47 protein-coding genes (1 of these 47 cut by a window edge) are annotated in these 57,671 nt (G+C 50.8%); 25 read left to right on the top strand and 22 right to left on the bottom strand.

Annotated features, from left to right (window positions below; genetic code table 11):
* Window positions 1-36: 36 nt before the first annotated feature.
* Window positions 37-900, top strand: a complete 864-nt coding sequence (locus NDA02_RS08865) for a Tab2/Atab2 family RNA-binding protein (protein ID WP_190791789.1) — start codon at window positions 37-39, stop codon at window positions 898-900.
* An 81-nt stretch (window positions 901-981) separates the two neighbouring features.
* Window positions 982-2,292: a TldD/PmbA family protein gene (locus NDA02_RS08860; protein WP_348254811.1), complete on the top strand. Its 1,311-nt coding sequence runs from the start codon at window positions 982-984 to the stop codon at window positions 2,290-2,292.
* On the opposite strand, the gene NDA02_RS08855 is transcribed toward NDA02_RS08860, so the two are convergent.
* From NDA02_RS08855 to NDA02_RS08845, 3 genes are all read right to left on the bottom strand, one after another.
* Entirely contained in the window at window positions 2,289-2,441 is a 153-nt protein-coding gene (locus NDA02_RS08855; protein WP_190791861.1) for a hypothetical protein, read from the bottom strand. The two genes, NDA02_RS08860 and NDA02_RS08855, sit on opposite strands and share 4 nt — an antisense overlap.
* Before the next feature lie 538 nt (window positions 2,442-2,979).
* Window positions 2,980-3,672: a serine/threonine protein kinase gene (locus tag NDA02_RS08850; RefSeq protein WP_190791862.1), complete on the bottom strand. Its 693-nt coding sequence runs from the start codon at window positions 3,670-3,672 to the stop codon at window positions 2,980-2,982.
* 356 nt (window positions 3,673-4,028) lie between these two features.
* The gene (locus tag NDA02_RS08845; protein ID WP_190791863.1) at window positions 4,029-5,381 is read right to left on the bottom strand and encodes a hypothetical protein; all 1,353 of its coding nucleotides are present in this window, start codon (window positions 5,379-5,381) and stop codon (window positions 4,029-4,031) included.
* 110 nt (window positions 5,382-5,491) lie between these two features.
* Here NDA02_RS08845 and NDA02_RS08840 point away from each other — a divergent pair, with 110 nt between their 5' ends.
* Window positions 5,492-8,815 carry an alpha-mannosidase gene (locus NDA02_RS08840; protein WP_199296534.1) on the top strand — a complete coding sequence of 1,108 codons (3,324 nt, stop codon included), beginning with the start codon at window positions 5,492-5,494 and terminating at the stop codon, window positions 8,813-8,815.
* A 40-nt stretch (window positions 8,816-8,855) separates the two neighbouring features.
* On the opposite strand, the gene NDA02_RS08835 is transcribed toward NDA02_RS08840, so the two are convergent.
* The 4 genes from NDA02_RS08835 to NDA02_RS08820 all read right to left on the bottom strand — a co-directional run bounded on the left by NDA02_RS08835 (window position 8,856) and on the right by NDA02_RS08820 (window position 12,607).
* Window positions 8,856-9,065 carry a hypothetical protein gene (locus NDA02_RS08835; protein WP_190791864.1) on the bottom strand — a complete coding sequence of 70 codons (210 nt, stop codon included), beginning with the start codon at window positions 9,063-9,065 and terminating at the stop codon, window positions 8,856-8,858.
* Window positions 9,066-9,358: 293 nt separating this feature from the next.
* Entirely contained in the window at window positions 9,359-9,583 is a 225-nt protein-coding gene (locus tag NDA02_RS08830; RefSeq protein ID WP_190791865.1) for a type II toxin-antitoxin system HicA family toxin, read from the bottom strand.
* Window positions 9,580-9,783, bottom strand: coding sequence for a type II toxin-antitoxin system HicB family antitoxin (locus NDA02_RS08825; RefSeq protein ID WP_190791866.1), 204 nt, complete (start codon window positions 9,781-9,783; stop codon window positions 9,580-9,582). The genes NDA02_RS08830 and NDA02_RS08825 overlap by 4 nt, the downstream gene beginning before the upstream one ends.
* Before the next feature lie 259 nt (window positions 9,784-10,042).
* The gene (locus NDA02_RS08820) at window positions 10,043-12,607 is read right to left on the bottom strand and encodes an NACHT domain-containing protein (RefSeq protein ID WP_348246913.1); all 2,565 of its coding nucleotides are present in this window, start codon (window positions 12,605-12,607) and stop codon (window positions 10,043-10,045) included.
* Between the two features lie 124 nt (window positions 12,608-12,731).
* Here NDA02_RS08820 and NDA02_RS08815 point away from each other — a divergent pair, with 124 nt between their 5' ends.
* A complete protein-coding gene (locus tag NDA02_RS08815) occupies window positions 12,732-12,974 on the top strand; it encodes a hypothetical protein (protein ID WP_199296435.1) in 243 nt (80 codons plus the stop codon).
* Between the two features lie 356 nt (window positions 12,975-13,330).
* On the opposite strand, the gene NDA02_RS08810 is transcribed toward NDA02_RS08815, so the two are convergent.
* Both NDA02_RS08810 and NDA02_RS08805 read right to left on the bottom strand, forming a co-directional pair.
* The gene (locus NDA02_RS08810) at window positions 13,331-13,930 is read right to left on the bottom strand and encodes a DUF3318 domain-containing protein (RefSeq protein ID WP_190790992.1); all 600 of its coding nucleotides are present in this window, start codon (window positions 13,928-13,930) and stop codon (window positions 13,331-13,333) included.
* 26 nt (window positions 13,931-13,956) lie between these two features.
* Entirely contained in the window at window positions 13,957-15,168 is a 1,212-nt protein-coding gene (locus tag NDA02_RS08805; protein ID WP_190790991.1) for a M20 family metallopeptidase, read from the bottom strand.
* Between the two features lie 131 nt (window positions 15,169-15,299).
* Here NDA02_RS08805 and NDA02_RS08800 point away from each other — a divergent pair, with 131 nt between their 5' ends.
* Window positions 15,300-15,926, top strand: a complete 627-nt coding sequence (locus NDA02_RS08800) for a GNAT family N-acetyltransferase (protein ID WP_348254809.1) — start codon at window positions 15,300-15,302, stop codon at window positions 15,924-15,926.
* 569 nt (window positions 15,927-16,495) lie between these two features.
* Window positions 16,496-17,905 carry a dihydropyrimidinase gene (hydA, locus tag NDA02_RS08795; RefSeq protein ID WP_190790330.1) on the top strand — a complete coding sequence of 470 codons (1,410 nt, stop codon included), beginning with the start codon at window positions 16,496-16,498 and terminating at the stop codon, window positions 17,903-17,905.
* Window positions 17,906-17,945: 40 nt separating this feature from the next.
* Here the strand turns inward: hydA and NDA02_RS08790 are convergent, their stop codons facing one another.
* Together NDA02_RS08790 and bcp are read right to left on the bottom strand one after the other, a co-directional pair.
* The gene (locus tag NDA02_RS08790) at window positions 17,946-18,401 is read right to left on the bottom strand and encodes an NUDIX hydrolase (protein ID WP_190790329.1); all 456 of its coding nucleotides are present in this window, start codon (window positions 18,399-18,401) and stop codon (window positions 17,946-17,948) included.
* 77 nt (window positions 18,402-18,478) lie between these two features.
* A complete protein-coding gene (gene bcp, locus NDA02_RS08785) occupies window positions 18,479-18,952 on the bottom strand; it encodes a thioredoxin-dependent thiol peroxidase (RefSeq protein WP_190790328.1) in 474 nt (157 codons plus the stop codon).
* A 205-nt stretch (window positions 18,953-19,157) separates the two neighbouring features.
* Here bcp and NDA02_RS08780 point away from each other — a divergent pair, with 205 nt between their 5' ends.
* The gene (locus tag NDA02_RS08780) at window positions 19,158-19,832 is read left to right on the top strand and encodes a 5-formyltetrahydrofolate cyclo-ligase (protein ID WP_190790327.1); all 675 of its coding nucleotides are present in this window, start codon (window positions 19,158-19,160) and stop codon (window positions 19,830-19,832) included.
* Window positions 19,833-19,851: 19 nt separating this feature from the next.
* Here NDA02_RS08780 and NDA02_RS08775 read toward each other — a convergent pair whose 3' ends face one another.
* Window positions 19,852-25,179, bottom strand: coding sequence for a caspase family protein (locus NDA02_RS08775; protein ID WP_348254807.1), 5,328 nt, complete (start codon window positions 25,177-25,179; stop codon window positions 19,852-19,854).
* A gap of 661 nt (window positions 25,180-25,840) precedes the next feature.
* On the opposite strand from NDA02_RS08775, the gene NDA02_RS08770 reads away from it, so the two are divergent.
* Complete coding sequence (locus NDA02_RS08770) at window positions 25,841-26,284, top strand: tetratricopeptide repeat protein (protein WP_190790369.1); 444 nt, start codon at window positions 25,841-25,843, stop codon at window positions 26,282-26,284.
* A gap of 167 nt (window positions 26,285-26,451) precedes the next feature.
* Entirely contained in the window at window positions 26,452-28,155 is a 1,704-nt protein-coding gene (gene hflX / locus NDA02_RS08765; protein WP_190790371.1) for a GTPase HflX, read from the top strand.
* Here the strand turns inward: hflX and NDA02_RS08760 are convergent.
* Window positions 28,152-30,218, bottom strand: a complete 2,067-nt coding sequence (locus tag NDA02_RS08760; protein WP_190790368.1) for an amylo-alpha-1,6-glucosidase — start codon at window positions 30,216-30,218, stop codon at window positions 28,152-28,154. The two genes, hflX and NDA02_RS08760, sit on opposite strands and share 4 nt — an antisense overlap.
* A 150-nt stretch (window positions 30,219-30,368) precedes the next feature.
* Here NDA02_RS08760 and NDA02_RS08755 point away from each other — a divergent pair, with 150 nt between their 5' ends.
* A complete protein-coding gene (locus tag NDA02_RS08755; RefSeq protein WP_347277820.1) occupies window positions 30,369-31,160 on the top strand; it encodes a pantothenate kinase in 792 nt (263 codons plus the stop codon).
* A gap of 64 nt (window positions 31,161-31,224) precedes the next feature.
* On the opposite strand, the gene NDA02_RS08750 is transcribed toward NDA02_RS08755, so the two are convergent.
* From NDA02_RS08750 to NDA02_RS08740, 3 genes are all read right to left on the bottom strand, one after another.
* A complete protein-coding gene (locus NDA02_RS08750) occupies window positions 31,225-32,247 on the bottom strand; it encodes a long-chain acyl-[acyl-carrier-protein] reductase (RefSeq protein ID WP_190790366.1) in 1,023 nt (340 codons plus the stop codon).
* 217 nt (window positions 32,248-32,464) lie between these two features.
* A complete protein-coding gene (locus NDA02_RS08745) occupies window positions 32,465-34,213 on the bottom strand; it encodes an ABC transporter ATP-binding protein (protein ID WP_348254805.1) in 1,749 nt (582 codons plus the stop codon).
* A gap of 39 nt (window positions 34,214-34,252) precedes the next feature.
* Entirely contained in the window at window positions 34,253-34,642 is a 390-nt protein-coding gene (locus NDA02_RS08740) for a hypothetical protein (protein ID WP_190794269.1), read from the bottom strand.
* 131 nt (window positions 34,643-34,773) lie between these two features.
* On the opposite strand from NDA02_RS08740, the gene radC reads away from it, so the two are divergent.
* From radC to NDA02_RS08720, 4 genes are all read left to right on the top strand, one after another.
* A complete protein-coding gene (gene radC, locus NDA02_RS08735; protein WP_190794268.1) occupies window positions 34,774-35,505 on the top strand; it encodes a DNA repair protein RadC in 732 nt (243 codons plus the stop codon).
* Window positions 35,506-35,709: 204 nt separating this feature from the next.
* Window positions 35,710-36,078 (top strand): anti-sigma factor antagonist, encoded by a 369-nt coding sequence (locus NDA02_RS08730; protein ID WP_190794272.1) that lies wholly within the window; start codon window positions 35,710-35,712, stop codon window positions 36,076-36,078.
* The gene (locus NDA02_RS08725; RefSeq protein WP_190794267.1) at window positions 36,078-36,443 is read left to right on the top strand and encodes an STAS domain-containing protein; all 366 of its coding nucleotides are present in this window, start codon (window positions 36,078-36,080) and stop codon (window positions 36,441-36,443) included. Before NDA02_RS08730 ends, NDA02_RS08725 begins: the two co-directional genes overlap by 1 nt.
* A 94-nt stretch (window positions 36,444-36,537) precedes the next feature.
* Window positions 36,538-36,966: a ribonuclease III domain-containing protein gene (locus NDA02_RS08720; protein ID WP_199296821.1), complete on the top strand. Its 429-nt coding sequence runs from the start codon at window positions 36,538-36,540 to the stop codon at window positions 36,964-36,966.
* Window positions 36,967-37,472: 506 nt separating this feature from the next.
* Here the strand turns inward: NDA02_RS08720 and NDA02_RS08715 are convergent.
* Window positions 37,473-38,039: a hypothetical protein gene (locus NDA02_RS08715; protein ID WP_242067565.1), complete on the bottom strand. Its 567-nt coding sequence runs from the start codon at window positions 38,037-38,039 to the stop codon at window positions 37,473-37,475.
* A 530-nt stretch (window positions 38,040-38,569) separates the two neighbouring features.
* Between NDA02_RS08715 and rlmB the strand changes: the two genes are divergently transcribed.
* Entirely contained in the window at window positions 38,570-39,454 is an 885-nt protein-coding gene (gene rlmB / locus NDA02_RS08710) for a 23S rRNA (guanosine(2251)-2'-O)-methyltransferase RlmB (protein ID WP_347277924.1), read from the top strand.
* Between the two features lie 103 nt (window positions 39,455-39,557).
* Entirely contained in the window at window positions 39,558-39,842 is a 285-nt protein-coding gene (locus NDA02_RS08705) for a DUF1816 domain-containing protein (RefSeq protein ID WP_190794265.1), read from the top strand.
* A 56-nt stretch (window positions 39,843-39,898) separates the two neighbouring features.
* Here NDA02_RS08705 and NDA02_RS08700 read toward each other — a convergent pair whose 3' ends face one another.
* Window positions 39,899-40,756: an alpha/beta hydrolase gene (locus NDA02_RS08700; RefSeq protein ID WP_348254802.1), complete on the bottom strand. Its 858-nt coding sequence runs from the start codon at window positions 40,754-40,756 to the stop codon at window positions 39,899-39,901.
* 240 nt (window positions 40,757-40,996) lie between these two features.
* On the opposite strand from NDA02_RS08700, the gene gatA reads away from it, so the two are divergent.
* From gatA to NDA02_RS08665, 7 genes are all read left to right on the top strand, one after another.
* Window positions 40,997-42,442 carry an Asp-tRNA(Asn)/Glu-tRNA(Gln) amidotransferase subunit GatA gene (gatA, locus tag NDA02_RS08695; RefSeq protein WP_190794263.1) on the top strand — a complete coding sequence of 482 codons (1,446 nt, stop codon included), beginning with the start codon at window positions 40,997-40,999 and terminating at the stop codon, window positions 42,440-42,442.
* A 228-nt stretch (window positions 42,443-42,670) separates the two neighbouring features.
* The gene (locus tag NDA02_RS08690) at window positions 42,671-43,963 is read left to right on the top strand and encodes a hypothetical protein (protein ID WP_190794262.1); all 1,293 of its coding nucleotides are present in this window, start codon (window positions 42,671-42,673) and stop codon (window positions 43,961-43,963) included.
* 1,076 nt (window positions 43,964-45,039) lie between these two features.
* Window positions 45,040-47,277 carry a photosystem I core protein PsaB gene (gene psaB, locus NDA02_RS08685; protein WP_190794261.1) on the top strand — a complete coding sequence of 746 codons (2,238 nt, stop codon included), beginning with the start codon at window positions 45,040-45,042 and terminating at the stop codon, window positions 47,275-47,277.
* A 336-nt stretch (window positions 47,278-47,613) separates the two neighbouring features.
* On the top strand, window positions 47,614-48,663 hold the full coding sequence (locus NDA02_RS08680) for a tetraprenyl-beta-curcumene synthase family protein (RefSeq protein ID WP_190794260.1): 1,050 nt from the start codon (window positions 47,614-47,616) through the stop codon (window positions 48,661-48,663).
* Window positions 48,664-48,688: 25 nt separating this feature from the next.
* Window positions 48,689-49,816, top strand: coding sequence for an NAD(P)/FAD-dependent oxidoreductase (locus NDA02_RS08675; RefSeq protein ID WP_348254800.1), 1,128 nt, complete (start codon window positions 48,689-48,691; stop codon window positions 49,814-49,816).
* A gap of 77 nt (window positions 49,817-49,893) precedes the next feature.
* The gene (locus NDA02_RS08670) at window positions 49,894-51,186 is read left to right on the top strand and encodes a sugar ABC transporter substrate-binding protein (RefSeq protein WP_190793445.1); all 1,293 of its coding nucleotides are present in this window, start codon (window positions 49,894-49,896) and stop codon (window positions 51,184-51,186) included.
* An 857-nt stretch (window positions 51,187-52,043) separates the two neighbouring features.
* On the top strand, window positions 52,044-52,253 hold the full coding sequence (locus NDA02_RS08665) for a hypothetical protein (RefSeq protein WP_190793446.1): 210 nt from the start codon (window positions 52,044-52,046) through the stop codon (window positions 52,251-52,253).
* A 271-nt stretch (window positions 52,254-52,524) separates the two neighbouring features.
* Here the strand turns inward: NDA02_RS08665 and NDA02_RS08660 are convergent, their stop codons facing one another.
* A complete protein-coding gene (locus NDA02_RS08660; protein ID WP_242067493.1) occupies window positions 52,525-54,420 on the bottom strand; it encodes an ABC transporter ATP-binding protein in 1,896 nt (631 codons plus the stop codon).
* Window positions 54,421-54,660: 240 nt separating this feature from the next.
* Window positions 54,661-54,909 (bottom strand): hypothetical protein, encoded by a 249-nt coding sequence (locus NDA02_RS08655; protein ID WP_190793447.1) that lies wholly within the window; start codon window positions 54,907-54,909, stop codon window positions 54,661-54,663.
* 193 nt (window positions 54,910-55,102) lie between these two features.
* Between NDA02_RS08655 and NDA02_RS08650 the strand changes: the two genes are divergently transcribed.
* Window positions 55,103-56,053, top strand: a complete 951-nt coding sequence (locus NDA02_RS08650; RefSeq protein WP_277879243.1) for an NAD(P)-dependent oxidoreductase — start codon at window positions 55,103-55,105, stop codon at window positions 56,051-56,053.
* 13 nt (window positions 56,054-56,066) lie between these two features.
* Entirely contained in the window at window positions 56,067-56,732 is a 666-nt protein-coding gene (locus NDA02_RS08645) for a hypothetical protein (RefSeq protein WP_190793449.1), read from the top strand.
* Window positions 56,733-56,762: 30 nt separating this feature from the next.
* On the opposite strand, the gene NDA02_RS08640 is transcribed toward NDA02_RS08645, so the two are convergent.
* Both NDA02_RS08640 and NDA02_RS08635 read right to left on the bottom strand, forming a co-directional pair.
* Window positions 56,763-57,191, bottom strand: a complete 429-nt coding sequence (locus NDA02_RS08640; RefSeq protein ID WP_190793450.1) for a hypothetical protein — start codon at window positions 57,189-57,191, stop codon at window positions 56,763-56,765.
* Between the two features lie 113 nt (window positions 57,192-57,304).
* On the bottom strand, window positions 57,305-57,671 hold the final stretch of the coding sequence (locus NDA02_RS08635) for a hypothetical protein (protein ID WP_190793451.1). Its footprint extends 731 nt past the window's final position; the window shows 367 of its 1,098 coding nt (coding positions 732-1,098); its start codon lies beyond the right edge, outside the window — the gene reads right to left on this strand; it ends in the stop codon at window positions 57,305-57,307.

Here is a 57,671-nt window from a genome sequence, read left to right as displayed (position 1 = left end):
CGCTGCCACCCATCATCGGACACCGATCATCGAACAATGACAACTGTTTGGGAGCTAGATTTCTACTCGCGCCCCGTGCTGGACGAGAACCAAAAAAAACTCTGGGAAGTGCTGATTTGCGAAAGTCCAATGGACATTCAGCGACAGCCAGATTCGCTGTTTCGCTATGCCGAGTTTTGCCCGAACGCTCAAGTCAACTCGGTTTGGCTGCGGGAAGCAATCGATCGGGCGATCGAAAAGGCAAGCCAGCCCCCGGATAAAATCCGCTTTTTTCGGCGACAAATGAGCAACATGATCACCAAAGCCTGCGAAGAAGCAGGAATTCCGGCTTACTCCAGTCGGCGTACACTCGTTTTGCCACAGTGGATTCAATCACGAATGCAGGACTATTACCCCACCCTGCCGAATTATCAGGCGAGTAACAATCCCTCGGTTGCCATGCCTACGTCCCAGCCCCAGCCTCTGCCGGATGCGCTCGTGGGCGATCGATGGGCATCTGTCACGCTGGAGGCGGCTGCCTTTTTGGAAATGCCGGAATGGGAAATTGGCTTTAGCGAATCTTTTCCACTGAGTCTGTTTGACATCGCGCCCGACCAGCCGATTCCTGGAATAATCATTTATTCCTCGCGTGCCCTGCCCCTTGCCGCCTGGATGTCGGGCTTAGAGCTTGCCTTTGTTCGTTACAAAAGCGAATCGCCTGCTCAGCTCTTGCTGGAAACGGGCGGGCTTGACTCCTGGGTTTTGGCTTCGCTGCCGAAACCTGCGCTGCAATCTGAAGCAAAAGAGTTTGAAGCTGCTAAACAAGAGGCGAACGGCGTACATTTTATTGCGGTGCAGTCGCCCACCCAAACCGAAGCGTTCGCAGGCTTCTGGCTGCTCCAGGAAGTGAAGCTAGCCTAATGTCCCCCAATCCCGGAAGATAGGGAAGAAGCAAAACGTCTCTGTTCTCCCTCATTGACCTTTTCTCCAATCACAAGAACTATGGGATCTGACCATTCCCCCTCGGAATTACGGGCAGAGCAACTGCTGCAACTTGCAAAGCGATCGGGCGCAGAAGCCGCAGAGGTGTTTGAGTCACATTCGCTCTCACGTCCGGTCTTTTTTGAGGCGAATCGGCTAAAACAGCTTGAAAGCTCGCAGTCTGAAGGCGTTGCCCTTCGACTCTGGCGCAACGGCTGTCCGGGCTTAGCGGTTGCTTATGGTGCGGTTGAGCCTCAAGCTCTGGTCGATCGTGCCCTTGCCCTCAGCGAACTGAATGAACCAGAGACGATCGAACTCTCACCGCCTTCGGGTCAGTCTTACCCGGATTTGGGTGAGTCAATTCCTGTTGAAACGCTAGTGGAATGGGGTAAGGAGTCGATCGCCCTGGTGCGAGAAGCATACCCGGAAATTCTTTGTACCGCTGAGTGGGAGTGCGACGCAGAAACGACCCGCTTAATGAATACTGAAGGCTTAGACTGCGGCTATACCGACACGACCCTAAGCTGCTATCTCTCTGCTGAATGGGTGCGCGGTGATGATTTCCTCAGCGTGTCCGACGGGCAAACCCAGCGTGAACCGCTTGATCCGGTGCTTCTGGCACAGCAGATTATTCAGCGATTAGACTGGGCAAAACGCAATACGGCTCCCCCCGTGGGAAAAGTGCCCGTCCTGTTTACGGCAAAAGCTGCGGATATGCTCTGGGGCACCGTTCAGGCGGCTCTGAGCGGCAAACAAGTAATCGAGCGGGCTTCTCCCTGGAGCGATCGCTTAGGCGAAACGGTGACTTCCCCCAGCATCACGCTCAGTCAGGAACCCGATCGCGGTCCCTTTAGCTGTCCGTTTGATGACGAAGGCACCCCGACCAAACCAATTACCTTTATCAAAGACGGCATGTTGCAGTTGTTTTATACCGATCGCCGAGTAGGTCGGCAGTTGGGCAGCGGCACGACTGGAAATGGTTTCCGTCCGGGCTTGGGCGGCTACCCGACTCCGGGACTGTTTAACTTGATCGTGCAGCCAGGAACTGCTTCCCTGAGCGAGTTGATCGGCAAACTGGAAAGCGGCATTATCGTTGATCAAATGCTGGGCGGCAGTGCCGGAATGTCCGGCGAGTTTTCAATCAATGTTGATCTGGGCTATCGCGTCGATCGCGGTCAGATTGTTGGACGGGTCAAAGATACGATGGTGGCAGGCAACGTTTATACTGCGCTGAAAAACCTGACAGAGCTAGGCAGCGACGCAGAATGGAACGGTTCCTGCTACACGCCATCCCTGATCGTTGAAGGACTCTCGACCACGGGACGCGGCTAAGGTAAATAGCCCGATAGAGCAGTTGGCAGCACCCAGTGCAAATGAACGGGCAAAGTTGGTTTTGCATCGGACGGAGCAAACAGGCAAATCGTCGCGACAGTGAGAATGGTAGTCAGCCATGTGCTGATAGATTCTGATGCGTATCTCATAGACATATCCGGGAAAGGCAGAGGTACAGAAGCGGCAAACCCGATTGAGGAGAACTGGGTAGCTGCACCTGATGAACGGTAAGGACGCTTAGCCAAAAAACTGATAACCGAAAAAGTCATAACCGAAAAACTGGCGACCCTAAGCAGGTCAAACAGTCCGACCATTCAAACTGTTCTTTGAACTCTATCGACGATCGCGAGAGGAATCGCTGTGCTGAATCTTTTTTGCCAGAAAATCATCACGCAACCGCGATGCAGAATGGCAGATGAAGAAGAATTGTATTGCCGAAAAAGAACCCTGTAGAAAATGTGCCAAACAACACATATTGCGTTATGGCTATCCTGTCACAGTTGATACAGAGGCAACCAAACCTTTGTACAAACTTTATAAAAAGCCTTAAAAATCAAGAAAACTCTATTTAGAGTAAAATTAACTTCAAATCTCAAATTGATTTCATCACCGTATCCTGGGCAAAGCGAGTCTTTCGCCAGGTCTGGACGCTGTGCTATCTGCTTTATGCAGGGTATCCCAGCCGCTTTAGCCGTGGGAAGATCTTAAAAATAACCCTCTAAATTTACGGCTTCTCATTTGTCGTAGTTTTCGGTAAAAGGCGCGAACCCAATCCAATGTCCAACTGGGAACCCGAACTTTTAAAGGAAGCAAAATCGGGCGATAGATCCAGCGGTAGGCTCGCTTCAGGTCGTCCCAGGCAGAACAATAATCAGCGTGCAAAAAGTCTGACACATCCACCACAACACCCCGACGAGCGGGCGTCATCATCACGTTTTTGCCGTGAATATCGTGAGGATTTAATCCTAAGGAACGGGCGTAGTCCAGTGCGCGATCGATGTCTCGAATAATCTGAGGTGGAATGGCAATGCCTCGATGCAGCGCATTCCACAGCGTCACCCCTTCCAATCGCTTCAGGATTAGAAAGTTCTTTCCCTCAAATAAACACTGAGAAAAGGCAGGATGATCTCCTAGACGACGATACACTTCTGCCTCTTCCTCTAACCCAGGACGACCCGGCGCGTACACCTTCACCACGAACTCTGGATAATCCGGGTGGCAGAATACAGCAGCATAGTTGCCTGCCCCTAACAGCGTCCAGGAGGAAGGATATTGCCTCACAATCACAGGATCATGGGGACTGTTGCTGCTCACTTCCAGTTCAGGGAGAAGTTCGTGCTCCACACGATCGCTGAATCGAGCCGCCAAATTATTGCCCATTAGATCAACGCTCCTGACCAGAGAAAAGAGAACCCGTTCGCTTTCTATACAAATACAAAACCAGAGCAGCGATTCCGTCAAACTTCCGGCAAACAAGGATACCCACAATGCTCCACTAATAATGGGAACTCTAAATTTCTAAAGCGATCGAGATTCCTTCAGCAAGGGTTGGCTCAAAAGGCAGTTCGGGGCACAAATATTGCTTTTCAAATATTGCTTTTCAGATACTACTTTTCAAACCTCCGCTAACGTTTATTTTTGTTTTGCTATTGGTTTTGCTATTGATTCGGCAGATTTATTCAGCAAATTGATCCAGCAAAGTCATTCGGCAAATGGCATTTACCTTATCGTTCGCCCTATCGCCAGCGACGAATCCAATCCCAAATTTTTGCGATTCGATCTTCGATCCAAACCATGCCCCGATCGAGCCATTCTAAAAGCTGTTCAAGCGGATGTTTAATGTAGCCGACAAGCTGTACTTCCGCTTCGATGTAGGAAGCAACTTCAATGGCTTGACTGGTTGCAGCAGGGTGAACGGCAATCTGGTCAGGCTCAGGCGCAACGGTTGCTAAAGCAGTTTCCAACGGCGTAAAAGGAACGACCTCCCGGCTGACGGGCACATTCACCGCGATCGATTTTGGCATGGTTCGATACAGCTGAACGGCTTTGGGGGCACGGTTCCAGGTTGCCAGCACGCCTTTGTTGTACCGCTCGATTGCGCTGGTGTCCGTGACTTCCCAGTCGGGGGGATGATCCAAGCGATTCAGGCGATCGAAGAAGGCTTGAGTTCCTAACTGGAGCCAGCGAAATTTGCGGTCGGTTGGCTGCGGTTTCTGTCGCATTGCTGCGCTGAACGCCTTCGACCATTCCTCGAACGGCAGCCAGTTGACCTCCGCCGACCTCAGTTGCGGCTTCTCAGCTTGGCTTGCTGTCAGCCTTCTAGAGAGCCGGGCTTCTTGAAATAAATTTGTTGAAAGGGCGATCGTGCCTCGCTGTTCCCATGCCATGAGCTGATAAAACAACCGGATCGGCAAAATTGCATGGGGAGAATGCGGCAGGGGTAAAAACGGATCGACAAAAGGGGACTGACTCAAAGCGAGACTGCGCTGCTGTCGCCAGTATTCTGCCAGTTCTAAAACGATGAGCCGCCGAAGCTGCTGCTGTTGAGGCTCGGTTAGCCCGTCTAAGAGCTGATTTTGCACCGTCACTAAAACCAGCTTTTGAGATTCAATTAAACAGGCAATGCCGCGCACCCGCAGCGACGGGGATTTTCCGGGCTTTGCCCTGGGCGCAAACTGAACCGACTGTGAAGAGCCTTTTAAAGCAGGCTGAAGCTGGATTTGATCGATCGGCAGCGAAATTCCCATTGCCTGCACGGCTGCCAAAACTTTGCGAATCGGAGTGTCGCTGGTGAGCGGCTGTCGTTCTATAGGAGCCTGGGTCGATGCTGAGTCGTTGCCTCGCTGCGGTAGTCGCTGCACGGCTGCCTGAAGTCGGGGCAGGGTTTGGCCAATGCTGTGTCGCAGTTGTTTGGTGGCGAGTCGGCTGCTCTGAAACGCCAGATAAATTGGATAAAGCGTAATCTGCACGCCCCAGACGGCCATCAACTTTGCCTGTCGCCACAAAATGCCCGATCGATCCTGGATCTGGATTGACTGGTGCGACAAGAAACTCAAAAAGCGGCTGTTGTATCGTCCAGAAGAAGACATAGCGGCAAAAGAACGCAATGGAAGGACGGCAGAAAGAACGCAAGAAAAAATGAGGCGATGATAAAGTCAGGAAGGCAAATCCTGAGCAATGCCTTGATCTTATCGAAATTATGACAGACTCGCTGCCCGTACCCGTGCCCGCTCTGAGCCAGGCGATCGCCCGTCTCCGCCAGCTTACCCAATTCAACCTGCAAGCCAATTGGCGCATTTGTGAAGCAGACCTGTCGCTTACCGCCGCACTTGATCCGCAAAGCTGGAATAGATGGACAATCGCCTCGGTGAACGATCGCGAGCATATTGCCTGGGAAAAAGGGCAGCGCGTGTTGTGGCTGAGCCATCGGCTGACGGTTCCGGCGGAACTCAAGGGCTATCCGTTGATGGGAATGACACTGCGGCTCTCGCTGGTTTGGTGGGCGGAGGCAGCGCAGGTGTTTGTAAACGGCGATCGAGTGCAGGAAGGCGATTTGTTTGACTGTCAGACGCGAATTTGCCTCAGCGAAGCCGTTCAGCCCGGGGAAGAAATCGATCTGGCGATTCGGCTGGTCAGTCCGGGACACGATAATGGCGCGCTGGTTCGATCACTGCTGCTGTACGAGCGAGAAAACCGTGAGCTTGACCCCTGCCCAGAACCGGGATTTGTTGCCGATGAACTGGAGGTGCTGCAAACCTATCTGACGACATTCGCCCCCGAAGCTCTGGCAGAAGTCGCGGCAGTCGTTGATTTTCTTCCCTGGGAAGAAGTCAGGGATGCTGCCCGGTTCGATCGCGCCATCACCTCGATGCGGCAGCAGCTTAGTTCCTGGAGCCAGTGGATCAAACAGCGATCGGTTTACTTGTTGGGACACGCCCACCTTGATCTGGCATGGCTCTGGGAAATCGACGACACATGGAAAGCGGCAGAACGCACCTTTCGATCGGCTCTCGATTTGCAGCAGGAATATCCTGAGCTGATTTTTGGACATTCCACCCCTGCCCTCTATCACTGGATTGAAACCAACCGCCCAGACTTATTTGCTGAAATTCAATCGCAAGTCAAGTCGAACCGCTGGGAAATCATTGCCGGACTCTGGCTGGAACCAGAGCTGAATTTGATTAGCGGCGAGTCGATCGTCCGACACATTCTTTATGGGCAGCATTACACCGAAGAGAAATTTGGTCAGATCAGCCGGGTTGCCTGGTTGCCCGATACCTTTGGCTTTTGCGGGCAGTTGCCCCAGCTTCTCCAGCAGGGCGGTGTGGAATACTTTGTCACCCAAAAGTTGCGCTGGAACGACACTACCCAGTTTCCCTATGAAGCTTTTTGGTGGCAGTCTCTCGACGGTAGCCGCATTTTCAGCCATCATTCTGCGCCGATCGGAGAAGGCATTGATCCGGTAAAAATGGCAAGTTACGCCTGCAACTGGGAAAAGAATTCGGGTCAACCCATTGTCCTCTGGCTGCCCGGAGTGGGGGATCACGGCGGCGGACCCACCCGCGATATGCTGGAACTGGTGCGTCGCTGGCAGCAGTCACCCTTTTTTCCTAACCTCGAATTCAGCACTGCCGAAGCCTTTCTCGATCGCCTCCAGTCCCTTACCTCAGATTTGCTCCCCACCTGGAAAACCGACCTGTATCTGGAATTTCATCGCGGCTGCTACACCAGTCATGCCTGCCAAAAGCGATTTAATCGGCTCAGTGAACGGCTGCTCTACGAAGCCGAACTGTTTTCCTCGATCGCGACTTTGCTGCTCGGCGTTGAATATCCCCAGTCTCAGCTAGAGTCCGCCTGGAAGCAGGTGCTCTTTAACCAGTTTCACGACATCTTGCCCGGTTCTGCCATTCCTGAGGTGTACGAAGACGCAAACCGGCTCTGGCAAAACGCGATCGACACTGCCACTTTCCTTAAACAGCAGGCACTCCAAACGATTGCCGCCTCTCTTACGCTGCCCGAGCCACCTCACCCAGGAGCACAGCCCGTTCTTGTCTTTAACTCGCTGACGTGGGAACGATCGCCCCTGATTTGCCTGACGCTGCCTGCGGGCCACTGGCAGGTTTGCGATTTCGCTGGACAACCGCTTGCCAGCACTCACGAAGCAATTGATTCAGACACAATCCGCTTCACGTTTCAGCCCACCCCGATTCCCGCACTGGGCTATTGCTGCTTCTGGCTGGTTCCCGCCTCAGAAAAACTTTCAGAAGAAATGCTGGCTTTGCTGAATTTGAGCCTGTTTCGCTCCCCTACTCCCTTAACTTCTGAGGGAACCAAGTCAGCTCCATCTAACGTTCAAAGCCCTGCAGTATTGAGGAATTTAGGGGGCGATGCCGGAGCCAGGCTATCCCTCTCCAATTCTCCTGTTGCCTGTGAGGAATACCTACTCGAAAACGAATTCTTGCAGGCAACGATCGATCCACAGACCGGGGACATCGCCCGACTCTACGACAAATCGAGTCAGCGGGAAGTGCTCAAGGGGGCAGGTAATCAACTTCAGGCATTTCGCGATCGCGGGCAATATTGGGATGCCTGGAACATTGACCCTAACTATGCCAGCCATCCTCTCCCTGCCACAGAGCTGACCGAAATTCGACAAGTTGCCCATACCCTGCTGGAAACCCGGATTCAGGTCGTTCGCCGTCTGGGGCAATCCACCTTTTACCAAGCCTACAGACTGGCGCACAACTCCCGGATTCTCACGATCGAAACCCAGGTGGACTGGCAAGAACAACACATGATCGTCAAAGCCGCCTTTCCGCTCAATTTGGAAGCCGATCGAGCCATCTACGAAAGTCCGTTTGGCGCGATCGATCGTTCCACCCGACCGCAAACCGAGGCAGAAAAAGCCCAGTGGGAAGTCCCGGCGTTAACCTGGGCAGACTTGAGCGACGAAACCTACGGCGTCAGCCTCTTGAGCGACTGCAAACACGGCTATGATCACCAGCCTGATCAACTCCGGCTCACCTTGCTCCGCGCTCCCATGTGGCCCCATCCCGATGCCGATCGCGGCTGGCATGAATTCACCTACGCCATCTATCCCCATTGCGGCAACTGGCAAACCGCCCAAACCGCCCGACGAGGATATGAACTTACCCATTCGGTGCAGGTTATTTTGCCTCAGCAATCCTCGATCGCCCAGCCCATCCTGCCGCCCCAGGGCGAATTTCTAACGCTGCCGCCCGATGCCCCTTTCCTGGCTGCCTTCAAACGCTCTGAACGTAATCCGACTCAGTGGGTGCTGCGCTGCTTTGAAGGACAGGGACAGTCTGCGGCGATCGACTGGCAATCAACTGGTGGCTTGCTGGCTCAGAAACTCAACTTTCAGAGCGTGTGCAAAACCAATCTGCTAGAAGAATTTGAAGGAGGAGGGATTGATTCCTCAGGGAACTGGGGAGCGATCGAGCCAATCACGCAACTCGCACCGTGGCAAATTGCATCTTTCTTGCTGACAGAGAAGAAATAAGCTTTAGTTGCTAACACGCCTCAAACCCTCCCCAATCCCGCTAACTCATGATTCGATTCAGCGCAACAATCACCTTCTCAGACCTATCCGGTGCAGGCTGCGGCTTGCTCCATTCATAGATTTTGGCGTATCCGCGCAAATGCTGCTCTCGCTTATAGCGATCGATGTGTTCCGGTGTACCAATCACCACGATCGTCAGATAGCGAGGGTCAGGATTAATCTGAATCGGCGCAACATTGTTGTAAGTCATGACAGTTTCACTCCACTTGTCGTTGAGTCCATTGGAACTGGGTTGATGCGATACCCAAAACCAAAGCCACCCTGCTGCTTTTTTGCCAGAGCAAGTCAGGATGGCTAGTGGAGTGATAAACTGCCCTCTAGCCCTCCGAACTGGTCGCACAGTTTTGAGGGTTAGTCATCTGGGACTGTTCGCGCAGCCTCAGGTGACGCTTTGATACTGGATATTTTTTAGTACTGAAAGACAACCGTACTGGAAACCCCAATTTTTGGCAAGCGTGTCTTGATACAGGTTTACACGTCGCTTTAATCAATTTTCCACTCATTGTCTGGAATATCAGCCGTTGTCATGATGTTCCGCAAAGTTCCAATCGGTAAATCACGGCTTTTGTGATAGGGAACAATCACCTGAAGCTGACGCTCAAGATTGCGCCACTTGCGATGGCTCCCTTTCTGGGAAACTAAAACAAATCCATAACGCTGAAGAATTTTCTCAACTTCATCTGCGTTCATTCTTCGGGTTCGACTCATCCGATCGAAACCTCTTTGATGATGGCTCCTTCCGATAGTTCAAGGGGTTCAGGTTCAAGATAGAGTTCGATCGCCTCACGAATATTATCTAGAGCCTCTTCTTGAGTTTCTCCTGCGGAGGTACAGCCGGGCAATTCTGGACACCACACTGCCCAATCTCCCGTTTCTGGGTCATGTTCAAGCACAACACGCCATTTCATTCTGAGTTTCTCCACCTAACGAGCTCTTCCCTTAGCGATCGCAAAACTCTTTAATTTGGTCGATCGACACTTCAATATTTTTGAGTTTCATAGTGATTCTATTTTCATTACACTAAGCTTTTGGTCCGTCTATTCAAAAGGCTAAACCGATTGTTATTTTATAATTAGCTAAAATCTCCAGCTTTAATCTCATAGAGTTGTTGAGAAACCACCCTTATTCTTTTATGCTACTTCAAATCCCATCAACACAATAAAGCTTCTATAATCTTTCAAGCTCGACACTGGAAGAATGAAGTTTATGCCATGCGTTGTAGAAGCTCGAATAGCTCATTTTCTTGGCACAATGCCATATAATCTCATAAATGTATTCGTCTCTAAAATGCTTTATTTCTACTAGTTGAACTGCCAGGTGTTCCTTTAGATTTGAAAGACAGGGTTCCAAGGCTTGCACAATCTTGAAGAGCTGGCAAATTCTTGTTTCTTCCTGTAAGGCTTTGGCGATTTCTAGAACTTCAAACGAATCATCTGATATTTGAATTCTTCGTATTAAATCATCAATTTCAATCGCCGAGTTAGAATTCTTACCAGAATCAATAGATTTGTCGTTAGATACTAATTTTGGCTTATTAGTATTGGACAATTTATTATTGTTTGTCGTTTCAATTTCTTCCCTTAATTTATTAAGAACCTTAACTGCATAGGGTGGAAGCTGTGTCTTGACTCCTTTATAAAAAATCAATCTTATATCTCTAGTACGAATTCCCATAGCATATAGAGTATTGGCAATGCTGAAGCGAACCCCCGCATCCAAATATTCATTTAGCAGGCAAAGTAAATAGTTTTTAATTTCTTTTTCTTTTAAGCCATGTCGAATTACTGCCTTAGCCTCTGTGTAGATAGGCTTTAGGAAAAAACACCACTTCTGTTCCTCAGGATATCCAAATGCATACTTAGCAACCGCTGATACAATTTCGTGGTACTCCAATGCTGAGTACCTTGAAAATTCCTTTGCGACTTCTGCTGCTAGAAAGTAGGCTCTGAAAGAGTAAAATCTTCCACAGTTGTCTTCAAAATTTAATAAGCGATGAAGGAGTTGTTCCTTAAAGTAGTCGTTTAAATCAAACTTCCCTAACCATAAGCCTATAACTTCCTTCCACTGAGGTTCAAAAATTCGATATTTGCCATACTTCATAGGTTTATCAATGTGAGTTTGAGGAAGGAAGAAGCTCCAATCGTCGATCGCCAAAGCTGCAAAATACTCCTGAAATGTAGGATGAAAGAAGGCATACGTAGCTTCATGGGGTTTTTCTGATGTGGTTCCAATATAATTAAGCCAACCTAACTGAACGGCTTTATAGAATAAAGACCCTCTTGCATCTGATTTGCCCATTGCTGATATATCCTCAATCTGGCTCTTTCTCAACCTGAATCGACTGTCATGGCTGTCAAGAGCAGTTTTAGCAACTTCGCCAAGTGCTGAGTTTAAAGTATCTCGTTCGGTACGATCGATTTCCACCTCAGAATGTTTTCGTGCTTGTAGGTCATAGTAGTAATCAACAAAAAGTCGATAAAGCTCAGCTTTTGTGTCAGGTAGTTCTCCAATGTGTGATTCCCAAATGTAGCAGAGCAATGATAAACGCAAAGGATTTTTTACAGAGTCGCGAATTCTTTCTTTACCTGGTAGATAAAGTTGCTGGATTAACGCATCCCCTAATTGAGAATCAACTCCATCTCTTGTGAAAAACCGATAAATGTATGCTTCAATCTGATTTCGATATTTGTTAATAGGTGTTTGATAATCAAATGCAAGAGTCCGAAAAACTTTAAATCTAGGTAGTGCATAAACATCCCAGGTGTTCAAACGGCAGGTTAGAACAACCTTGACCCGATCTGCCCATGCTTCTTTTAATTGCTCTCCAATCATTTGGAGAGAATTACCAGTTGTTGTTAGTTCGTCTGCTCCGTCTAATAAAAGCCAAACCTTTCCCGTCTGCAATAAAGCATTGATGCTTGCCTCCCATTCAGAGGACTCAACGCTTCTGGGTTTAGCATTTTTTTTAAGAAGATGGCTTAGAAACTCAAACGTGGGTGATACTCCACATTTACCCAGCGAAATCCAGATTGGAAACATTCCTTTCAGGTAAAGGCGATCGCCTATTTTTTGCAACAGTGTTGTCTTACCTGAACCTGGCTCTCCCGTAATGACCAGACGAGAGTTATCTGAAGTATTGGAGTTACAGATGACCTCACTTAAAAAAATCTCCTCATTATCAAATCGCTTAACGATTTCGTCCTCAACAGGTTGTAATAGCTGAGAACCCTGCTCAACGGAACTTACATCAGAGCGCCGATACTGTTTTTGCTTGCGCTCGATCAGTCCAACAGATATGAATAATTTAGCGGGATCAATACAAACTCCATCCTTTGCCATCAAATATTCAAGAGTTGGAGATTGAATCTGACGATCGAGCATTGCGCGGCATACTTCTTTCCAATAATCATCGGGATAGCCCTCTCCAATTCCATAACCCGCTTCAATTAGCCATTGTGGTAAGCGTTTCCAATCAATCTCACTTTTGTCTGGAAGAAGTTCAAGAATCTGCTGCCTAACACGTCCAGTCAAGGCAGTTTTGACAGTTCCTTTCGTGACAGAGCAGTGTTTCGCAATTTCTCCCTGATCTAATTCGCACAGTATGCCTTTCAGATACTCCCAATTTCTGGGCGTAATTTTTCCTGTCCTTTCCAGGTCAGAGCGGAGCCTGTCCAGATCAAACCTTTGCCTAGCTTGCTCGAAAAGAGGAGGTTGTGACGAAGGTGAAGGCATCGAAAACCCAGAGATTGCGAGAAACACAAGCTGATTCAATGCTAACTGATTGCTAACACTTGAGAGGCGATTCGCAGCGGTCTACCCAGTTAAGTTAGGTTCATTGAGTTGAAAACAGTAATCGATGCAACACTCCACTCCTCAGTCTCCCACAGCCAAAACACAGCCTGTTCAGGTTGTGATTACGAATCCTGGCTCGATCGAGCCTCCCTCAGCTTGGATGCAGTATGGCACTAGCCCCACTGAGATCATCCTTGCAACCGCGATCGTTATCGGCGCGATCGCAGGAGTAATTAGCTCCATAGCCCTCCTGCTCCAGGTTCTTGTACCCGTCATGAAAGGAAACCCATCACGGGGAAGGAAGTAGTGCAGCTTCGAGGTGGCTGGAATCTTTTGGATAAACCAATTGAGAGGGTTCCAGTCATGTCAAATTTCTTGCCTTTCAAGAAGAAGACTCGAAATGCTGACCTTTAAGCTCGAATGTCCACCCTCCGGACTTAAAGCTTTAACCTTTTTGCTAGAAATTTCAACCTCGAAGCCTAAAACTCTGACTCTAGAATTTGGAACTTCAGCCTTTTTACTTCAGTTACAAGGCTCAGAACCTGAAATGCCGAGCAAATTGCTGAGACTTTGAGCCTTCATATCTCTATCGCCAATCTCCAAGAGCAAACAATGAGACTTCCTACCAAACCATTCCTACTCGCTTTCACGCAGTTAAGTCCCTCAATCCCCCCGACCCCCAATCGCCCTCAAACTCTGACACCGCACCTGTTCCTCCACCGTGATCGATCGCCCTTCCAGTAAAGCAACCGCCTCGATCGCCTCGATCAAATATCGGGCTGCCTCTGTGCTGGTGTAACCTCTTCGCTGGGCGATTGCGATCGCTTCTTCGTCTGCCAGTTGGGACTGCTCCAGGCTGCGGCTTTTGCGCCAGATCTGGCTAGCTGCCAGAAACGTGAGTCCAGTGGTTACAACAATGCCTGCGGGGTCAGAACGCAAAAATTCCCAGCCGATCGCCGCAAATCCAACTGCCGTGAGTCCCTGATACAGGCTGGGTTTAAACCAGTCAATCGAGAGTAGCCAGCTTACCTTTTGCAGCAGCAGCAGATCGCGCTGAGGTTGGGTCAGCATTTGCCAGCGGTCAAAGTTGATGGCGATCGGGCGAGATTCGCTCCAGGGCAGTGGAACCTTTGCAGCAATAACTTGCGGCTGATTCGGTTTGCTGACAATTTTGCAGTACATCCGCCCGGAAGCAGGCATCAGGTCAATCAGCCGGTATTGTTCATCGCCTTTTTCATTACCTGAAACAGGAGTTCCTTCCATAGATGCCTTTTCCAAACATCCGCTTATCAAGAGCAGAACTTTTCAACGCAGCGAGCAAAAATTTCAACACCCATTCCCAGAGCCGTCTCATCAAAATCAAATCGGGGGTGATGATGCGGATACGCCAGCCCTTTGCTGAGGTTTGCCGAGCCAAGGAAGAAATAGCAGCCGGGAACTTCCTGCAAAAAGTACGACATATCTTCGCCGCCCATGGTCTGACAGTCGGGCACAATGCCGATCGGCGTTTCTACCACTTCTTCAGCGATCGATCGCACAAGCTGAGCAATGGCGCGATCGTTGATCACAGGCGGATAAAATTCGTCGTAGTCCAGATGATAGGTTGCGCCATGGCTCTGGCAGATACCTGAAATAATTTGCGCCATCCGTTCGCGGAAAAATCCTTTCAGGCTGGGGTCAAAGTAGCGCACGGTTCCGGTCATTCGCGCCGTGTCTGCAATCACGTTGTTGGCATGTCCGGCATGGAGTGATCCAACCGTCACCACTCCGGCTTTGAGCGGATCAACATTGCGAGAGACGATCGTTTGCAGCGCATTCACAATTTGGGCACTAACCACAATGGCATCGATCGTTTGCTGCGGAATTGCGCCATGTCCGCCACGTCCCTGAATCGTGCAGTCAAACAGCTCTACCGCCGCCATGAGTGCCCCTTCCCGAACGCCCACCGTTCCAAGCGGCAGGTTGTTCCACAGGTGCAGCCCAATTACAGCATCAACTTTAGGGTTTTGCAGGACGCCCGCCTGAATCATCGGCTCTGCACCACCTGGACCTTCTTCCGCAGGCTGAAAGATAAACTTCACCGTTCCGGCAAATCGCTCTGGATGCTGCGACAGGTAATAAACCGTGCCAAGGGCGATCGTCGTATGTCCATCATGTCCGCAGGCGTGCATTTTGCCAGGATGCTGCGATCGATAAGCAACTTCGTTTTCTTCCTGAATTGGCAGCGCGTCCATATCTGCCCGAATTGCCAGAACAGGCCCAGGCTGGCTACCCGTGACAGTTGCTACAATGCCTGTTTGAGCAATGCCCGTCTGGTATGCAATGCCCCATTCCTGCAGCTTTTGCGCCACAAACTCCGCCGTGAGCTGCTCCTCAAATCCCAATTCTGGACGCTGATGCAGGGTGCGCCGCCATTCGACTAACTGCGGCTGAAGCGACTGAATTTCAGCGCGAATTCGAGATAAATTGACAGTGAGCGCGGGAAGGGACGTAGAAACCATAATTGCTTAAAAAATATTTCTTTTCTCTAACTTAACCGATCGCAGCAATCGTATGCTTCATCGTTCCCCGAAGAGATAATTGCTCCCTCCTTACATTCTCCTATTCACTCCTCAAGCCTCATCTGCCCTTCATGCCCCTGCCTGCCCTACCCGAAGGCTACCTTTTGCGTCCTGCGGTTGCCGCCGATCGTAGGCAAATTCACCGCTTGTTGCAAAACTTTGAGCGCGAAACCAATCGTCCCATGCACCAATGGCAATTTCTGGGCTGGAGTGTGGTCACTGCCGTTTTATTTTGGATGATGGTGACTGTGGGAGTGGCAGTCGTGCTGCTGGCGATCGTTGCCCTGAGCAGCTCGCTTTTCTGGATACAGATCAGTCCCTTGATTTCTAATGACTGGAAGCAATATTGGGTCATTGTCGATTGCTTCGCAGTTCCTCGGAGTAGTCGCTCCGTAGAAAAGCCATCGGGAAAGCTAATTGCCTGCGGTAAACTCTGCCGCTATCGCCATTACTCGCTGCTGTTTAACCTGCTGGTTGCGCCTGCCTATCGCCACTACGGGTTTGGCTCAATTCTGGTGGATGCGCTGAGCCAAAAAGCAGTCAAACCGCTTTATCTTGCTTGCCATACTAATCGCGTTAGTTTTTACACCCGATTGAGGTTTGAGCCGATCGCTGCAAAAGAACTTCCGGCAAGCGTGCGAAATGCTCTGGGAATTACACCCCGCTCAAAGCTGCTTGCATTAAAGCTGGATCGCTAAAAAGAGCAAAAAAGGCAGAAAAAGAACAAAAGAAAAAACCTCCGGGAGTCTTGCCTTGTTTCGACCCCAGAGGCTTTTTCTACTTTTCCTCACACCTTGATTACAACAATAACGAGTCAATTCCGCCTCCAGCCTTTACTTGTGACACTTTATCCGGTGGCACAGAGATAAGCCTACCTAAAGGAGTAGTAGCCAGAAAGACGATCGCGTAAAACCTTGGTTAAACCAATGCAAACAGATTCAACACGACTACAAAGATCCATGAATAATCGTCAATAAATAAACCCAGAAGATTGAGCGACATAAAAAGCTGTAGTACGTTGCAAACAAGTAATTATTCAAAAAATAGCGCAATGTAATGAAATCTAGACAAAATTGCAAACTGTGATGGAATGCAATTGACAAAAAACTAGAAGAAATTAAAGTTAATTATTAAGTAGGCGATTTGTTTTACTCGATCGATTAACCTGTTAAAGATTAAACGCAAAGATCTGACAGAAAAATCTGACCCAAAGATCCGATCCAAAGATCAAACATAAGGATTCAACAATCACTTCAGGAGAAAAAGAATGACCGAAACCTTAATTCAAGGAGGAAGAATTATTACCGCAGTTGATGATTATCGAGCCGATATTTTGATTAAAGATGGCAGAATTGATACGATCGCCCGTGAAATCCACTCCGACACAGCAACCGTTCATGATGCCAGCAATTTGTTCGTGCTGCCGGGCGGCGTCGATGTTCATACCCACATGGAGTTTCCGCTGGGATCTGCCGAAACGTGCGATACCTTTGAAACCGGAACGCGATCGGCTGCCTTTGGCGGCACAACCACGATCATCGATTTCGCGCTGCAAAAAAAAGGAGAAACTCCCAAACAGACACTTGATCAGCGATTAGCCGTCGCCCAGCCCAAAGCCTGCGTAGACTATAGCTTCCACCTGATCCTGACCCATATTACGCCCCAAACCTTAGCAGAATTACCCGATTTAATTAACCGCGACGGCATTTCCAGCTTCAAGATGTTTATGGCGTATCCTGGCGTACTGATGGTTGAAGATGCAGACATTTTTCGATCGATGCGAACCGTGGGCAATCACGGCGGCATGATCAACCTACATGCAGAAAACGGCGGCGTAATTCAGGTTCTGATCGAAGAGGCTCTGGCACAGGGCAATACTTCACCCAAATATCACTCGCTCACCCGCCCCCGCATCATGGAAGCCGAAGCCACCCATCGCGCAATTCGATTAGCAGAGCTGGCAGAAATCCCCGTATATATCGTGCATCTCTCTGCTAAAGAAGCCTTAGATGCCGTTGTGGAAGCCCGGGATCGCGGTATTGAAGCTTATGCTGAAACCTGCCCCCACTATCTGTTTCTCACGATCGAGGAATATGATCGCCCTGGCTTTGAAGCTGCAAAATTTGTCATGACCCCGCCGCTCCGCGAAGCTGACTGCCAGCATGCCCTTTGGCGCGGGCTTAAGTTCGACGATCTACAGATTGTGTCTACGGATCACTGCCCGTTTTGCTTTAATGAAAATCCGTTTGGCATCAATCGATCGAAACAGTTGGGGCGCGACAATTTTGAGCAAATTCCGAACGGTGCGCCCGGCGTCGAGCTACGGATTCCGCTTTTATTTGATGGCGGCGTGCTTACTCATCGCCTATCACTCAATCGATTTGTGCAGCTTACCGCAACTGCTCCTGCAAAAATGTTTGGACTGTTTCCTCGTAAAGGCACGATCGCCGTCGGCAGCGATGCAGATATCATTCTGTTTGACCCCCAAAAATCCCACATTATCAGCGCCAGCACTCACCATTCCAACGTGGACTATTCCCTTTACGAAGGGCGATTGGTCACGGGCAAAGTCGAGAAAGTTTTTTTGCGCGGCAAACTGATTGTGGATGGTGATCAGTGGTACGGCACACCCGGAAGCGGTCAATTTCTGCGGCGATCGGCTTCGGGAAGGGTGTGATCTCGATGACCCCTGACAATCGTATCAGCGTATCTATTGTCTAAGCGAGGATGGTTGCGCCCCGAAAGTAGTCTTCAATTTGGCGATCGTGATCGTGCGACAAGTCTCCTTGAGGAATATCAGTCGGCAAAAACGCTCGAATCGCCATTACTTCCAGCGAGTCCTGGATCTGCATTGTGCCATCCACCATTGCCTCAACCAGCACACAGATCGAATGAAAGCGGGAATCGCGTTCTGGACTGGAATACACGCCCACGAGCCGCTTGATTTCAACGAGCGACAGTCCGGTTTCTTCGGCTAGCTCTCGCCGCACGGCAGAAGGAATATCTTCGCCCCAATCCACAATGCCGCCGGGCAGACTCCACTTACCGTTATCACGACGCTGAATCAGCACAATCCTTCCATCGGGCAGAATTGGAACAATACTCGTACCCGTAATTGGATGTCTAAACACAAGTCCCAGAGCTGTCTGGAGATACCGCTGTAGCTGTTGCATAATCAAAAAGGGGCAGGTCTACTAATTCTCTCGTTCAAGTTGATGCGTTCAAAAGTCATTTCAGCCACAAAGCAGGATTAGGCAGCACGGATTGCCCCCAGATCGGCTAACACCTCAGACGCATGGTTATCGGGCTTTACTTTCAGGTACACCTTTTCGATCTTGCCATCCGGGTTAATCAGAAATGTATTGCGGCTAACGCCCAGATATTCCTTGCCCATAAACTTTTTCAAGCCATAGCTCTCGTAGGCGGTAGCGACATGACCCTCTACATCAGTGAGCAGTGGAAAGGGCAGGCTGTATTTTCTCGCAAATTTATTGTGGCATTTTGCATCATCTGTGCTGATTCCCAGCACCACCACATCGCTGGATTGATAGTCTGAGTAAAAATCTCGGAAGCTACAGGCTTCTTTAGTGCAGCCCGGCGTGTTGTCGCGAGGATAGAAATACAGCACAACCCATTGACCGCGATGGTCTGTGAGTTGAACCAGGTTGCCATCGGCATCAGGTAGGCTAAAGTTGGGAGCGGAGTCACCGGGCTGGAGAGGCATTGCTTTCTGGATTACTTTTCTGAGTTACGTTTCTGAATTACAGTCCTTCGACAACGATCGCGATCCTTCCTGGCTCTTGACTATAGCGCAGCGGTCAAACTTCTGACTAAGGGCGCAGCCCCTACAGGACATTCCTCACGCGATCAAAAAAGGCTGCAATAATAATTCTAATTTTAGGGCGAATGAAACCGCTTGCTTGAACGACATGACTGCTAATAAGGCTGTAGACGAGAATGGTGTTCCCTTTCCTTCCTGCACCATCAATGATGGAAACAATAATGACGGAAGAAATGATGAGAATCGTTTTGATTTGGCAAAAGGCGCATCGTCCGCGAAAGCTGATCTGCGTCGCTCGCTCCTGAAAGCCCGACAATCCCTACCCCAGTCCGTTTGGCGTGAGAAGAGTGATCGGCTCTGTGCCCACTTGCAGCAGTGGGAAGGATTCCAGCGATCGCACACCATCCTGGCATATCTGAGCTTTCGGCAAGAACCCGACCTCAGCCCGCTCTTTTTGACGCCGCACCGCTGGGGGCTGCCTCGCTGTGTGGGCAAATCGCTTTCCTGGCATCTCTGGTCGCCTCAGTTTCCACTTCAGCCTGGCAGCTACGGCATTCTAGAACCCCAGGCAGATGCTCCGCTGATTCAGCCCCAAGCGGTTGATTTAATTCTGGTTCCGGCAGTGGCTTGCGATGTGAAGGGCTATCGCCTGGGCTACGGCGGCGGATTTTACGATCGCCTACTCAGTTCCCCTGCCTGGAGCAATAAACCGACGATCGGCATTGTGTTTGAGTTTGCTCGGCTCCCGCAGTTGCCCACCGACCCGTGGGATCGACCGCTCAATGGCATCTGTACCGAGTTCGGCTTGTTTCTGAAGCGATAATCTTTGGGAAAATCAGTTTTTATAGCGGCAGTTTGGGGCACTGGTCAAATGACAGGTTCAGGTAGCGGCTACATTCTTCCGAGGTGAGTTGGCGCGGCGTGCGTTCCTGTGCTAGCGAAAGCAAATGACCCCAGGTAGCTGCCCAGAGATAAACCTGCCCGGTTGGAGTGAGTGTCGCTACATACTGACCATCTGGGCTAAAGGCAGCCTGTACGAGCGGTTGCAGCCCGTCTTGCTGTCGAGGTGGATTCAGCAATGCCTGCTGCTGTCCAGTTCGAGCATTCCAGACGATCGCTGTTCCATCTGCGCTTGCAGTCACGATCAAGTCGCCAACCGGGCTGTATTGCACATCCGCGATCTTTTTTTGATGCCCTGCTAGCACAAACTGCAGTTGCCCCGTTGCTCGATCATAGATTCTGGCTTTGCCATCTTCACTGCCCGTGACAATTTGCTGTCTCTCTGGGCTAAAACTGCTGCTCGTCACTGCTGTATCGTGAGTCAAAACGCGGGTGGGTTTGCCCGACGCCACTAGACCCGAATGCGCTGCTTTTACTTCTAAAACTTGGGCAGTTTTGTCCTGACTGGCAGTAATAATCTGCGACCCGTCTGGGCTAAATCTTACCTGATGAATCGTCGCCTGGTGATCGTTCCAAACCTGAACCAACTCTCCTGATTCCACGTTCCAAAGCCGCACCGTCAAATCATCTCCTACGCCTAGCAAAAACTGTCGGTCTGGGCTGAAGTGGAGCTGATAAATTTTCACGCTGCTTTGATCCTCCGGGCGAGACGGCAAGGCAACACTGTCCATAATCTTTTGGCTCAGGAGCAGTTGGCTACCAATTCGCCAGTTCCGAATCTGGTGCTTGGTCTGGAAGGTTTGGTTGGGCTGTCGCTGCTGAAGGGCGATCGTTCCAGTGAGATCTGCGGTCGCGAACCATTCACCGTCAGCACTTAAAGCAACACTGCTAAAAGACGATTGATTCGCCAGGACAGATCCCGCAGCCCATGAGGGCAGTGAAGACCAACCTGCAACGTGGAATATTGTCTCCCGCCAGCCAGACCAGACGATCGTTCCAGGAATGCTTTCTAGTTTCGCTTCTGCCTGAATGGGTTGGACGACTTCTGGCTGTTTTGCCGATGCGCGCCTGGGTAAAGCGGCTTCTGCCTTCGCCAAAAGATCAGTTTGGGCTGCAAGCTCTGTTAATTTTTGCCAGAAGCTTTCTGATTTCAAGGCTGCGGTGTGAATTGCGCTGGCAGGAATCGAGCGAGCAGGTTGGGCAGGTGCAGCAGAAACAGCAGGTAAACGCCACGGCTGAACTTGACCGTTCGCAGCGATCGTTAGCAGTTGTGAACCATGATTTTGTCCCAAACCATTCTCTAAAAAAGAAATCCGGCTGGCTGGGGCATTGGCTTGCTCTAGAGTCGGCAACTCGCCCCCAGTTTGAACTGCCCAAAACTTGAGCTGACCCTGAGCGTCCCCTGTAATCAAATAGGCATTATCAGGACTGAAGCGCACCTCTGTCACTTCCGAGTCCTGCGGCAGCCTTCCAACAGACTCACCGGATTTCCCGTCCCAGAGCTGAATGACCTGCTTCCCGTTGCCCATTGCTGAGCTGGAGCGGGTTACAAGCCAGCGTCCGTCCATACTAAAGGTCAGGGCTGTTGCTTTGCCGGAAACTAAAGGCAGTTGCTTTAAGTGACGGGTCGAGATATCGTACAGCCAAACCACCTCTTCTGTAAGAATTGAGAGCGTTTGATCGTTAGGGCTAAACTGAACCTTTGCATCTTGATCGATCGGGAAGCGGTGCAGGAGTTGTCCGGTTTGCGATCGCCACAGGCTCACCTGTCCCTGAGTGCTGAGGGTTGCCGTCCAGTTGCCCTGAGGACTAAACACCGTTCGCTGAAGCTGCTCTGCCTGAACCTGCTTTGCCTGAATTAAGCCTGCCTGAATTAAGCCTGCCTGAATTAACTCTGCCTGAATTGGAGATGCAGCAGGCTGAAGATGAAGGGAAGTATTTGCTGTCTGAATCAGGCGATAACGGCGGAGGTCATTTTCAAAGCCCACCTGCAAAAACTGCCCATCTGGGCTGAACTGTAGTGCCTCGATCGGCTTGGGATACAGCAATCGAGCTTGAAGCTTTCCGGTATCACCGCGCCAGATCGCCAGACTGCGATCGGCGTGAACGGAGACCAGCCACTCTCCCATCGGGCTGTAGTGAAGTTGTGTCACTGGAGCCGATCCCTTTAGATGCAGCACCAGTGCCCCGTACTGTGTAGACCACACTTTAATATCGGGAAGTCCTTCTGCAAAAGCGGCGATCGATTGACTATTGGAACTGAAACGAACACTGGCAATCCGAAGCGGTTCTCTCTGAGAAAGAGTGGGTGCGGATAGATTCTGACCAGGAGGACAGCCGGCGATCGAGCGACAGGGCAAAGGGTTTGCTTGCAGAGCAGGATCTTGCGAGACCGTTTCTTCTAAACCTTGCCCCGCACCGATCGTCCAATCTAAAACTTGTCCAGGTTGGGGGGTACTCGTGCTGCTATAAAGCTGGTAGGGCTGGATTGTCCACAGGCGAATTTTGCCCTCTGCACTGGCTGCCGCTAAATAACCGCGATCGGGGCTAATTTCAAGCTGCTGAATGGAACTGTGCGTGATGGGCAGTTTGAGCTGAAGACGCAGGCTTTGCAGCGCAAGACGCAGACTCGCTTGGGCAGACTCGGTTGGTTTTTCCTGGGCGGCTAAGCGTCCAATAAGAAGGGCAGTGGTGACTGCATCGGCAGAGCTACCTGACTCAGAGTTGCTGGCTTCCTGAAGAATAGATTGTGTGATCGCTGCCCGTTCGCGAGCGGTGGCAAGTCGCAACTGTTGCTCTTTTTCAATCTGGGACTGTAGCGCATTGAAATATTGCCCCATCACGATCGTCAGCGTTGCCATCAGGAAAGCAGGCACAGCGATTTGCAGTTGGCGAGATTCTCGCCGCGCCCGTTGAGCTTCTTTGCGACTGGCAAGGATAAATTCCTGCGTAAGGGCAGAAAGTTCGTGGCTTCGATCGGCGACAAGCTCTTCTGCTGCTTCAAGCCTTCGTCCTGCTAGCAAAAACTCGATCGAGGCAGGTTGTCCGGCGTCATACCAGATTCGCGCCGCCTCTTCTAGCTCCCGCTGTCGCACCAGCATTTCGCGATCGCGACTGCACCACTGCCGTAGGAGTGACCAGTGACGAATCAGAGCTTCATGGGCAACATCAACCACTGCCTGCGTCGATTTTTCCAGGGTAGGAGGATGAAGGCGATCACTCCAATCGGGAAGCGCCTCAGCAGGACGATCGCGTACAGAAAATAGCCCTGCGTCACCTAATCCGGAATGATGAATGCCTCGATCGTCTTGCCCACTCAATTCTGCAACATTGAGTCCCGCCTGATCCGTGACCAGCAGCTTCGCAGAAACCAGCTTTTCTAAAATCCGCTCGACTAAATCAGTCTTTTCTGGTGCAAACGTTGGGCTGACAAGCTGCGACTTAAACACACGGCGGCGTGTGTCTTCTGTGCCTTCGCCAAAATGCGTTAGGGTAAGGAAAATCCGCTGGGCGATCGCCTGCTCTACGGTGTCAAAGCGATGGAATACATCGGTTGCTCGTTCCTGCAAAAGCTGCCGAATTCCGCCGAATTCCCGATAGCTATCGAGTGTCAGGCACTCTATTCCTTCAGGAGTGGGCTGTCGCCGCTGCCAAAGTTCGAGCAGGGTCGATTGCAGTAACGACAGTTCGCCAGGCGCACCAATGACATCCAGCAGCAGGGTATAAACCAGATTCGGTTCACAGCGTAACCCTGCCTTTTGGGCTGAACGGACGATCGCCGCTTTGAGCTGGTCGTATTTGAGCGGGGGAACGATGACCGAATGCTGAGCAATCTGGAGCACCAGCGGTTCGTACTGACGACACTGAGGCACAAAGTCTGAACGCAGCACGACCATCGCCTTCAGGCAGCCAGCCTCTACCGCCGCCATTAAACAAGCAATAAACTGCTGTCTTTCCCGGTCAGCCTGGGCGTGCCCCTGAGTAAAGATTTCTTCGAACTGGTCAATTACCAGCAGCAATTGCGACCGTCGGGATGACAGCCCAGTCGTCCCAAAGTTTTGGGGCATCGTGCCACGCACAAGCTGGACAAATCCGGCTTCTCCTGCCTGCAAAAGCTGTTCTGCCCGTCTGAGCTGCTCTGCTCGTTCGATCGGGTCGGCTTCGGGATCAACAAAGGCAGCAGCCAGGCTTTTCAGCGGATGTTCACTGGGGGTAATGAGCTTAATCTGCCAATCTGTATCAGTCTGGTTGCTCTGCCGCAGCAGGGGGATCAATCCCGCACGAACTAGCGAAGATTTACCGATGCCCGACGCCCCCACAACTGCAATAAAGTTATTGGTCTTGAGTTTTTGCAGGAGTTCGGTAGACAGGGCTTCGCGTCCAAAAAAGAACTCGGCATGCGATTCGTCAAAACACTCCAGCCCGCGATAGGGGCAAACCGGGGGTGTCTCCAGATGGGATGAGATCGATGCGGGCAGGGGGCGATGCAAAGCAGTTTCTACAGGGAATTGATGCAAAGCAGTTCCCCCTAAGGAGCAATCGACTCCAGTGATTCGGCGCGTCAGAATAATCTCGCTGCCGGAGCTTTCAAATAAGGGCTGCTGAATTTCGCCTTTAAGTTGGTGATTGACCCAATCGGTCAAGGCATGGTGATTCACAATTCCGGTGTTACTGCGCTGGGGGTCGAGTCCGGTGAGGAGGGCTTGGGTGAACACGCTGTAGGGACTGTCGATCGACTCATAGGCAGTCTCATACTCTCGCGAAGCCGCCATAAACAGACGATCGGTTCCTGGTGCAGCGCCTGGATCTGCCTCCAGGAAATTCAGCAGTTCTCCGCTGTGGCAGCAGTCTAGGATAATAATCCGCTGACGAACCGGGCTTTCCTGAAGCAGTCGCCGCAGCCAGAAGAGAGATAATCCATAGAATCCGCGATCGGGGTCAGCATTACTGGGAGCTAGAAACCCTTCCCGAATTCCGGCTTCTCGCTGAAGCCCGTGCCCAGAGAAATAAAACAGAGCGGTCTGCGCCACAGAGCGGCCCTTCGGCTTAAAAAGCTGAATCAAAGCTGATTCAAGCATCTGAAGCGTGACCTGCGTTTTTTGCCCAATCTGCGGTTGTCCTGTCTGAATGACCTCTGGCAAGCGATGAACTCGGAATTCGCCATAGGTTTGCAGCGTTTTTGCAACCGCTTCGGCGTCTCTTGCTGGAGCTTTTAGCCCCGGCAAATTTTGGTATGTATTTACTCCTACAACTAAGGCATCCCGTAACATCTAGACCGCACCCCTTACCCGCAGTTTGTCTAAATTTGCTGTTTGACTGGGCATCATCAACTTCCACACAAGACACTAGGTAAAACTCAAATCGAAATTAGCTTAAACACTCGTTATTGCACCATTGTTCAGGAATTAGACTTAAGTAATAAGCTGTATTCGACTGAGAAAGTTGAGAGATAGTTTGCGTAGAATTAAGCAGTTTTTCTATCTAAAACTTACTGTAACAAGCGGCAAAAAGAACTAAAAGGGGGGTGAGGGCGAAAGGGGGTTAAAGCCCTCATCAGAAGGGTTTCGAGCTAGAGCAACCAGCTTAAAAGTAACTTTAAATCGCATTCTTTCTAATCCAAATATCTACCTAGGAAAATTTGCATAAACAATCAATCAGTAAATACTACTTGCCTATTCTGAGTTCAGTAATAACCCTGAGTTTTCTTCATCTAACACAAATAAATTTCAATACAGACCTAAAATTAAGTAAAAATACGGGGTAATTGGCGACGTCAGCTCTTTAAATTTAATTTCTTTGTAAGGCTTTTTTTCAACATTGGTCTGTCCCGGATTTAAGATCAGGAAAGACAAGAGCTTTGAGCAAGCAGTGGGAGAAGTTTTATTTGCTCAAGATTATTTGCTCAAGCCTGCACAATTCCTATTCCTTACGATGAACTCCTATTCACAGCAAATCGCCTTACTGGAAATGGTAGAAGACAGTCAGTTCTCGCTTGAGCAAGGGGAACAGCTTGCAAATCAAGGACTGTACGGAGAGGCACTGGTTCAGTTCGATCGCGTCCTTGAAGCTCAGCCTGAATCTGTACCGGCTTGGGTCTTTCGTGCAGTAGTGTTGCTCTATCTCGATCGATATCACGAAGCCCTTGAGAGCTGCGATCGTGCGTTGACTCTTTGCCCGACCGATGCTGAAGCTTGGCTGTTTCGAGGCGTTGCCCTTCATCGGCTCAATCGCCACCGCGAAGCTTATCAGAGCTATCACAATGCGCTTGGCGATCGCAATCCGTCTAAAAAGCTGCCAAAGCAGTTCAATTTTTCGTCACTTCAGCAAAGCGGCTGGCTCACTTCACTCTGGCAATCTTTAAAAGGATGGGCTTAGCCTTTGCTCAGGACTGAAGAACAGCACTAAAGAACAGAGTGACCGCTTGATGATTACGGCTTGATCAATGGATTGAGCCACAGGTTAGACCGCACGGATTGCTAAACAGATCGGTAAAATAAAGGCAGTCTAATTGAGAACACCAGAATTCCTGGTGGAATGCGCCTATCGAAACGATTTATGGACAGCTTCAAGGTCTGAAGCCAAGTCAACTCAAGCAACTCCAGCGACTTTATCATCAGCGACTTCCCGGCGATCGATTAACCACGCCTGAGTTTGCTCAACGATTAGCGGCAATCAGCACCGAAATTGATCAGCCCGTTAGCACCTACATTAATCGGCGCGGGCAAGTGATTCGAGTCGGCGTGGGAACGGTCAGACAAACGCAGATTCCCTTATTAGAACTACCCCGCTATGGTGCAGAACGGCTGAGCGGAATTCGCTGTGTTACAACGAACCTCAAATCAGAGTCGCCCAGTGAGGCAACTTTGACGGCAATGGCACTGCAACGCCTGGATGCGCTAGTGATGCTGGTGCTGTCGGGCGGAGGCTTTGAGCGGCGGGGCGGGGGTGCAACTGGGTATGTGAAAGAAACATATCTAGCGCATCTGGTTCCCCATCCTGAAGCTCGCTGGACGGTTTCGCCGCCGCTCAGCCTGGACAGTATTGCTCTACAAGATTTTCTCGATCTCACTGAAGGTCTGGAAGAAGAATTTCGCCGGGACTATGTGGCGCAACAGGTGGCTGCGGGTCACGATCGCGTACTGCTGGTGGGCTTAATGACCGAGGGGCTGAATGCCAAACAGTTTCGCGATCGGCTAGTCGAAGTGGCGCGACTGATTGAAACCGCAGGCGGTGAAGTGCTAGAAGTGCTGCATCAGCGGCGGAGCAGTCCCCATCCGCAAACAGTGGTGGGTGAAGGCAAGGTGCAGGAAATTGCGCTGGCGGCTCAGACCGTGGGAGCAAATCTGGTAGTGTTCGATCGCGATTTGTCGCCTGCACAGGTGCGAAACCTGGAAATGCAAATTGGGGTGCGGGTTGTCGATCGAACTGAAGTGATTCTAGATATTTTTGCTCAGCGGGCACAGTCGGGAGCCGGAAAGTTGCAGGTCGAGCTGGCGCAGCTTGAGTATATGCTGCCTCGACTCAGCGGTCGGGGTCGGGCAATGTCTCGACTGGGCGGCGGGATTGGCACAAGAGGGCCGGGGGAAACCAAACTAGAGACTGAGCGGCGAGCGATTCAGCGACGGATTTCTCGACTTCAGCAGGAAGTGAACCAGCTTCAGGCACATCGATCGCGCCTTCGACAGCAGCGACAGCATCAGGAAGTTCCGTCGATTGCGATCGTGGGCTACACCAATGCCGGAAAATCAACGCTGCTGAATGCCTTAACTAATGCGGAGGTTTATACCGCAGACCAGCTTTTTGCGACGCTTGATCCGACCACTCGCCGCTTGGTGTTGACTGATCCACAAACTCACAGCTCTCTGCCGATCGTCCTCACCGACACGGTGGGATTTATCCACGATTTGCCGCCTTCGCTGGTCGATGCGTTTCGCGCCACGCTAGAAGAAGTCACCGAAGCCGACGCAATGCTGCACGTTGTTGATTTATCTCATCCAAGCTGGCAGGGTCAGATTCGATCGGTGATGAAAATTCTGGCGCAGATGCCGATTACACCTGGTCCTGCCCTGCTTGCATTTAACAAGATTGACCAGGCCGATGGCGAAACCCTTGCCTTTGCTCAGGAGGAATATCCGCAGGCAGTGTTCATCTCTGCCGGAGAGCGGCTGGGGCTAGAAACCTTGCGGACGCGCTTGGCGCAGCTTGTTTACTATGCCGCCGCTTCCCGGCAGTTTAAAAAGGATTAACGTTCATCGATTTGCTCGATCGCAGCCCAAGCAAGCAGTACCTCTGCCACTGTCCAGGCTTGAGCAAAACAGCCACGTGGATGAAAGGGGGGATCGCCATCAAAAATCTCGCTGAGGCTGCCGATGCCATGTGCCGACAGGTGATTTGCCATAGGTTCTAAAAACTGACGCGCCTGCACAGGATTGCGATAAACCCGAAAATGCGCCCGCACAAACGGTCCTAACAGCCAACCCCAAACGGTTCCCTGATGATAGGCTCCGTCTCGCTGCTGCGGAGTGCCACCATAGCGTCCTCGATAGTTGGGATGATCAGACGATAGCGATCGCAGCCCATGAGAAGTCAGGAGCGATCGTCCACACACATCCACCACGCTGCGCTGCTGGGCTTCGGTTAAAGGACTTTCGGGCAGCGAAACGGCAAAAATTTGATTCGGACGCAGCGAAGCATCATTGCCATCGGGCGTATCCAGCACATCGTAGCAGTAACCCAAATCGCCATTCCAGAAGCGATCGAAGCGGGCAAGGGTGCGATCGGCAATGGCGTCGTATTCCTGATGGGGCTTGCCCAGCCGACGGGCAATTTTTGCGATCGTACGGAGAGCGTTGTACCAAAGGGCGTTAACTTCGATCGGTTTGCCCAGGCGCGGCGTAGCTACCCAATCGCCTACTTTGACATCCATCCAGGTGAGCTGCGTTTCAGGAGTGCCTGCATAAAGTAAGCCGTCTGCCGGATCAAGGTGAATGTTGTAGCGCGTGCCCCGACAGTGCCAGTCGATCATCTCTGCCAGCACTGGAAAAAGCTCTACCAGCAAATCATCATCCTGCGTCGCCAGATAGTATTGGTGAATCGCTTCAAAATACCAAAGCGTTGCATCGACCGTATTGTATTCCGGTTCTTCTCCCACATCGGGAAAACGATTGGGCAGCATTCCCTGACTGACATAGGAAGCAAAGGTTCGCAAAATCGATCGCGCCACATCCGATCGTCCGGTCGTCAGGGTCAGTCCCGGCAGGCTGATCATCGTATCTCGTCCCCAATCACTAAACCAGGGATACCCAGCGATGATCGTTTTGCCATGCAGCACCTCTGGTTCTGGTAGAGTTTCTTCTGCATCCGCTGGCTCACTCGGCTGCTTTGCTGTTCCTGGAAGGGGTAATCGGGTCACCGATCGATTCACGACAAACTGATTGGCTGCCAGCACCAGACGACGAATCCAGGGAGGCGCGTCTTTTGCCCCAATGGGACGGTTGCTTTTCCAGAGGCTCAGCAATCGCTGCTCGTAGGTCTGGCGCAGTTTGAAAGCCGCAGAGCCATTGAGGCTAGCATGGGGATCTGTACTGGCAACAATCGTCACTGTTTCGCCGGGATGCAGGGTCAGGTGAAATGTTGCGGCATGAAGGTGATCTTCTCGATCGCTCAATCCCCGGTAGCGTTCCACTTCTAAGAAAAAGTTGTAGTACCACTCATGCAGCGTAATCACCTCTGCCCGATCGCTAAGCAGGAAAAAAGGAACGGCTTGTCCATGAGCCACGATAGACACGCCGCGATCGACCCGATTCACCTCCATCTGCCAGTGCAAACAGCGGGTATTGCCGTGATAATCCCGATAATTCACAAACGATTTGAGCATCAGGGCAAGCGGCTGACTCGATCGCACCAGCTCATATTGAATGTAGGTGGTATTTGCACCCTGCTGCATCCAAACTCGCTTTTCGAGCAGCGCATCGCCGCAGGCATATCGCCAGGTGGGAATTGTGTCGTTGACTGCAAAATGCTCTAAATATCGGTATCCCTGCGGATCAACATGACCACCATTCCAGCGATCGGTGCTGAGCGCATACACCTGGCGATCATAGTGGACAATTTCCTCTAGCTTGGTCAGCAGCAAAGTACGGGCGAGGGGTGGGTTAAGGGCGGCAACCAGTAAGCCGTGATAGCGACGGGTTAGCACTCCTGAAACCGTCCCCGCCGCAAATCCGCCGATGCCATTGGTGACTATCCATTCGCGTGATCCTGCCAGGTCGAGATCGCCGCAAATTTCTCGCCCAAATTCAATATTCATAAAACAAGTCAAACAAACGGTGTAAGGTCAAAGGTCAAGCTGCGCATCCCAGGACCGGAGTGAGGTTGGGTAGACGCAGCAATGGGCTGGAAGAGAACCCAGAAGAGGAACGCTATATTGAGTATGGGATGTGAACCCTGTAAAAATCCTGTGAGGATACTTAAGAATTTTGAATTCGATCGATTCACTCCCCTCGAATGGATTGCCCTGGCGATCGGGAATTCGCGATTACACTGGGCTTGGTTTCAAAAGGGAGAGCTGATCGCTGCCTGGGATACTGCTCATCCTGCCCTGGAACTTGCCCCGCTAGCATTTTTCCATCAAAACTCCAATTTGCCTGCGGATGCGGCTTTCGCTGACCTTCCGATCTATATTGCTTCGGTCGTTCCTGCCCAAACTGCCTTCTGGCAAACCTGCCCCCAAGCCCAACTGCTGACGCTGGAGCAAATTCCGCTGCGGGGGCTTTACCCGACGCTGGGGATCGATCGCGCCCTTGCCCTCTGGGGAGCTGTCGATCGTAACAAACTGCCTGCTCTGGTGATCGATGCTGGAACTGCTCTAACTTTTACGGGAGCAAATGCTCAGCAGGAATTCATCGGGGGCGCAATTCTACCCGGGCTGACGCTGCAAAGACGATCGCTTTCTGACCAGACTGCTGCCTTGCCCCTGATTCAACCCAGCAAAAAATTACCGCCGCGCTGGGCAAAAACGACTGCGGAGGCAATTGGAAGCGGCATTTTCTACACCGTGCTGTCAGGAATTAAGGATTTTATTTCAAACTGGGAACAGGAATTTGGTCAAGGCGCAATTGTCCTGACTGGCGGCGATGCTCCTTCATTAGTGCATGGACTGAAGGCACAACATCCAGAATTAGCACAAAAAATCACGATCGACCCGCATCTGCTCTTTAGAGGAATGCAGGCGATCGTGGAGCAGGGTTAGTTTTCAGACGATTATTTCAGCGGGGAAGCTGCTTCGCATCGATCGGGCAGCTGAGCGTAATCAATTAAGCTGGCAAAAGTGGACGGAATCCGTGCTTCACCGATACTTGACCGATCAGATCCATTTTCTCGAGCGTAATCTGATTGCGTCCCCAGGAGAAGTTGGTGTGCAGCTTCTCAAACTCCAGCAGCATCGATTCTGCAAAGCAGGCAAACAACTGACGCGCTGGAACGTCCATATTCACGATCCGCATGATCCGCCAGTCGATGTCGAGCGAATGCTCCACAATGCCGCCATTCAGCACATAAACACCCGGATGCTGAATCTTGGTTCCCAAATTCTTGGGATAGCCGCCGTCTATTAGCAAACAGGGCTGTTTTAGCGTGGTCGGATCAATCTCCACACCCTTTGGCATACTGGCAACCCAGACAATAATGTCTGCCTGAGGCAGTGCTTCTTCCAAGTTCAAAATTTTGCCGCGCCCCAGCTCTTCCTGAAGTGCCTGAAGCCGTTCCTGGTTACGAGCGATCAGCAGCAATTCTGCGACATCGGTACGGGCATCAAGCCAGCGACAAACTGCACTGCCAATGTCTCCCGTTGCTCCGCAGACCGCTACGGTTGCCTTTGATAAGTTAATACCAAGCTGACGGGCTGCCTGCTCCACCTGACGACAAATAATGTAAGCCGTGTGGGTATTGCCCGTGGTAAATCGTTCAAACTCTAGCTTGACGTTTCGCACCTGGGAAATTTGCTGCAAGTTGAAATTCTCAAAGATAATCGAAGAGAATCCACCCAGCGCAGTGATATTGATGCCGTGTTTTTGGGCGTGCGCCATCGCATTAATAATTTTGCGGGTCGCTGCCTTGATCCGGCGCGTTGCTAGCATTTCCGGCAGAAAACAGGATTCGACGTAGCGACCTTCAATTTGCTGTCCAGTGGCACTGGTCACTTTGATGGTATCTACGATTTGGGGCGGTGCACTGCACCAAAAGTCTAAACCCTGGTCGGCATATTCGGGATAGCCCAGGTCTCTTGCAACCAGTTGGGCGTGTTCTAAGCTTGTCAGATGACCAATTAATCCAAACATGGACAGCAGCGAGCCTATGTCTCGAATGGCAAGGAGGACAGTGAACAGGAGTGTTGTTAAACACCCCTCAAAATACTACACAATCTGGGGTAATCGAAATAAATCTTTAGAAGGATCGCTTCTGGTTTAATCGGGGTTACGCTCCTGTTCCAGGATACACGGTTCACTAGCAGCACTGGGTCGCCGACTCTCCCATAAACTGGACAAAATCCAATTGTTATTCAGAGAAAATTGCTTTTGTTGGGCTGACCTGTGGATTCCCCGGTGGGTTTGCCTGGGACAAGCGAGATAAAAGCGGTGCAGCAGACAGCAGCGTTTTCGTGTAGGGATGCTGAGGATTGGCAAACAGGGCATCCGTTTTACCCAGCTCGACGATTTTGCCCGCATTCATCACTGCAATGCGATCGCACAAAAACCGTGCCACCCAGAGATCGTGCGTAATAAACAGGTAGGTCAGGTCAAATTCCTGCTTTAGCTCCAGCATCAAGTCCAGCACCTGCGCCTGCACGCTCGCATCCAGCATACTCACAGGCTCATCGCAGATCAGAAGCTTCGGTCGCGTAATCAGGGCACGGGCGATCGCGACACGCTGCTGCTGTCCGCCAGAGAGGTCTTTAGGATAGTGGTGGTAAAAGTCGATCGCCGGAGTTAGACCGACGCGCTCCAGCATTTTTTCCGCTTCGGCTTTTGCGGCTTTGGGTGTTGCCAGTTTGTGGATCAGCAGGGGATCGGAAATGCTTGCTCCTACCGTCATCAGCGGATTGAGACAGGCGTGAGGATCCTGAAACACCATTTGCATCTGTCGTCGCTGCTGCTGAAGTGCCTGAGGGGAAAGCGCGGTTAAATTTTGCCCTAAAAACTCTACCCTGCCGTGCGTGGGACGAATAAGCTGCAAAATGGTGCGCGACAGGGTACTTTTACCGCAGCCCGACTCTCCCACCAATCCCAGAATTTCCCCCGGAAACAGGTCGAGCGTGACGCCGTCTACTGCTCGAATCGTCTTGTCTTCTGGTTGCTTTTCAGTGCTCCCCAGGGGGAATTGCCCAAAAATCCGCGCCATAAAATTCTGCTCTAGCGTATAGTGCTGCCTTAGATCGTCAAGCCTAAGCAGAGGTTGAGTTGTTTGGGGACGGTTTGGGATAGGCTCTGACTGATCCCGACCCGCTTGGAGGTGCAGGGCAGACTGAAGCAGCGATCGGCTGTAGGGGTGCTGGGGCTGAGTCAGAACCGTATGGGATTTTCCCGTTTCGACCAGCTTGCCCTGATACATGACCGCAATGCGATCGCAATATTCGCCCACCATTGCCAGGTCGTGAGAAATCAGCAGCAAACCCATGTCGCGTTCTTTGCAAAGGCGGGTTAGCTCCTGCAAAATCTGGGCAGACACGGTGACATCCAGGCTTGTTGTTGGTTCATCTGCCACGATCAGCTTTGGGTCGAGCAGCAGTGCCAGCGCAATCGCCACCCGTTGCCGCATCCCGCCGCTAAACTCATGGGGATACTGCGACCAGCGATTTGCCGGAATTTTGACTGCTTCCAGCGTTGCCATTGCCCGATCCTTGGTTTGCTGGCGCGACAGGTGGGGCTGATGGGCGCGGAGGGTTTCCAGACAGTGATCGCCGATCGTCATCAGCGGATCAAGCCGGGTCATTGGGTCTTGAAACACCAGCGCAACTGCTTCACCCCGAAACTGCCGCAGTTCTTCCGGCGAAAAGTCGAAAACCGATCGCCCCTCATACAAAACTTTTCCTTCGATTTGCGTCCCTAGCGGAAGCAGCCGCATTGCTGCTCGTCCCAGGGTTGATTTACCGCAGCCCGACTCTCCCACTAACCCGACCCGTTCCCCGCGCTCTAGCGCCAGCGATACCCCGTCAACTGCCCAGCGCAGTTCCTGAGCGTGAGTTAAATTTCCCTGCCGTTGCGGATAGGCAACCCGAAAGTTATCGATGTAAAAAAGCGATGTCATGGAGGACACGGGGGAGGGGTGAGAAGGAATTGGGTGAAGCTAGTTTAGATCAAGGTCGAAGACTGTTTTCAGGTGATTGTGAACATCTGTGATGAACTGCTGACGCTGCTCGTAGCGACCGGTCTTTACAGGCTTGCGGTCTGGATCGAGCATCCAGCCATAGTCACTGCTGAGGCGAATCTTACCCTGCCAGTCGGCGATCGACAACACAAGCTGGGGCGCGGGGCTATTGTCGTAATCCTGCACCCGAAACACATAGTTAAAGTTGTTCTGCTTGGCAGCAGCCACCGTCGAAGGTTGACCAAACTTGCCTTTAAGGCGCGATCGAACCTGCTCTACGCGATCGGGATTGCCCACTTCTTCCAGGGTTTTGACGGCAAGGGTAAGGGCAAAGTAGAACTCTTCAACGGGGACGAATTCGAGGCGCATGGTCTTTTGACAGGGCTGTTTTATGCAACATGAGTTTATCACTTTGGGGGAGGGGGTAAGGGGGCCAATGCTTTTGCCCGGAGGATTGCGGGATAACTAGGCTGAAGAAGGAAGCTTGAGGAAGAACGACGATGACCTATAGCTTGCGGGTGGCAGATTTGCCCACGAGTGAGCGACCGCGTGAACGCTTGATAAGCTATGGTGCAAAGAGTTTGTCTACGGCGGAACTGCTAGCGATTCTGCTGGGGACGGGGCAGGGGGCGGGGAAGCTGTCGGCGGTGGGACTGGGGCAGTATATTTTGCAGAAGCTTGGCGAACACCAGCGCGATCCGATCGTTGTTTTGCGAGATGTTACGGTTAATGAGCTGACGCAGATTCCCGGGATCGGTGAGGCAAAGGCAACAAGCATCCTGGCGGCGATCGAGTTGGGAAAGCGCGTTCTTACGTCTCGTCCACCAGAAGGTACGGTCATTGATGATCCCGCTGTTGCCGCTACGGTTCTCAGCCATGACCTGATGTGGCAGGCACAGGAGCGGTTTGCCATTTTGCTGCTTGACGTTAAGCATCGTCTGCTGGGAACCCAAATTATCAGCATTGGCACGGCAACTGAAACGCTGGCACATCCACGCGATATTTTCCGGGAAATTATTCGACAGGGAGCAATTCGGGCGATCGTCGCTCACAATCATCCCTCAGGCAACGTTCAGCCCAGTTCCGAAGACATTCACCTGACACGACAGTTGCTTCAGGCAGGGCAGCTTCTTGGGATTCCACTGTTGGATCACCTGATTCTGGGCAGCGGCAACCACGCAAGTTTGCGGCAAACAACCTCGCTCTGGCAGGAATTTCCGCAGGGAGATTAGCGAGTTTTCCGTACAGCAGCGCGGAATGAATTCGCTATACTACTTTGAAGTAAGTTATTTGAATAAATCACCGGCTCAAGCTGATTGCACAAGTCGGTAAAGAATTAAGGAAACGGAGTTGCTGATCAACTACGCTTGACTTATACTTAACGCTCGAACTGTTTAGAATTTGTCGCTGAGTACACACCGACTGAGGAGGCTACTATTCCTGACGCACTTACCCTAACCGTTAGTCTCCGAGGCACACGCGAAGTTAGAGACAACTGCCAACTCTTTCGCCTTGCAGGGCTGCTAGATGCTTTCTCTGAGCCGACCTTCCGCAAGGTGCTAGAAAAGTATGTGGAAGAAAGTCCCAAAAACTTTGTCCTTGACCTCTCCCAGATTGACTTTATTGATAGTTCAGGGCTGGGAGCACTGGTTCAGCTTGTCAAGAAAGTGCAGAATAACGGAGGCACACTGCAAATCGTGACCAACCCCCGCGTCACGCAGACCGTTAAACTGGTTCGCCTAGAACAGTTCCTCTCGCTTCAACCTTCGGTAGACATTGCGCTCGAAAATTTGAAAAAGAGCTAATGCCGGGCTTTGATAAGGTTTCCCCGCTGAGAATTGATCGCGAAATCGGGCAGCATTGCCAGATCTTCCGTCTTAGCGGGATATTCGATGTCTTCTCTGTGCCAACCTTTTGTAGAGTGCTGGAAAAGTCTGTGGAGGAGAATCCCAGAAATTCTATCCTCGACTTTACCGATGTTGACCTGATCGATAGTTCATCATTCGGTGTGCTAGTTGACCTGTGTAAGAAGATTCAAAAGAACGGAGGTACGCTACAGATCGTGGGCAGTCCTCGCGTTGCACGGGTCATTCAATGCCTTCGTCTGGAACAGTTCCTTTCCCTTCAGCCTTCGGTGGACGCTGCGCTCAGAAATCTAGAAAAAAGCTAAAGCTGCGTTTCAGTGAGGCAGGTTGCTCGTGGAGTTTGATGAGGACGGTAGCCGTGAAAAGATTTTTGAAGAAGATTTATTGAGCATCGATCGATTGTTCAGCGTCTTTCTATCCTCGACGGACGTTGAGCAGCTTAAACGCCAGAAGATACAGCGGCTCTCGCCTGCGGCTCTGGCATATTTGGGCGATGCGGTGTACGAGCTTTATATTCGCACTTATTACTTAATGCCACCTCAACGGCTGCAAGCGTATCATAAAGAGGTAGTAGCTCAGGTGCGGGCAGAAGCTCAGGCACAATATCTGCAAATGCTTCAGCCCTATCTGACGCAGGCAGAGCAAGACGTAGTTCGGCGCGGTCGTAATGCGGCGCATCGGGTGCCAAAACGGCTCGCTCCAGAAATCTATCAGCAGGCAACCAGTTTAGAAACGCTTCTGGGATATCTCTATGTCACCGACCCGCCCCGTCTGGCTCAGCTTTTCGCCTATCTTCAGCCTTTGCTTCAGCCGTCCACTGAGCCGTAACGCTTAACCCAATCAATTCCCCTATTGCCTGGCTCTCGATCGCCTGATCCCCTTTCGGGACCTGCGAAGCAACCGAATGCTGCTGTCAGCTCTTTAGCCTTGCTTCTAATTTCTATCCCGCAATTTCTGTCAGGCTCCTTGTGATGCTGGCTTGCCGACAGAAGCATTTTGCACTCGACCCTGTATTGCTTACCCTTGCTCATACTTAAGGAATCGGATTGCCATGCCCGCCAAACGACCCACCCGCACTTCTCGCCCTGATCGCTCCGATCGCCGATCGGGTAGCTTTCAACGAGACAACGATAAACCTTCTCAGGGCAAGCCTAGAGAAAACCGCTACAAATCGAAACCCTCTAAGCCCTATCAAGACAGCCCTCGCAGCAAATCCTCGTTCGATTACCCCAAAGGGGGAACTGCTTCGCCTCGCGATGATGGTCGCACAGGAGACCGCCCTAATCGAGGAACGGGTTCTGATTACTCCTCTGGGGCACCGCGAAGCAACCGATTTAGCGACAATACTGATAAGCCCTATCGGGAAAGACCCGATAGCCGGAGTGAAAGACCTTATCGGGAAAGAACTGACAGCCGAAGTGAAAGACCCTACCGCGAAAGGCCTGACAGCCGCAGCGAAAGACCTTACCGGGAAAGAACCGAAGGTCAAGGCGAAAGACCCTACCGCGAAAGAACTGAAGGTCGAGGCGAAAGACCTTATCGGGAAAGAACTGACAGCCGGAGTGAAAGACCCTACCGCGAAAGACCCGATAGCCGGAGTGAAAGACCTTATCGGGAAAGAACTGACAGCCGCAGCGAAAGACCCTATCGGGAAAGACCCGACAGTCGGGGTGAAAGACCGTTTCGAGGACAATCTGATAGCCGACCGGAGAAATGGTCAGACCGCCGTTCTGAAAAGCCCTATCGCGATCGGGAAGACCGTCCAAACTCGCGATCAGATAAACCTTTCCGGGAAAGAAACGGCAGCCGAACCGACAAGCCCTACCGGGAGCGATCGTCTTATCGGGGAAGCGCGGAGCAATCGGATTTTCGATCAGACAGCCATTTTCGCGATGGCTCACGAAAAGATTATCAAAACAGTTCTAAACCTACTCGTGGTAAAGGTAAGCCTGTTCCGCCAGTGCCTTCAGTGAAGCGTATTAAATCTGCACCTGAAGAAATCTTTGCGTTTGAAGAGTTTGAATCTCCTGAATTTGAATTACAAGAGTTTGAGTCACCTGCTGCCCTGCCTAATGAAGTGGAGGTTGCGCCTATTAGACGACGCAGCTCTTATCAGGAGAGTCCGTTAACTGAGGGATTAGAGGGATTATTAGAGCAATCATCAAATGAAGATGAACTAATTGCACCTGAACCAATCGCACCTGAATCAATCGAGAGCGTCGAAGTTGCTGCGGATGAAATCGAAGTCGATGCAGACAACGATGATCTCAGCCAGGATCATTTGCATGAAGACGATCTCAGCCAGGATCAGCCGGACGAAGATGAGATCAACGAAGATAATCCGACTGAAATTGTCGCGATCGAGGCAGCACCCATTGCTTCACAGTTCTCGGAAGGGAGCGTTGAGCGTTCATCAAAACCACCGCTTCGGATTAAATCTGTTGTGCCAGATCGCCGAAGGATTGCTTCAGTTGCTTCGCAGTTCCTGAAAGGAGGAATCGCAGCCAAACCAGTGGCTGGCGATACTGAAATCAATCCTGATCTAATCTATGGTCGTCATAGTGTTCTTGCAGCCTTAGAAAACCAGCGTCCTTTGAATCGTATCTGGACGACCGATCGCCTACGGTACGATCCCCGCTTTCATTCGCTGATTCTAGAGGCAAAAGCCAACGGAACAGTCATTGACGAGGTGGAGTTCCGCCGTCTGGATCAAATCACAGGGGGAGCAACACATCAGGGCATTGTGGCTCAGGTTGCCCCTTATGATTATCTGGATTTACAGGATTTGATCGATCGAGCTAAGGCTGCTTCTGAGCAACCCGTTCTGCTCGCTGCCGATGGGATTACTGATCCCCACAATCTGGGCGCGATTATTCGGACGGCAGAAGCACTAGGCGCACACGGACTTCTGATCCCTCAGAGGCGAGCGGTAGGCGTCACTTCGACAGTTGCAAAAGTGGCAGCAGGTGCGTTAGAGTCCCTGCCTGTAGCACGAGTTACTAATCTCAGTCGTGCCCTGGAGCAGCTCAAAGAATCTGGATTCTGGATTTATGGCACAGCAGCAAATGCGGCTCAGCCTGTGGATACGGTGAAGTTTACTGGAGCGATCGTGCTGGTCATTGGTTCAGAAGGCGACGGATTGAGTCTATTGACACAACGCTGTTGCGATGAGCTGGTGAGCATTCCGCTTCAGGGCGTAACCCCTAGCCTGAATGCGTCGGTTGCAGCGGGAATGGTGATGTATGAACTGTTCCGTCAGCGGCGATCGCAAACGCTGCACCTGGAGGGTCTGTCAAAAGGAACTTTGCAAAGATAGGGCTGAAGCAGTATAAAACAAGAGGGGCATAGCTTGAAACCGTCGTCAAGATTCTAAAGGCTGCTCTGTACGTTTGTCATTTCTGGAACATAAGTAGGAGCTTATGAACGAATTGCTGGTTAATGTACTTGAGGTGCTGGGTTTAGCCTGGTGGGTCGAGGTCGTCACAGAAACGCCGAACTGCACGTACTATTTTGGTCCTTTTGCCACTGCTAAAGATGCCAAATTAGCGGAACCTGGTTACATCGAAGACTTACAGCAGGAAGGCGCAAGCGGCATTAAAGCAGTGGTGAAACGCTGCAAACCTGTCAGGCTGACCGTGTTCGACGAGGAAAAAGAAATGAAGCCCTGGAAAAACTTGTTCCCGGTGCTGAGCAGCTCACTTTAAGTAAATAGGGAATGTCTCTCAAGCGAAGCGTAACGCTAGCTTTGTAGAACGATCGACTATTCACTGTATGCCTCTGGTATTGCAATGCGAGTCACTCCCGGATGTTGAAGTAGCCATCGATCGATATCGGCGATCACCTGCCCCGGAATTTCCCAGGGAAACAAGTGCGCCGTTTCGGGATAGCAGCAGACTTCACAGTCCGGGAGTTTTGCCGCAGTTTCCAGACTGGACTGGATTGAAATGTGGCGATCGGCTTCTCCTGCTAGCATCAGAGCCGGACACTGAATTTGGTTGAGTTCTTCCAGTCGGTTATAGTGGCGACGCAGGGCTTGATTCAGCGCATTTTGGGCAGCGCGTGAGGTTTTGAGATAGGCGGGAAAGGCTTCGTCTGCTAAGTGTTGATAGGCAGCGGCATTGTGCTGTTGGATTAGGTAGCGATAGAGCGATCGTTTGCCAAAGGTGTCAATATTCCACTGCCAACCAGGATTCAGCTTATTAACGATCGAAGCCACCCCGGTGTAGAAATTGTCCTGCCAGGTGACAGGGGGATGATCACTCCAGGGACGGGCAGCCGTGCCAACCAGAATTAAACCGCTCACGCGCTCTGGAAACTTTAGAGCAAGCTCCATTGCCAGAATTCCACCTAGCGACCAGCCCAACACCAGAAAGCGATCGATCTGCAGGCGATCGAGCAGCATTTCCAGATCCAGCAGATGATCGGTCATGTCGAACAATTCACGGGTCTGGCTATTGCCGTAGCCACGCAAATCGGGAGCGATCGTCCAGTATCGCTGCGACAAATAGTTGGTGAACACAGACATACAGTCTCCCGATCCTGGATGCCCATGCAGGCAAAGAATCGGGAATCCCTGTCCTTGCAGGTAGACAGAGAGAGGGTAGGGATTGGAGGGCATAGGAGTGAAGGGGTGGATTTGATGGAGGGCGTGTCTGTTAAAGCTGCTTGTATTAGGAAGTTCTGATGGCGATCGTATCTTTCTGATTGCTTTTTCAGCAGGATTTCTATTGGATCAACCCGTTGGAGCAATACCGTCTAAAATCGCGCTAGATTTTTGCTCTGGACTGCCACATCCCCCCATTTGGCGATAAAGTGGTGTTTTGGAAGTTTTGTATCGGCTGAAATTCGAGGGCATTGCATGGCATCCATTCGTGAGTTGCACGACCAGCTCGTTAACAAAGAACGCTCTGCGGTTGAACTGACGCAGGCAGCACTCGATCGCATTCAGGCATTAGAGCCAAAGCTGCATAGCTTTTTGAGCGTGACGGGCGATCGGGCGATCGAGCAGGCAAAACAGGTGGATGCCAAAATTGCCGCCGGTGAGGAAATTGGCTTGCTAGCAGGGATTCCGATCGGCATTAAAGACAACCTTTGCACAAAGGGCATTCGCACGACCTGCGGTTCTAAGATTTTGCAGAATTTCGTGCCGCCCTACGAGTCTACTGTGACGCAAAAGCTGAACGAGGCAGGCGCAGTTATGGTAGGCAAAACGAATATGGACGAGTTCGCAATGGGCAGCTCGACCGAAAGTTCTGCTTATCAGCTCACAGCGAATCCCTGGGATCTGGAGCGAGTTCCGGGCGGCTCATCGGGGGGGTCGGCGGCGGCAGTGGCAGCAGAGGAATGCGTGGTTGCCCTTGGCTCAGATACGGGGGGATCGATTCGTCAGCCTGCTTCGTTCTGTGGTGTGGTGGGTATGAAGCCGACCTATGGGCGCGTTTCTCGATATGGATTGGTTGCCTATGCCTCCTCGCTCGATCAGATTGGCCCATTTGGGCGATCGGTTGAGGATGCCGCAATTTTGCTGAAAGAAATTGCCGGATACGACCCGCACGACTCTACCAGTCTTAATGTGCCTGTGCCGAATTATGTGGCGAGCTTGAAGACCGATCGCAAGTTTCGCATCGGCATTATCAAAGAAACCTTTGGCGAGGGACTTGATCCCGTCGTGGGCAATGCGGTGAATCAGGCAGTGGAGCAAATGAAAGCTCTGGGCGCAGAAGTCAAAGAAATTTCCTGTCCGCAGTTTCGCTACGGGTTGCCAACTTATTACATTATTGCGCCTTCGGAAGCGTCGGCAAACCTGGCACGCTATGACGGGGTGAAGTATGGCTACCGCACCGATCATCCTGATAACCTGATGACGATGTACACCCAGACCCGCGCTCAGGGATTTGGCGCAGAAGTGAAACGCCGAATTATGATCGGCACTTATGCGCTGTCGGCAGGCTACTACGATGCCTATTACCTAAAGGCGCAAAAAGTGCGAACGCTGATCAAGCAAGACTTCGAGCGAGCGTTTGGACAGGTCGATGTGCTGGTGTGCCCTACTGCGCCGACCACTGCGGTTAAAGCCGGAGAAAAGACCGAAGACCCGATCAGTATGTATCTGCTCGACCTGATGACGATCCCCGTAAACCTGGCGGGACTGCCTGCCCTCAGTTTGCCCTGTGGCTTCGACGGTCAGGGAATGCCGATCGGCTTACAAATGATTGGAAACGTGCTGCAAGAAGAGACTTTGCTGCAAGCGGCTTATGCCTATGAGCAGGCGACGGAGTGGCATTTGCGATCGCCCCAGCTTTAAAGCGGATTGCAGGCTATTTGAAGAGTCACAAAGTTTCTACATTGCCCCTCAAATCCCGAGTTTTTTAGAGGGAGCGGGTGAGCAATTAGGTAACATCATTGCACGGTCATCCGCCTAAAACTTCTAAAAGATAAAAACTACCCTTTCGATCGGGAAACTCCCCTGTCTGACCCTCGATCACCTTCCTATACTGAAAGAAGAGTGTCTTTCTACGTCCCAGGAGGGAGTATGGCTCCAAATCCCAACATCATGCGGGCGGTTGAGCAACTGGGCTATCGTGTGACCGTGGGCGATGTTGCCTCTCAGGCAGGCTTAGAAGTGCGAGTCGCTGAAAAAGAGCTTTTAGCGTTGGCATCGGAAGCAGGCGGGCATCTTCAGGTCGCGGAGTCGGGCGAGATTGCCTATCAGTTTCAGCGCAACTTTCGGGATGTGCTGCGAAACAAGTATTTTCGGCTGCGGGTGCAGGAATGGTGGAATCGAGTCTGGAAGATTTTGTTTTACCTGATTCGGATTTCCTTTGGCATTGTCCTGATCGCGTCGATCGTCCTGTTGTCAATTGCAATTTTGGCGATCGTGATTGCCGCGAATAGCCGTAGCGATGGTGACTCTAATGGGGGCAGTGAAATTCGGATGCCCACGGTTTGGTTTGGCGATGTGTTCTGGATCTTTACGCCCAACTATGGAGACGATCGCGCCTATCACCGCAGGCAACGCAGAGACGATCGGGAAATAAACTTCCTGGAAGCAATATTTTCCTTCCTGTTTGGGGATGGTAACCCAAATGCAGATCTGAATGAACGACGCTGGAAAACGATCGGCACAGTGATTCGCAGCAATGGGGGAGCCGTGATTGCAGAGCAGGTCGCGCCCTATTTAGATGAGCTTGGAAGCCAATCGCAGCAGGAATATGAAGACTATATGCTGCCTGTGTTGAGCCGCTTTAATGGACGACCGGAAGTGAGTCCCGAAGGGCAGTTGGTTTATCACTTTCCCGAATTGCAGGTGACGGCAGACCAGAAGCGATCCAATCCGGTTGCGGCGTATCTGAAAGAACTGCCCTATCGCTTTAGTCGGGCAACGAGTGGACAAATTATCCTGGCGGCAGGTTTGGGCGGCGTGAATATTGTGCTGGCTCTGGTGCTGGGATCACTCCTGGCAGATGGAACGATCGCCGCTCAGCTCGGCGGGCTAGTTGCCTTTGTGGGTAGTATTTACTGGGGGCTGCTAGCCTATGGCGTTGGATTCCTAGCCATTCCGCTGATCCGCTATTTCTGGATTCAGTCACGCAATCGCCACATTGAGTCGCGTAACGACCAGAGGCAGCAGTGGGCTATGCTTCTCAACCAGAAAAACCCAGAAGTGAAGCAAAAGCTACTTTATGCCCGTCAGTTTGCTGCAACAACCGTGGTAGACGAAAAAGACCTGGCATATACCACCGAAACCGACCTAACCGAACAGGAACTCCTACGATCGGACAAGATCGATGAAGAGTGGCAGCGCAGGCTAGAGGCAGGCTCATAGACTGGATTGGACTATATTACGATTGAACTGTATTACGATCGAAGCCCGGCGATAACCAGTGTTTAGATAAACGGTTAGATAGAGGATGCGTTAGTGCAAACACGACGCATCTTTTTTTGCACCCTGCGGAAATCAGTTTCAATCAGTGGCAATCAGGCAATTAATAGCCATTAGCAATTAATTTCAGTGGTGATCAGTTACTGGCGATCGTCACCCAGCGGCGATTACTCACTGAGTGAGTCTACTTAGAACGACAATCAAACCCAAACCTAAACTTATTTTTAAGTACTACATTACCAGTACATTGACTATCACAAAATATTGCAACTGAAACGCTAATGATACAAAACTTTTAGACTAGTTTTTTGGACTGACTTTACCAGAAAAAATATAGAGAAGAACATGGTGGAGTGAATAGAGCAATGCACGATCGCTAATACATAAGCGATACATAAGTGATTCAGTAAAAGCATTCCTGTATTTACTGCAAAATCTACTGGGAAAAAATCTACTGCAAAAGAAGAATGTAGATATTTTTGGGTTAGCGATCGAAGCGACTATTAAACAAATCAAGGAACGCAATAGCACAACGCATCAAGCACTCACCTAAAAGAAATAAATCTTCTTAGAATAAATCATTTGCTCGAATAAAATTAAGATAAGTTAACAATTTCAAGCCGATAACTTCTCTTCCTTTAGGTAGAGATGGCTGTCCTCCGAAACGGGTAGAGTATTTTCCTAATTACAGTGATTTACAGCACAACAAATCCTGGATTGCTTCTCGTTCCCCTTCATCAATGGTTGAATGCAATAAGGAGGTTTTAGTGATTTCATCTGTCTAAATTATGTGAAGTTTATGTGACAGGAAAGTCGCTTCTGGCTACGAGAAAGAGTAGAATTCTTGAAGTGGTTGAAAGCGGTTCCTGAACCAGTCGATCGTCTCCTACGGGAAGCAGTTTCGCATTGGGTTAAATTATTTTCTCAGGGTTTTTCAACCTTTTATTTTTGCCACTAAAAGTGGTGTTTAACTGCAAATCTTTCCTTCGCTTACTAAATTACGAGGTAGGCAAACGTCTATGGCAACGAAATTCCCAAAATTTAGCCAGGGGCTTGCTCAAGAAGTCACCACACGGCGAATTTGGTACGGGATTGCGACTGCCCATGATTTTGAAAGTCATGATGGAATGACGGAAGAGAATCTTTATCAAAAGATTTTTGCTTCCCACTTTGGTCATCTGGCAATCATTTTCCTCTGGACATCCAGTCTTCTCTTCCACGTCGCTTGGCAAGGCAACTTTGAACGGTGGATTAAAGATCCGCTCCACATCCGCCCGATCGCCCATGCGATTTGGGATCCGCACTTTGGTAAACCCGCAGTTGATGCGTTTACTCAGGGTGGCGTGGGTTACCCGGTCAACATTGCTTACTCTGGTGTTTATCACTGGTGGTACACGATCGGGATGCGAACCAACGGTGAACTCTACATGGGTTCCCTCTTCCTCATCCTGTTGTCGGCGATCTTTTTGTTTGCGGGCTGGCTGCATCTTCAGCCGAAGTTCCGTCCGTCGCTGTCCTGGTTTAAAAATGCTGAATCTCGCCTGAACCACCACTTAGCAGGTTTGTTTGGAGTGAGTTCGCTGGCTTGGGCAGGTCACATGGTTCACGTTGCGATTCCTGAGTCACGCGGCATCCATGTTGGCTGGGATAACTTCTTAACCGTGAAGCCACACCCAGCTGGACTTGCACCCTTCTTCACAGGTAACTGGGGTGCGTATGCTCAAAACCCGGACGCTGCTGAGCACGTCTTCACCACGTCTCAGGGAGCCGGAACCGCAATTCTCACCTTCCTAGGTGGTTTTCATCCGCAAACTGAATCGCTGTGGCTGACGGACATTGCCCATCACCATCTAGCGATCGCCGTGATTTTCATCATTGCGGGTCACATGTACCGCACCAACTTTGGGATTGGGCACAGCATTAAAGAAATGCTCAACTCCAAGGCGGGTCTGCTCACTCCTCGAAGTGAAGGTCAGTTCAACCTGCCTCACCACGGGCTGTACGACACTTACAACAACTCACTGCACTTCCAGCTTGGAATTCACCTGGCTGCTCTGGGTGTGGTAACGTCGCTGGTGGCGCAGCACATGTACGCGATGCCGCCTTATGCGTTCATGGCAAGGGATTTCACGACCCAGGCTGCGCTTTACACCCATCACCAGTACATTGCTGGATTCCTGATGGTTGGGGCATTTGCTCACGGCGCAATCTTCTGGGTAAGGGATTACGATCCGGTGCAGAACAAGGGCAACGTGCTCGATCGCGTTCTCAACCATAAAGAAGCGATTATTTCTCACTTGAGCTGGGTATCGCTGTTCCTGGGCTTCCATACCCTGGGTCTGTACGTCCACAACGACGTGATGCAGGCTTTCGGTACACCGGAAAAGCAAATCTTGATTGAGCCTGTGTTCGCGCAGTTCATTCAGGCTTCCCACGGCAAACTGCTTTACAGCATGGATACGCTGCTGTCGAATCCAGGTAGCTTGGCTTCGACCGCATGGCCCAACCACGCCAACGTCTGGCTTCCGGGCTGGCTCGGCGCGATTAACTCCGGCAATAACTCGCTGTTCCTCACGATCGGTCCTGGTGACTTCCTGGTTCACCACGCGATCGCGCTGGGACTTCATGTGACCACGCTGATCGGCGTCAAAGGTGCGCTCGATGCACGCGGTACAAAACTGATGCCCGACAAGAAAGACTTTGGCTTTACCTTCCCCTGCGACGGTCCGGGTCGTGGCGGTACGTGCCAAACCTCTGGATGGGAACAGTCTTTCTATCTGGCAATCTTCTGGATGCTGAATACGATCGCTTGGGCAACCTTCTACTTCCACTGGAAGCACCTGGGCATCTGGTCAGGCAACGTCGCACAGTTCAACGAAAGCTCAACCTACATCATGGGCTGGCTGCGTGACTACCTCTGGCTGTATTCAGGTCCGATCATCAACGGCTATAACCCCTACGGCATGAACAGCATCGCCGTTTGGGACTGGATGTTCCTCTTCGGGCATCTAGTATGGGCAACTGGTTTCATGTTCCTGATTAGCTGGAGAGGCTACTGGCAAGAGCTGATCGAAACGCTGGTCTGGGCGCATGAGCGCACTCCGCTCGCGAACTTGATTCGCTGGAAGGACAAGCCCGTTGCTCTCTCGATCGTTCAGGGTTGGTTAACAGGTCTAGTTCACTTCACAGTGGGTTACATCTTGACCTATGCCGCCTTCCTTATTGGCGCAACCGCAGGTCGATTCCCAGTGAACTAGGAATTGTGGATTGAATTGCTGGTGTAGTGGGCATCCTCCCTTCAATCAAACAGGAGAGATGCCCTCCTACAGGAGAAACAGTGGATTCAATTCCCCTTCCTGAGTGCCATTAACGCTAGTTCCTAGCAATTTTAACAATCAACCCTTTTAAGGTGTTGCCATAAGTCCGGGGCGGGGAGCAGGTCTTCGCCCCCTTTATTATGGGAGCCAGTATTATAGAGGCCAGTAACTCGTCGATCGCCTCACCAACTCTTCCTCTAAGCAGAGGATTGAACTGTATCAGCCTTTCTAGATTGATAGCAATCATCGTAGGCAGCTGCAGCAGTCCAATTTGCTATGAATATTCCGGTATCTCCCTGGACGCTCATACTAGAAACTCGCTTTAAAGTGATTCCAACTGTCCGGAGTGAGTTGAAAGGCTGGAGGCGACGGGCAGAAGAAATTCCTAATCCGGAGCTGCGTTGGCAAGCATTGGCGAGTCTTGCAGCGAAACAATTTCATTGTGAAGGTGGCTCGATTTACGGGTTGCTGGCGAAGCGCCACTGGCAGGAAGCGATCCGGTTTATTGTGGCGTATCAAACGATTAGCGATTATCTGGATAATTTGTGCGATCGCAGCACTTCGCTTGATCCCGCCGATTTTTCTGCCCTGCATGAGTCCATAGCCAATGCACTGACTCCGGGCGCAAAGGGTAAAAACTATTACCGCTTTCGAGACGAGCAGAACGATGGCGGCTATTTGCAGGCGTTGGTGAAAACCTGTCAGGATGTGCTACGCCAAATTCCGAATTATGGAACGATCGCCCCCGCCGTGCATGAGCTAGCCAGCTATTACTGTAATCTCCAGGTACATAAGCATGTGCGAATCGAGGAGCGAGTGCCCCGCTTGCAGATGTGGTTTTCTGCCTATCAAAAGCAGCTTCCTGAACTGCGCTGGTATGAGTTTTCTGCCTGTGCAGGTTCCACGCTGGGAATTTTCTGTTTAGTCGCGTATGGGCTGGATCAGGAGCTGTCAAATGAGTTGACCAATCGCGTCAAGAATAGTTATTTTCCCTGGGTGCAGGGATTCCATATTTTATTGGACTATTTGATTGACCAGGAAGAAGACCGCGTCAACGGAGACTTAAACTTCTGTTTCTACTACAGAAATCATGAGGATATGCTGGAGCGATTCAAGCACTTTATGCAAAACGCGGCTGAAAGTGTTTCCCAGCTTCCCCATACTGGGTTTCATCAGTTAATTAATCAGGCTTTGCTGGGTGTGTATCTTTCAGACAAAAAAGTTAGGCGACAGCAGGAAGTTCAAAATATCGCAAAGCAGCTAATTCACTGCTCAGGCAGTACGGCATCCCTGTTTTTTCGGAGTCGATTATTAATCTCTCACTGATCCCGATTTCGCAGGAGGTTGAAGGATGGCTAAAGTGGCGATCGTTGGTGCAGGACCCGCCGGATGTTCTGCCGGATATCACCTGGCAAAAAGTGGGCATGATGTCACCTTAATGGACAAGCAGGGTTTTCCCAGAGATAAAGTCTGCGGCGATGGCATTAGCATCGAATCGATTCAGGCGATCTCCACGATGGGAATTTATCCGCACGATATTCAGAAACTCGCTTCAGAGTATGCCCCAATTCATCATTTCTTTCTGGGGGTTTCCAATCAAATTAGCCACAGCGAACAAACCAATCTGGAGGCTTACTGCATTCCAAGAGCTGTGTTTGATCAACTTTTGTATGAAAAAGCGATCGATGCAGGATGCCGTTTTCTGGTTCAAACGGTTCACAAAAACAATTGGCATCATCACGGATTGACGGATGCGTTTGACACCATTATTGATGCTCGCGGAGTTTCTGCCGGAGAGGTGAATGCGATCGCGATTCGAGCCTACTGGACAGTGCAGCGGCAAGATTTACCTGAAACTGCGCTGCTGGAAGCTCAAATTCATTTCGATCGAAGCCTGGGAGTAAATGGCTATGGCTGGATCTTTCCCGTTTCGACACAGCATGACTTGATTAAATTAAATGTGGGCGTGGGCGTTTGGCTAGACGAATACCAGGAGCTAAAAATCAATGTGATTCAACTTTTTAAGCAATTCGTTGGAAGCAATAAGATTGCACAGCAAATCCTCAGCAAAGTGGTGGAACAGCAATCCCCCAAGGTATTTCCTCTAGCAACTGCTAAAAAAGGAAATAGAGTGACTGACGGGAAAATTCTGAAGATTGGCGATGCGGCAAATTTGACGGATCCGTTGACGGGAGAAGGCATTGCTAATGCAATCCTAAGCGGTTTCCACGTTGCCCAAGCCGTTAATATGAGTCGAACTCCCGAGGCGATCGCAGACAACTGGCAATACCTGTATGAATCTCACTTTGAAGCGGATTTGCGGGCAGGGTTACGCATTAAAGCATTTAGAAAATTCTCCTTTATGAATTATCTGTTGATCTGGTTAATGAAACAGAATCCTCGGATTGCGCGTCAGGTGAGTCATGCGGTAGCTGGAGTGGTTCCCTACAACGAAGTTCTGGCTTCCCTCAAGTACTGAGATCCCATCCACGCTCCACCGTCCGCTAAAGTAGTCTGAGGAAAACGCAGAGGAAACTGCGGCTGGAGGCAGGAAGTATGAATAGAAAAACCTGGAAAACCGTCGGAATTTTCGCGCTGCTGGGATTGGCACTGAGCTGGGTGGTGAGTAGCTGTAGCCCCAGTCCTTCTCGATCGCCCCAAGCAGGTTCAGGGACGGCAGAAGTTGAGTTTTGGACGATGCAGCTTCAACCGCAGTTTACCGACTATTTCAATCAGCTCATTGCCCAGTTTGAGCAGAGCAATCCGGGCACGAAGGTGCGCTGGGTGGATGTGCCGTGGGCGGATATGCAGAGCAAGATTTTGACGGCGGTTTCGGCGAATACGGCTCCCGATGTGGTGAATCTGAACCCAGATTTTGCAGCGCAGCTTGCTGGACGCAATGCCTGGTTAGAGCTGGACGATCGCCTGACCGACACTGATAAACAGCAGTATTTGCCCAAGATCTGGCAGGCGAACACCCTAAACGGCAAGAGCTTTGGTATTCCCTGGTATTTGTCTACCAGCATCGCAATTTATAACCAGCAGATCATGAAGCAAGCAGGGATCAACAAGCCACCTGCAACTTATGTAGAACTGGCTGAAGCCGCGAAGCAGATTAAGGAGAAAACCGGGAAGTACGCTTTCTTTGCCACCTTTGTGCCTGAGGATTCGGGAGAGGTGTTGCAGTCGTTTGTGCAGATGGGGGCACAACTCGTAGACGATCAGGGGAAAGCGGCGTTTAATACGCCTGAAGGCAAGGCAGTGTTTCAATATTGGACGGATTTGTACAAGCAAGATTTGCTGCCCAAAGAGGCACTAACGCAGGGACACCGACGCGGGATTGAGCTATATCAGTCTGGGCAAACGGCTCTTTTGTCAACAGGCCCGCAGTTTTTGAAGACGATCGCTACCAATGCGCCTGCTGTGGCTGAAGTGTCTGCAGCTGCGCCGCAAATTACTGGAGCTACAGGCAAAAAAAGCGTTGCGGTCATGAATCTGGTAATTCCGCGCAAAACGGATCAGCCGGATGCTGCGCTCAAGTTTGCCCTGTTTGTAGCGAACGACCAGAATCAGCTTGCGTTTGCCAAAGCCGCGAACGTGTTGCCCTCGACGGTGGCAGCTCTGAAAGATAGCTATTTCACGCAGGTTCCTAGCTCTGCTCCGGCGATCGATCAGGCGCGAGCCATCAGCGCGAAACAGATGCAGGATGCAGAAGTGCTGCTTCCAAATCAAAAAGAGATTAAGGTTTTGCAAAAGATTATTTACGACAATTTGCAGGCAGCGATGCTGGGCGAAAAGTCGATCGATCAGGCAGTATCAGACGCAGCCGGAGAATGGGATCAGCGATAGGTTGCTAACCTAAGTTGAAATATCTTGATGAAGGGGGGAGGTATCATGAGATGCTTCCCTTCTCTGCTAAAGATTGCTGTACTTTCTGTACAAATTGAGCTTTACAACTGCAAAGCCGAAACTGAGTCGCTACAGTAGAGAAAGGAACCGAAAAACTGAATCTGAAGCAAACTGCTTTTACCGACAGTATTTTTATCACTATTGCGACAGAATTGAAAAGATCTGTAAAGGAATATTAATTCGAATTAATCATCTCCAAGATCTACCATTTCTAAAAAAGACGTGCTATAAGAAGGGGAAGTTGAGCAACACACTCAAACGCTTGAAGTTTCTATCAGAAATACGTTAGTTCTAATGCCATTTTCCTCATTAGTTAATACTGCCGTTTGTTCGCTAATTGATCGATAAACTTTTAGCGCAAATGACGGAGCGATCGAGATTTTGCGATAGCACTAATGCAGCTAAATCTTTGGTAATTGGGAGACGTAGCAAAGACTGATTGAGCTTTGATTGCATTGTGCTGTTAATTGAAGAAAAGGCTGAATTGGGTTAAAAGTTAACTCTAATCATGCTGTTTTTTCTAGCTCTAAGTCCTGGTAGCATCTCGGTGAAAGTGCTTTAGTTTCTTTCTAGTTTTTCGATTTATTCATTGATTAAAGTGCTGATAATAGGCGATCGCTTGAGGGTTTTCTCAGGTTAGATCCTTAAGGCAGCTTACTTTCGATTGCTTATAAAAGCGATCGGACTAAACTTTGGTCTTGTGCGAGTTCTGGTTTTTGCTTGAAGTTTGATTCGTTTCTGTTTGGCTTCGTTTTGACTTCATTAATTTGCGTTATTTCTGACTCAAGAGGTGGATTATGCAGTATTTGTTAGTTGACCTTCATCAGCGGATTGTGGGCACACTGAGCAGCGATCGTTCTTTTTCCGTGGGTGATACTTTTGAAAATCACAATGCTCAAACCTACACGATAATCGGTTTAAATTGGTTTAAGCAGCGTCCACAAACGCCTTCTTTAACCGTAATTCCGGGTTTGCTCAACCGAAAGCTGGCAAACGCTGAGAAGTAATTCGGTTTACACAGGGCATCTTTAAACGTGACTGTTTCTATATCTTTTACAATCCTTGAGGGCGGACAATTGTTCGCTCTTTTTTTTGTTCTTTATTAAATTGCTTCATAGAAAATGGGGATGAGACCGTTAGCTAATCGCTGCTGATGCCATCTGCTGCCTCGTCTAAATTGCTGGAGGTTGGGGCTGAAGCGATTCGGTAGCAGCAGGGATCGTCTTTTCGAATCGCTTCAGCAGGAGATTATGAGGGTTCAGCGATTTCGACTTGCCTTTAAGTTTCGAGATAGCTACTTGCCTGCCGCGTAAACATCTCGTAGTATCGATCGCCGTTTGCCATCAGTTCGGCGTGAGTTCCGGTTTCAAGAATTTTGCCATGCTCCAGCACGATAATCCGATCGGCAAGTTTGGCAAGGGCAAGGCGATGGCTAACGACAATGCTCATTCTGCCCTGGGCGATCGTGCGAAAGATTTGATAAATTTCATGCTCGTTTTTGGGATCGAGGGCAGCCGTGGGTTCATCAAACACCAGCAGTTCCGCCTGGGATCGCAGCAGGGAGCGGGCGATCGAAACGCGCTGCCACTGTCCGCCGGAGAGATCCACACCCTTTTCAAGCTGTTTGCCCAGGGGCGTGTCGAGTCCGTGAGCCAGTTTGTGGGTGAGCTGGGCGACTCCGGCTTCCTCCAGCACAGTTTGAATGGCGCGATCGGACTCCAGTCTGGACAAATTGCCCCAGCCGACATTTTCCCGCAGTGTTGCCGGAAAGCGAGCGTAGTCCTGCATTACCACGGCAATTTTCGATCGCAGCTCGTTCAGATCCAGGTCACGATAATCGCGATCGTTCCAGAGAATTGCGCCTGCGGTAGGGTCATAAAGGCGACAGAGCAGCTTTGCCAGGGTGGTTTTTCCGGCTCCATTTTCGCCCACCAGCGCGATCATTTCTCCACGGCCGATCGTCAGGTTGATGTCCTGTAGCGTCGGTTTTTCGCTGCCAGGATAAGCAAAACTGAGATTTTTGACCTGAATTCCGCTACCCTTGATTTCACCCGAAGAGAAGCGCGGCGATGGGGAGCTGGTCTCTTGGCAAAGCAGTCGATCGCATGACGGGACGGGTGCAGTACCGCTAATGGTTTCAGGCTGTAAATCAAGCAGTGCAAAAAAGGGACGAGTGCCCAGAGATGCATCGTACAGTCCTATGAACGCAAAGACAATAAAAGACACGCTCCTCCGCAGTTCGAGAATCAGTCCGGTAAACAGTGCCAAATCCCCAAAGGTATAGCGACGCTCCAGCACGCCGAGGATGATAAACACGTAGGGAACCGCTGCGCCAATGCCGCTGACTAATGACCAAATGAGGGTCTGGGTTGCGCCAGCCCGTCGCACTCGCTGCATTGCCCCAAAAATTTGTTCAAACAAATCGCGCCATCGCTGAAGCAAAATGGACTGTAAGGAAAATAGCCGCAGTTCTTTGGCATAGGTGTCTTCAGTTAAAACTTTGGCGTAAATTTCCATCTGGCGAGATAGAGCTGCCTGAGTTTCCTCGACGCGCCAGCTTTTATTGTGATGCTTCATATCCACGTAAAACGAGGGCGCGAACCCAATGACCAGCACGATCGGAACCCACCAAGCGATCGACGCAGACAGCAGCACTGAAGGTAAAAAGCGCAGCATCCCAATCAGCAGTTCGAGCAGCTTAAATGTAATTTCCTGAAGCTTAGACAGGCTCTTTTCCTTGGTCAGCGTGATCAGATTTAGCCGCTCTGGATTCTCAAACAGCGCAATGTCATTGAAGTTGGCCACCTTCTCGATCATCTGACCCTGAGCATAACCCTTTACCCGATCGCGCAATGCCGTAATGATATTGGTCTGAATGGGCTGAAGCGAATCAACAGCAATGTTAAACACAATCGTAACCACGATCGCCGTCAGTAAAAGCTGATTGTTCAGCAGAATTGGGAGCGAATTTCCGGTCACATTTGCGGCTAGCAAACCGGTGACTTCATCGATTACGACTTTGCCAAAATAAAGGGCGATCGATGGGCCTGCCCCCAACACCAAATTCAATAGCAATAAGTTGATAATTTCTCGCGGAGCCGATCGCAGTACAAGGGCTACACTGCGGCGCAGAACTTGTCCCACAGGCATTTCAGCAGATTGTTCTTGGGGCATTGCTTTCGTAAATTGAGCAAATCGCATCGGTAAACAGAGTTCTTTTACAAAAGGGTGAAATGAAGCTCATTTCGACCGATCAATACACCCGACCAGAATGGGCGAAGCGAGCAATTTGAGTCAAAGACAAGACTTTTGAAACATCCTTCAGAGACGATCGCGTAGACGCAGCGGAAAGGGCGATCGGTGAACCGCCCCTAGCAAATCGATTAACTTTTGAACCCTTTTGAACCAATCACACTAAGCGGCAAGAATAAACAGCACCAGCACGATCAGCGTTAACAGCATCAGCAGAGTCGGCAGGAAGCTTTTTTCTTTCGGCTTAGACAGGTCGCGCTGAAAGCTGCATGAAAGGCAAACAAACTTGTCGGCGTTGCGCTGATAAAGCGTTTGTTTTGAGCATTGCGGACATTCAGAGAAGCGTGTTGGTTCGTCGGGGTAGGAGTAAATATATTCTCGACGAGCGGGAGGCAAGCGACGATCGTTCATAGGAACCTCCGGGGATTGAAGGGGGCTGAAAAAATGAGTCGGTAAGGAAGCGAGGCGCGATCGATCTTGAAAACCAGCAGTAGAGACAACAAGCCAATGAGGATGAATTACGGAAGCTGTATTACACGAAACTACATGATAATACAGATCTTCTGAATTCCAGCTGAATCTCTTCTGGTCCGATCCAGTCATTCTGCTTCTAAAATCGACAAGGGAACGCAGGAGGGCACAACGCATGAAAATTGGCTTGGTGGGAACCGGACTGATGGGTTTGCCAATGGTGGAGCGACTGCGGACTGCCGGAGAATTTGTCACCGCATGGAACCGCACAGCCAGCAAATTGCAGCCGCTCAAAGATGCAGGAGCGGAACTTGCCTCCTCGGCAGCCGAACTGCTGCGATCGTCTGAATTAATCTTGCTGATGCTGACCGATGCCCCGGCAATTCACGAAGTTTTGCTGGTCGAAGAATGCCGCTCTTTGCTTGCCGATCGCACCGTGATCCAGATGGGAACGATTGCACCGCAGGAAAGCCGCGATTTGCACGATGAGATACGGCGATCGGGTGGATTTTATCTGGAGGCTCCGGTGCTGGGCAGTATTCCAGAAGCAAAAGCCGGGACGCTTCAGGTGATGGTCGGCAGTACGCCGGAACAGTTTGAGCAGTGGTCGCCGATTTTGCGTCAGTTGGGCATGCCGCGCTACGTCGGGGAAGTTGGCTCGGCGGCTGCGCTAAAGCTGGCACTGAATCAGCTTATTGCCGCGTTAACGACTGCTTTTTCGCTCAGTCTGGGTTTCGTGCAGCGGCAGAATGTACCGATCGACACCTTTATGCAGGTGTTACGCCAGAGCGCGCTATATGCGCCTACCTTTGACAAGAAACTTCAGCGCATGATCGATCGCGATTTTGCCAACCCCAACTTTCCCACCAGACATTTGCTCAAAGATGCCAATCTGTTTTTGCAGGAAGCCCGCAATCTCGGCTTGCAGGTGGATAGTTTAGCAGGCATTCAGCACATCATAGAGATTGCCTGCACCGAAGGGTTAGCCGACGCAGACTATTCCGCTTTGTTTGCCGCCGTGAATCCTGAAGCAGGGAATCCTGAAGCAGGGAATCCTGAAGCGGGGAATCCTGAATGTTCCTGACTCGTGAATGCCTATGACTTCTTCTCCCCAATCTCCTCAATATACAGTCAGCGTTTGGGAAGGCATCGCCATTACGGCGGGAGCTGTTCTTCTGGTTGCAGTCGGTTTAGCAGGGCTGGGCGTTAAAGCTCTGAACAATGCGTTTGATCCGCGTCGGGCACAGGCAACGGCTCAAAGCATTGCTGATTATCAAATTGCGGGCGGTTCGAGGGGCGTTTTCGGCACAAATCTGGGCGGCGGCAAACTGGCAGTGATGAATAGCTTATCTCCCGTTGCTCTGCCTGCCCTGCCCGCCGGAACTAATGCGCCACCCCAAACTGAACTCTTTCTGGCAAGAATTCCGATTACTGAAGGCGCAACTGATCCCAGTTCTGAAGAGGATATCACTGGGGATAGCAGCGTTTTTCTCTCAGGATTTTCTTTTTCCTATCAGGATGTGGACACGTTTCAAATTCACAGTGCCCGAACGGAAAATCGGCTTCTCTGCGGCACAAGTGTTCCCGTCACGATTCAGACTGGACATTTAACCGTAGCAGCAGGTGCACCCTCGATTCCGGCTGTGCGCTATCAGGGGGAAGCCAACTTCAAAGCGCATACCTATATTGCGATCGTCTCTGCTTTAGGCGAACGGGCAGAAGATCGGGCGATCGAGGTTTTTGATTCACTGCGTTGCCGATAGCATCATGTTCTCACTGGATGCCCTGAGCAATTATTTTTCGCTGGAAGGCAGGAAGAAAGACTCCGCTTCCTGCATGAGGAAATCTAGCTCCTCAGGATTGCTGGCTTGGCTGCTGAAGTCTCTGCCGTCTGAGGATTTCAGCGTGATTTCCAGCATTCGATTTTCAAACAGTCGATCGCGCAAAAAATCGAGTACCTGCATAAGATAGGGCAATCGCACTTCGGCTTCCAGCACCGCCGGCAAAAAGCCACTAATATTGCGCGGCATCATTCCGATCGGCATTTCGGGGGCAACTTTCACCGCAACCAGGGTGACATCCTGCACCCCTTCCCGATTTCTAAGCTGGGGCAAAACCTGCTCGATCTCGGCATAGAGCTTTCGATCGCCCAACTCACGATCCCGAAGGGCGATGCGCATCCGAACTGCCACCTGCACTCGATTAAAGAGAGCGTTCGCCATGAATGCCACCTAAGACGAATAATCTCGATATTGTAGGAGGCTGTTGTCGAATTCGCGTCCCTCAAGAGGCGGTTTTAGTGAAGAACCCTGGTTTGATGATCAGCGTTTTTGGGCTATTCGACCCGGACTTTCAAATTGTTGTCCACGTTATCGTATCCGGTGATAAATCCATTTTTTAGCTCGATTTTGCTGTTGCCATAGCTCAGCGTTTCGGTACAGCTAGGGTCGTCTAGCTCCACATGGGTGGGTGTGCCCTGAATGCGGAACAGGTCCTCCCGCATCGAGTTCATCGTCCAGTAGGGCTGGTTAGAAGTCTGTCCAACGGGAAGGGTCTGCACGTACAGGTTATTACTGAAGTTGCGATAGCCGGTAACGCGATTATCAGTTAGCTCGATGGTGCTATTGCTGTAGTAGAGCAGTTCTTTTTTGGAGTATTCGTATTGAGTCACACGCGAGGGGGTTCCCTGCACAGCAAAAACT

This window comes from Leptolyngbya sp. ST-U4 (genome assembly GCF_039962215.1).
Taxonomy (GTDB): Bacteria; Cyanobacteriota; Cyanobacteriia; order Elainellales; family Elainellaceae; genus Leptolyngbya_A.
Note: the sequence above shows the minus strand (reverse complement) of the source record. Positions and strands in the feature narration are given on the sequence as shown.

Excerpts from the sequence above, each read along its gene's own strand:
- NDA02_RS08780 (WP_190790327.1), top strand. The coding sequence starts at position 19,158 with ATGACTGCTAATAAGGCTGTAGACGAGAATGGTGTTCCCTTTCCTTCC.
- NDA02_RS08830 (WP_190791865.1), bottom strand. The coding sequence starts at position 9,583 with ATGAGTCGAACCCGAAGAATGAACGCAGATGAAGTTGAGAAAATTCTT.
- NDA02_RS08775 (WP_348254807.1), bottom strand. The coding sequence starts at position 25,179 with ATGTTACGGGATGCCTTAGTTGTAGGAGTAAATACATACCAAAATTTG.
- bcp (WP_190790328.1), bottom strand. The coding sequence starts at position 18,952 with ATGCCTCTCCAGCCCGGTGACTCCGCTCCCAACTTTAGCCTACCTGAT.
- NDA02_RS08850 (WP_190791862.1), bottom strand. The coding sequence starts at position 3,672 with ATGGGCAATAATTTGGCGGCTCGATTCAGCGATCGTGTGGAGCACGAA.
- radC (WP_190794268.1), top strand. The coding sequence starts at position 34,774 with ATGACCTATAGCTTGCGGGTGGCAGATTTGCCCACGAGTGAGCGACCG.
- NDA02_RS08645 (WP_190793449.1), top strand. The coding sequence starts at position 56,067 with ATGACTTCTTCTCCCCAATCTCCTCAATATACAGTCAGCGTTTGGGAA.
- NDA02_RS08680 (WP_190794260.1), top strand. The coding sequence starts at position 47,614 with ATGAATATTCCGGTATCTCCCTGGACGCTCATACTAGAAACTCGCTTT.
- NDA02_RS08700 (WP_348254802.1), bottom strand. The coding sequence starts at position 40,756 with ATGCCCTCCAATCCCTACCCTCTCTCTGTCTACCTGCAAGGACAGGGA.
- NDA02_RS08815 (WP_199296435.1), top strand. The coding sequence starts at position 12,732 with ATGCAACACTCCACTCCTCAGTCTCCCACAGCCAAAACACAGCCTGTT.
- NDA02_RS08725 (WP_190794267.1), top strand. The coding sequence starts at position 36,078 with ATGCCGGGCTTTGATAAGGTTTCCCCGCTGAGAATTGATCGCGAAATC.
- NDA02_RS08705 (WP_190794265.1), top strand. The coding sequence starts at position 39,558 with ATGAACGAATTGCTGGTTAATGTACTTGAGGTGCTGGGTTTAGCCTGG.
- NDA02_RS08660 (WP_242067493.1), bottom strand. The coding sequence starts at position 54,420 with ATGCCCCAAGAACAATCTGCTGAAATGCCTGTGGGACAAGTTCTGCGC.
- NDA02_RS08805 (WP_190790991.1), bottom strand. The coding sequence starts at position 15,168 with ATGGTTTCTACGTCCCTTCCCGCGCTCACTGTCAATTTATCTCGAATT.
- hydA (WP_190790330.1), top strand. The coding sequence starts at position 16,496 with ATGACCGAAACCTTAATTCAAGGAGGAAGAATTATTACCGCAGTTGAT.
- NDA02_RS08760 (WP_190790368.1), bottom strand. The coding sequence starts at position 30,218 with ATGAATATTGAATTTGGGCGAGAAATTTGCGGCGATCTCGACCTGGCA.
- gatA (WP_190794263.1), top strand. The coding sequence starts at position 40,997 with ATGGCATCCATTCGTGAGTTGCACGACCAGCTCGTTAACAAAGAACGC.
- NDA02_RS08750 (WP_190790366.1), bottom strand. The coding sequence starts at position 32,247 with ATGTTTGGATTAATTGGTCATCTGACAAGCTTAGAACACGCCCAACTG.
- NDA02_RS08810 (WP_190790992.1), bottom strand. The coding sequence starts at position 13,930 with ATGGAAGGAACTCCTGTTTCAGGTAATGAAAAAGGCGATGAACAATAC.
- NDA02_RS08655 (WP_190793447.1), bottom strand. The coding sequence starts at position 54,909 with ATGAACGATCGTCGCTTGCCTCCCGCTCGTCGAGAATATATTTACTCC.
- NDA02_RS08845 (WP_190791863.1), bottom strand. The coding sequence starts at position 5,381 with ATGTCTTCTTCTGGACGATACAACAGCCGCTTTTTGAGTTTCTTGTCG.
- NDA02_RS08790 (WP_190790329.1), bottom strand. The coding sequence starts at position 18,401 with ATGCAACAGCTACAGCGGTATCTCCAGACAGCTCTGGGACTTGTGTTT.
- NDA02_RS08770 (WP_190790369.1), top strand. The coding sequence starts at position 25,841 with ATGAACTCCTATTCACAGCAAATCGCCTTACTGGAAATGGTAGAAGAC.
- NDA02_RS08800 (WP_348254809.1), top strand. The coding sequence starts at position 15,300 with ATGCCCCTGCCTGCCCTACCCGAAGGCTACCTTTTGCGTCCTGCGGTT.
- NDA02_RS08840 (WP_199296534.1), top strand. The coding sequence starts at position 5,492 with ATGACAGACTCGCTGCCCGTACCCGTGCCCGCTCTGAGCCAGGCGATC.
- NDA02_RS08665 (WP_190793446.1), top strand. The coding sequence starts at position 52,044 with ATGCAGTATTTGTTAGTTGACCTTCATCAGCGGATTGTGGGCACACTG.
- psaB (WP_190794261.1), top strand. The coding sequence starts at position 45,040 with ATGGCAACGAAATTCCCAAAATTTAGCCAGGGGCTTGCTCAAGAAGTC.
- NDA02_RS08820 (WP_348246913.1), bottom strand. The coding sequence starts at position 12,607 with ATGCCTTCACCTTCGTCACAACCTCCTCTTTTCGAGCAAGCTAGGCAA.
- NDA02_RS08690 (WP_190794262.1), top strand. The coding sequence starts at position 42,671 with ATGGCTCCAAATCCCAACATCATGCGGGCGGTTGAGCAACTGGGCTAT.
- NDA02_RS08675 (WP_348254800.1), top strand. The coding sequence starts at position 48,689 with ATGGCTAAAGTGGCGATCGTTGGTGCAGGACCCGCCGGATGTTCTGCC.
- NDA02_RS08670 (WP_190793445.1), top strand. The coding sequence starts at position 49,894 with ATGAATAGAAAAACCTGGAAAACCGTCGGAATTTTCGCGCTGCTGGGA.
- NDA02_RS08740 (WP_190794269.1), bottom strand. The coding sequence starts at position 34,642 with ATGCGCCTCGAATTCGTCCCCGTTGAAGAGTTCTACTTTGCCCTTACC.
- NDA02_RS08825 (WP_190791866.1), bottom strand. The coding sequence starts at position 9,783 with ATGAAATGGCGTGTTGTGCTTGAACATGACCCAGAAACGGGAGATTGG.
- NDA02_RS08860 (WP_348254811.1), top strand. The coding sequence starts at position 982 with ATGGGATCTGACCATTCCCCCTCGGAATTACGGGCAGAGCAACTGCTG.
- NDA02_RS08745 (WP_348254805.1), bottom strand. The coding sequence starts at position 34,213 with ATGACATCGCTTTTTTACATCGATAACTTTCGGGTTGCCTATCCGCAA.
- NDA02_RS08865 (WP_190791789.1), top strand. The coding sequence starts at position 37 with ATGACAACTGTTTGGGAGCTAGATTTCTACTCGCGCCCCGTGCTGGAC.
- NDA02_RS08855 (WP_190791861.1), bottom strand. The coding sequence starts at position 2,441 with ATGAGATACGCATCAGAATCTATCAGCACATGGCTGACTACCATTCTC.
- NDA02_RS08835 (WP_190791864.1), bottom strand. The coding sequence starts at position 9,065 with ATGACTTACAACAATGTTGCGCCGATTCAGATTAATCCTGACCCTCGC.
- NDA02_RS08640 (WP_190793450.1), bottom strand. The coding sequence starts at position 57,191 with ATGGCGAACGCTCTCTTTAATCGAGTGCAGGTGGCAGTTCGGATGCGC.